Below are 53,611 nucleotides of genomic sequence, written 5' to 3' on the forward strand. Positions count from 1 at the left end.
TCGTGGTCCATTGGAACACGAGGAGGCGCCAGGTTAAACTGAAGGGACTGACCCCGGAGGAGTTCCGGAGACAGTCCCTTGCGGCGTAGTTCTTATTTAAGCCGTCCAAGTTTTGGGGTGCAGTTCAAGCGGAGGCCTTAGGCAAGGCTATGTCGAGCTGCAGGATTCGCGCTACTCGCAAAGCGAAAGGGCGGCCTCGTCGGCAACGACAACGCAGTTGGTGTGCAGCTGCAGGATCGAAGCCGGGCACTCGGGCGTAACCGGACCATAGCACATGTCATGCACGGCCTGAGCCTTGGCCTCGCCGTTGGCGACGACCAGGATCATGCGGGCATACATGATGGTCTGGGTACCCATGGTGTAGGCCTGACGGGGAACATCGTCGATGCTGTCGAACAGGCGGCTGTTGGCCTGAATGGTGCTCTCGGTGAGGTCGACGCAGTGCGTGCCCTTGGAGAAGTGGTCATCGGGCTCGTTGAAGCCAATGTGGCCGTTGTTGCCAATACCGAGCAGCTGGAGATCCGGGTAACCGGCCTCGGCGACAATCTTGTCGTACTCAGAGCAGGCAGCGGCGGCGTCGGGGTTGGAACCGTCGGGCACATGCGTGTTGTTAAGGTCGATGTTGATGTGATCGAAGAAGTTCTCACGCATGAAGTAGTGATAGCTCTGGGGATCGTCGTGCGAAAGGCCGCGATACTCGTCCAGGTTGTAGGTGCTGACCTCGGCAAAGTCGACGTCGCCCTTCTTGTACCAAGCAGCGAGCTGCTTGTAGGCACCGATCGGGGTGGAGCCGGTGGCAAGGCCCAGCACACAGTCGGGCTTGAGGATAACCTGGGCCGAGATGATATTAGCGGCCTTGCGGCTCATATCCTCGTAGTCTTTAGCTTTAATGATCTTCATTACGCGTCCTTTCTCGTACAAGAGAGGCAAGGCTCCCTTACAAGCACTTGCCCGCGGCCCGCGTCGGCCGCAACCAACGTGTGCGGCCACCAGGGCGAGGTCGCGTAATGTATGTGTCTCGTGTCTAGCCGCGTCGAGGCCCCTGCCCGTCCACGGTGACCCAAAGCCTTTTAGCTTCGGACAAATCCCATCTTGCCACGGAGGGCGTCCTCTTTCAAGGGCGCCCTCCGTAAACGTGTTTGAATTGTAGACTAATGGCCACGTGCACTTGCTAGCGCTCGCGAGCAACGATGAGCTGGTCCATCTCTTCGACATGCACGCCAACGGAGCCCTTGATACTCGAGAACTCAACGGAGTTGCACACCAAGATGGGAACCGTCACATCGTAGCCCTCGGCAGCAATTGCCTCGCGATCGAACTCAATGAGTACATCGCCCTTATGGACGATGTCACCCACTTGCGCATGTACGGTAAAGTGCTTACCCTCGAGCTGAACAGTGTCCAAACCAACGTGGATGAGCACGTCCAAGCCATCGACCGTGTTAAGCGCAACGGCATGTCCCGTGGGAAAAATAGCCTCGACCTTGGCATCAGCCGGCGCGATAACGCGCGTTCCGGTGGGCTGAATCGCCACGCCCTGGCCCAAAAGGCCGGTGGCAAACGTCTGATCGTTTACCTCGGAGAGCGGAATGACGTCACCCGAGATGGGAGCATCCAACGTAAGGACTCGACCACGCATACCAAAAGACCTTAGGACTTTAGTGAACATGCTCCCCCTCGGACATACCGAACAACCAAAACAACCTTAACAGTTTACCACTTGGCACCCGTTTTTGACCATTAGGGAAGTTCGCGCTTGACAACCTCGACGATGTCGTCGACAACGCGCTGGGTCAGCTCGTGCGTCTCGGCCTCGGCCATCACGCGGACCAGCGGCTCGGTACCGCTCGGGCGCACCAGAATGCGGCCGCGGCCGTCAAGCTCCTTCTCGGCAGCAGCGACGGCATCCCAGATGGGCTGGCAATCGTCCAAACCAGCCTTGTTGTCGGAATGCACGTTGACGAGTACCTGCGGGTACTTCTTCATGATGCCGGCAAGATCGGTGAGGGTACGACCGGTGCGCTTGAGCACGGCCAGAAGCTGCAGAGCCGTCACCAAGCCGTCGCCGGTGGTGTTGTGCTCCAGGAAAATGATGTGACCGGACTGCTCGCCGCCGATGACGGCACCGTCCTCGAGCATGCGCTCCAGAACGTAGCGGTCGCCCACGGCGGTCTGGACCATCTCGAAGCCCTGCTCCTTCATAGCGATAGAGAAGCCAAGGTTGCACATGACGGTCGAGACGATCTCGGAGTTGGCGAGCTTGCCGCGAGCGGCAAGGTCAGAACCGCAGATAGCCAGGATGTAGTCACCGTCGATCTCATTGCCCTCGCTGTCCACGAACAACACGCGGTCGGCGTCGCCGTCGTGGGCCAGACCGATGTCAGCATGGGTGCGCAGCACGAGCTCGCGCAGGGGCTCGAGGTGCGTAGAGCCGCACTCAACGTTAATGTCGGTACCGCAATAATCGGTGTTGATAGCGTGCACCGTGGCACCCAGGCGCTGCAGCGCGGCGGGCGTGGTCTGGCAGGAAGCACCGTGACCGCAGTCGACGGCAACGACCAGGCCGTCAAGCCTCAGGCCATCAAGCGTATCGATGGCGTGGTCGACGTATGCCTTGCGAGCGTCCTTCATCTTGATAATGTGGCCCACGCCGGCACCGGTCGGCAGCGTGTCGGCAGCCATAGCTTCCTCGGACATGACCCAGGCGCTGATCTCTTCCTCGACAGCATCAGGAAGCTTCATGCCTTTGCGGCTAAAGAACTTGATGCCGTTGAACTCCGGCGGATTGTGCGAAGCGGAGATGACAATGCCGCCATCGAGCTCGTTTTGAACAGTGAGCAGCGCCACGGCGGGCGTGGGGATAACGCCGCAGCAATGCGGGCGGCCGCCCTCGGCCATAATGCCGGCGGTCAGAGCGCTCTCGAGCATGGTGCCCGAAAGGCGCGTGTCGCGGCCGATGCAGATATCCGGACCAAGAAACTTGGTCGCCGCGCGGCCCAGGCGAAACGCGAGGTCGCACGAGAGGTCGGCATTGGCGACGCCACGGACGCCGTCGGTACCGAAGATGTTCTGGGGCATAGGATCGCTCCTTCCCTAGCAGGCGATATGCAACCGCCCGCCCTAGTCGAAAAAGAAAAGCGGGACCCGCCGAGGAATCGGCAGGCCCCGCTTGTACATTGTATCTCGAAAGGAGATAAAACCTTAGCGCTTGGAGAACTGGGGAGCGCGGCGGGCCTTCTTGAGGCCGTACTTCTTGCGCTCGACCACGCGAGCATCGCGCGTAAGGAAACCGGCCTTCTTGAGGTCAGCACGGTAGTCGCCAGCGTTCAGAAGAGCGCGAGCGATGCCCAGGCGCAGAGCGCCGGACTGACCGGAGATGCCGCCGCCATCGCACAGAGCGATAACGTCGAACTGACCGGCGGTGTCGGTCACCTTGAAGGGAGCAAGGGCGTTCTCAACGAGTTGATGACGGCCGAAATACTGCTCGGCGTCACGCTTGTTGATGGTCACCTTGCCGGTGCCGGGGACGAGACGGACGCGGGCGACGGCGTTCTTACGACGGCCGGTACCCTGGTAGACAACGGTGTTCTCAGCCATCTTTAAGCCTCCAGCTCAATCTTCGTGGGGTTCTGGGCAGCATGCGGATGCTCGGCACCAGCGTAGACCTTAAGCTTGGTCATCTGGGCACGGCCGAGGGTGGTCTTGGGCAGCATACCGCGAACGGCGCGCTCGATGACCTTCTCCGGGTGCTTCTCCATAGCCTGGCGGAAGCTCTCAGCCTTGAGGCCGCCGTTGTAGCCGCTGTGGCGATAATAGGTCTTCGTGTCGGCCTTGTTACCGGTAAGCTGGACCTTATCGGCGTTGATGACGACAACGAAGTCGCCGCAGTCGCTGTTGGGCGTGAACTGGGGCTTGTTCTTACCGCGCAGGATCATTGCGATCTGGGTGGCAAGACGGCCCAGGACAGCACCATCGGCGTCGACGAGAACCCAGTTGCGCTGGACCTCGCCCTGCTTGGCGTAGTGAGTCGATTTCGAAATCACTTAGACTCCTCCATGTACAGTACGTGTTGTTACAGAGATTCACGGGGCTCTGCAAGTAACCCGTCCATATTACCCCGCTCGCCGTACGAGTCAACAGGTATTTTGGCTCCGACCAGAGTATCTGCACATGTCATCCACGAGCCGTGATTTTTCCAGCTCTTTAGCTGTTGTCATTTTTTGAGGGTTCGCCGTCGCTAGCGTTCAACGAACTCTTGGATTTCCGCGAGCAGGCGCTTTGCCTCCTGGCGGCCCTGGATATACAGGTCCAAAAGCTTTGCCGAATCGTGCTCGACATGGCCGACCTCGACCGGCTTTTGCGGAGCAACGACCAGCGCACGGCCCTCGCGCTCATACTTCCACAGGTGCATGCGCTGCATGTTGTAGCGGTCGTGGCGCGTCTCGATAGCCTCGAGCAGATAGGGATAGTCGGCATAGCGGGCGCGCGCGGCAGGCATAAACTCGTAGGGCTTTTTCTCGTACGAGCGGTCCTGCGTGACAATGACAACCGCGCGATCGAAGCCCGCCTCCTCGAGCACATGCTCGATGGGAACCGAATCGGCTACGCCGCCGTCGACGTATTTGTGCCCGTCAATCTCGACCGGCGGCGTCACCAGCGGCAGCGACGTCGAGGCGCGAACAGCGTCGAGGTCAAGTACGGCGCTTTTGACCGGCAGGTACGTGGCGGTTCCAAAAAGCATGTCCGTCGCGACGGCGTACATCTCGATGGGGCTCGCGTCGAACGTCTCGTTGTCAAAGGGATCCAGGCGGTCCTGGACATCGTTGAAGATAAAGTCGTAACCCACAATGGAACCCGTGGACGCAAACGATGCAGCGCCCATGAAGCGGCTGTCGTTGCAGAAAGCCAGGTTGATGCGGTTGGCACGGCCGATCTGGTGCGACTTGTAGTTCACGCCGTTGAGGGCGCCGGCCGATACGCCATATACCGCCGGAATCTCGACGCCAGCCTCCATGAGAACGTCGAGCACGCCCGCAGTAAACTGCCCGCGGAAGCTGCCGCCCTCCAAAACGAGCGCGACCTTGCCAGCGTTCTTTGCCTTATCTTCTGCAGTCATGTTGACCTCCTGCGATTGCGTTTTGGCTTTCTTCTACCCAGTTTTGGGATGGCGAGCGCGCAGTTTTTGGAGTTGAGGAGGGCGGAGCGGTCGGCGGGAAAGCGTGTCCCGTTCTCAGAGCAAATTCCGGGTCGCATTTTCCGCTGAGCCCGCCATCAGGAAAATGAATCCCATTCCGAGCTTAGATTCCGGGACGCGCTTTCCGCTTGAGCTGCCATTGGGAAAGCATATCCCACTCTACGGCTCGATTCCGGGTCGCAGTTTCCGCTTGAGGCATCATCCGGAAACTACGTCCCAGTCTGAGCGCGGATTCCGGGACGCGCTTTCCGCCTGGGCTGCCATCGGGAAAGCGCATCCCACCCTGCGTTGCTGCGGCATTTTCTTTACGTCCGCGCCCTGCACAGAGTTCGATTCTCCGCGGTGCGGGAGGGGATCCGTTGATGCGGCGCATGGCCGGCTGAGATTCGATAAACATCGCATCCATATTGAGCTGATAGTTTGCGCGGAGAATCCGCGTGTTCGCTTCGCGAACCCGCACCGGCTTCGGCCGCCTGCCGGCGTCCTCGCCCGCTCGCTACAAACGCTTCGCGTTTGCTTAACGCTCGCGCCCTGCATAGAGTTCGATTCTCCGCGGTGCGGACTAGAAATAAAAAGGCAGGTAGAGACACTTCTCTACCTGCCTGTTACTTATGGTGGAGCTGGCGTTCATTCGGTCGAACACCTCGCCACCTGGACCTATAGCGCCAGGCAGCGACGGATTATCGCCCAAGCCGGCAGAATCGTCAAACGTGAACGCCACGCGCAGGCCGTCGTCATCGTCGGGGCCGCCCAGCACCACGCGCGCCACGAACGTGCGCAGAAGCTGCGCGTCGTCCACCTCGGCGGCGGCCATGCCCTCAAGCCAGAACAGCGCGCGGTCGTAGTCAAGGCGGGCGGCCTCAAGGGCCTCGGCCGTGCGCAGCTCGTCCTTGAGGAGCGCCTGCCGCTGCTTCAGCGCGCCTATGCGCTCCTTACCGCCCGGCGGCGCGATGCCCGACTCGATGGCCGCCCATATGTTGGAGAACGCCGTCTCGATCTTGGCCAGCTCGCCCTTTATGGTCTCGCTCAAGGGCTTCTCGTCGGCGCGCTCCTCCTCGGCGTCGGCCAGCATGCGAGCGATGCGCTCGCGGCTGTCGGCGCTGCCCAGGGCCTCGCGCACGGCGTCGGCCACGCGCTTCTCCACGACATCGCGACGCACGGTGCGCCCGCAGCTGCGGCAGCGGTAGTAGTGATAGGGCCTGCCCGACTTGCCCGTGCCGCTGGTGCCGGTCATCAGCCCGCCGTCGCGCCCGTCGTAGAGCTTGCCCGTGAGCGGGAAGTCCCACGCTTCGGTCTTGGCGCGGGGCCTGTGCGAGTCCTCAAGCATCCGTATCACCCTCTCCTCGTCATCCATGGGAACGATGGCGGGCATGCCGCCGGGCACGACCACGCCCGCGTAGCGGTACTCCCCGCCGTTCTCCCGCCGCATCAGTATGCGGCGCACCGTCTGGAAGCGCCACTTGCCGCCGCGCTTGGTGCGGTACGGCTCCCAGGCGCGCACCACGTCGGCCACCGACTTGCCCGACAAGACCATGCGCACGCCCAGGCGGATGGCGGCGGCCTCCTCCTCGTTGACCACGTAGCGCCCGTCCACTATGTCCCAGCCGTAGCGCACGCAGCCGTTGGCCATGCACCGCTCGGCGTTCTTCTGTATGCCGTCGCGTATGCGCTCGCCGTCGAGCGCGCTCTCGTACTCCGCCAGCACCTCCAGCATGCCCAGCTGCAGCACGCCCGCCGAGCCGTCCGAAATGTCCTCGCCCGCGTACAGTATCTCGACGCGGCAGCGGCGCAGCATGATGCGCGCCATGGCCATCTCGTCGCGGTTGCGCATGATTCGGGTAACTTTATATATGACCACGAAATCGAACAGCCCTCGCTTGGCGTCGGCCATCATGCGCTGGAACTCGGCGCGGTCGGTGTTGGTGCCCGTCTGCGCGAAGTCGCAGTACGTGGCCACCACGCGCAGGTCGTTCTCGGCGCAGTAGGCGCGGGACTTCTCCACCTGTATCTCTATGGACTCGCCGCGCTGGTTGTGGCTCGAGAAGCGGGCGTATATCGCCGCGCGCCCGCCCACGGCTACTCCATCTCGTCGGCGGCCTGGAACCACACCACCGTGCCGATCACTCGCACGGGTCCGTCGTCCATGCCGAAAATCATGTCCTCGTAGTCCTCGAAGCTATCCGCCGACAGCATCAGCTTGGTGCTGCCCTTGTACCAGCGGCGCATGACCGCGCGGTAGTCCTCGGTCTCCACCACGGCGATGGACCCGTTGGCGGGCTGGCGGTCGGGGTCGACCAGCACGTGGCTGCCCTCGGGTATGACGCGGTTCATGCAGTCGCCCTCGACCTCCAGGGCGAAAGCGCGCGGGTGGCCGGCGCACACGGAGGCGGGCACCTCCACGCGGTGCGCGACCTCCTCCTCGTCGGCGAGCGAGCCGGCGTGCACGCGCCCGAGCGTGAGCAGCGGCACGGTTGCGCTGCTGGCCACCACGGGCATGGCACCGGCGGGCATATAGGAGCTGCCCTTGGGCTTTTTGCTCACGGGGTCAATCTGATCCATTCCGCCGTCTTCTATAAGGTGTGACTTACTAATCTGATAGCAGGCCGCCATGCGCTCAATAGCTCCCATACGGGGTTCGGAGCGGCCATTTTCCCACTGCGAAACGGCGTTACCTGTCACACCTGCAATCTCACCCAGTTCATCCTGGGTAACGTCGAAAATCTGCCGTAACTTCTTTATGTTGTCGGATATCGGCATCTTAACTCCTTCCAGGACTTAAATTTATTTTCAATTTTACCAAAATTAATCTTGACCGTGTTCTGAAGATTAATTACAGTTATGGACAGAAAGGAGGGAGTATGAAGTCACTCAAGCAGGCGCGCATGAGCAAGGGCGTAACCAAGAAGGCAATGGCTGAACATCTGGGCATTTCAGGACCTACATACGATGTTTATGAAGACCACCCCGACCGTATGCGCATCGAGACGGCTAAAAAGGCCGCCGACTTCTTGGGCTACAAACCCGAAGAAATTTTTTTCGCTTCAAACTGTAATTAGATTTACCTATCAGAAAAGGAGACACACCATGACCACCAAGAGCCACCAGCCCGAGTTCGTCGCCGAGATCATCGGCAAAACGCTCGACCACCTCATCGACGACCGCAAGCGCGTGGCCGTCGACTTCGAGCTGGCCGAGAACGGCTGCATGGAGGAGACGCACGTCAGCCTCAAGCGCCGCATCGCGGCCATGTGGGGCTTCCAGACGAGCGGCATCGAGCTTCTGGAGGCGAGCACGACCTGGTTCGAGCTCGGCGGCATGCAGTTCAACGTCTACGGCTCCGTGCAGTTCAGCGTGAACGGCAAGGGCTGGAGCACCGACTTCAAGACCATCGCGCGCGACACCGCGTACGACGAGAAGGAGTAGGCCATGCTGAACGAGGTGACCGTACGGGGGGGTTCACCGCCCTCAACGTGAAGAGCGGCAAGTGCGTGCTGCAGTTTGAGCTGGACCCGAAGTTCCGCGACACCATCCCCAAGCTGGTGGAGTTCACGGGGCAGATGCTCAACATCCACGTGTACGACGACCAGGAGGTGATGTTCGTGGATAGGGACACCGGTGAGGTCGCCTACGAGGACGCCCCGCTGCTTCTGCCGGGCGTCGCGGGCGAATGACCCCGATACAGCGCGCCATGTGCGACGAGTGCGCCGCCATGATGCGCGAGTTCTACAAGGACCCAGAGAACGAGAGGAAGTTCCAGGAATGGAAAAGATCAAGGGAAAGAGGGTGCGCGTCGCAGCCGGCAAGCGAAAGACGCGCACCGCAACGGTTCGCTTCCGAACCGAGACCAGTGTAACACCCGAGCAGCGCCGCGAGAGGCTGCAGGCCGTTTTCGCCGCCCTGTTCGTATGCGCGTGCATCGCCGCCACATGGGCGCTGGAGGCAACAGTATGGCCGAGGTAGACGCCAAGGCCCAGGCCCTCGTGGCCAAGGCGTGCGGCTGGGTTGCCTCGAACCCCGATACATGGGCGAAGCTGCGCCGCATCTGCTACCGCCTGATGCTGGAGGGCCACGTCATCCAGCGCGACAACGTGTACACCCTGGCGTGCCAGAACGGCATGACCGTGAGCGAGGCCAGCGAGTTCAAGCGCGACCACAACCTGTGGAGCGTGCTGTCCCGCTACATGGTGCTGCAGCGCCCCTCCATGCTGGCCGCCGTGAGCTTCCGCCGCACGCCGGTGGACTCCGTGGACCTGGTGGGCACGTGGGAGGCCATCGTGGGCCCAGCCGTTTTCGCCGCCTCCACGCTAACCGAGGCGCAGGGCATCTACGACAGGGGCGCGCAATGAGGTGCACCGTCACGGTCGAGGGCCGAATGCCGAGCCTGAACGACTACATCAGCGCCGAGCGCGCCAACCGCTACAAGGCGGCGGCCATGAAGAAGCGCGAGACGGCGCGCGTGAGGGCGGCGGCCATGCAGCAGCGCGCGCCGCGCTTCGAGCGCCGGGTGACCGTGCGCACCACGTTCTACGAGCCCGACATGCGCCGCGACGCCGACAACGTGGGCTTCGCGCGCAAGTTCGTGCTCGACGGCCTGGTGGCGGCGGGCGTAATCAAGGACGACTCCCGCAAGTACGTGGAGCAGTGCCCCGACAGGGTGCTCACCGACAGGGCGCGCCCCCGCGTGGTCGTGGAGGTGAGCGACGAGTGACCCGCCGAGACAAGGGCAGGCCACACAGGGCGTGGCGCAAGGCCGACCTCGACCGCATAGCCGAGCTGGCGGGAAAGGTGCCCGCCCGCGAGATTCGCCGCGAGCTGCGGCTGTCCAAGAACCAGTTGGATAACGCGCGGCGCGTGATCAACGCCAGCGGCGGCCACGTGTCCCTGCGCTGCTACCGCCACCGCCTGGAGCTGTGCCCGTCGTGCGGGTGCCGCAGGGCGACCCTCGGCAAGGACGGCATCTGCGAACCGTGCAGACGCCAGCAGCAGCTTGAGGCCATAGAGGCCCGCATAGCCGAGCTGCTGCCGAGGCTGACCGCAGAGGAGCGCCGCACCTACGAGCGCACCGAGTGCGGCCGAGAGAGCCGCGCCGACCCCATGCCGCAGGCCCCGGACACCTCGGGCATGAGCCGCTACGCCGTCGACAAGGCAGCAGAGGCGCACGACGAGGCCATGGAGCGGTGGCTGTGCCGTTACCTGTACCGCAGGGTCAAGGCGGCGCAGAAGCGCAAGGAGCGCATAGAGAAAAAAGTTCCGAAATCCTGAAAAGTTTTTATCACTTTTAGTTTTCCCAGTTAGGAGACCCAAATGCTCACGGAAATCATCAGCAAGACCGTCGCGGACAAGACGGTGGACAGCATCCTGAAGCGCATCGAACGCGCCGTCCCCGTGCCCGAGCCGGGCGACGGCGGCTTCGACGCCGCCATGCGCCAGGCGTTCAACATGGGGGCCGCTTGCATGGCCGCGCAAATCAAGAACGGCCCCGTGCCCACCAAGCGCATCGCGCTCATGGGCGAGGTGGCCCGCGTGGCGTGCCGCGCCCGCCTGGTGGGCATGGAGTGCCGCGTGGTCGTAGACGAGGAGGCCCGCGCATGCAATCGCTAGAGGAGGTCGCGATCTGCGACGTGTACCCCTACGAGCGCGCCGACGGCGAGCCGATGAACCCGCGCGACTTCACCACCAGGGAGAGCGCCGAGCACATCGCGGGCCTGGCCGCGCAGTTCAAGGCCAACCGCCTCAACCCCGGCCAGCCCGTCATGAAGCCCATCCTGTACAAGGAGGGCGGCATCTACTGGATCATCGACGGCGAGTGCCGCGTGCGCGCCATGAGGGCCATCGGCACCGAGCGTTTCCTCGCCGAGGTCTACGACGACCTGGACGACGCCGAGCTGGCGCGCGTGGAGGCCGCCAAGGCCATGGTGGAGACCGACGCCAAGCTGGGGCTGACCGCCGAGGAGAAGTCGCGCGGCGTGCAGACCATGCTGGCGCTCGACATTCCCGACGAGGAGGTGGCCGTGGCCGCCCGCACCGACGCGGGCACCGTGGCCAAGGCGCGCCGCGCCGCCCGCAGGGTGCAGGACGCCGCCTACGACATGACGCTCGACCGCCTGGCGGCCATCGCCGAGTTCGAGGGCGACGACGAGGCCGTGGCCGAGCTGCGCGACTGCAAGCAGTCCGAATGGCAGCGCGTGTACGCGAGCCTGAAGGCCGAGGCCGAGCAGAGGCGCAACCGCGCCGAGGTGGTGGCGGTGCTTGCCGACGCGGGCGTCGAGTTCGTCGACGAATGCCCCGAGGGCTTCGCCGCATGCCGCACGTTTTCCGACTACCGCCCCGACCTGGCGGCGCTGGACGCCTACGTGGCCGACAACGCGGGCGCGGGGCTTCTGGCCGAGGAGACGTCGTTCGGCGTGACCCTGCTGGCGCCGGTGGCCGAGGGGGCCGACGAGGCCGCACAGGCCGCAGCCCAGCGCAAGGCCGACTTCCAGGCCGCCTACGAGGACGGCGCGAAGGCCCGCCGCGAGTGGCTTGCCGCCCACGCGGGCGACCTCAAGTCGATGCGCCGCACGGCTCTGGCGCTGACCGCGTTCGTCGTGGAGGCCGAGGCCGTGGAATCGTTCGAGGAGCTGCTGGGCCGACCCATCGACCGCACGCCCACCGAGCTGGCCGTGGCCATGGGCTGGCGGGCAGCGTGGAACATGAGCGGCTGGACGGCCTGGAGCCTCATGGAAGGCGGCAGCTCTGTGTACTTCAACCGAGCGACGGTCGAGAACGTGACCATCATCTACGAGGCCATGAAGGCCGACGGCTACGAGCCGAACGCGGCCGAGACGGAAACCTACGAGGCGTGCATGGCGCGCCTGGGAAGCGAGGAGTAAATGAGCGAAGCAGTTGAGGCCGAGATCATCGAGCCCGAGGAGGCTTCAGAGCTGACCGTGGCGTACTCCCCCGCCGTGATCGAGGCCAACTTCGACGCCCTGGAGGCGCACGTGCGCAGGCTGGTGGCCGACTACGAGGGCGCGACCTACGACATGGGCAAGGACGAGAACGTGAAGGCCGCCAAGCGCGACCGCGCCTACCTCAACGGCATCGCCAAGGAGATAGACGAGCGCCGCAAGGCCGTGAGCCGCGAGTACACGAAGCCCCTGGCCGCGTTCGAGGACAGGTGCAAGGCCGTGGCGGGCATCGCGAAGCAGGCAGCCGACGGCATCAAGGCGCAGCTGGACGAGGCCGAGGAGGAGCGCCAGCTGCGCGCGTATGCCAAGCTGCGGGAGCACTACGAGGAGTTCGCCGGGCTGCTGACCCCCGTCGTGCCCTATGAGCGTTTCCACGAGAAGCAGTGGACCAACAAGACCTTCGGCGAGGTGAAGGCATTCAAGGCCCTGGAGGCCAAGGTGGAGCGCCTGGCCCAGGACTGGGAAACCCTCAAGGCGCAGTTCCAGGGCGAGCCGTTCTACGACGAGGCCGAGCGCGAGCTGTTCGCCACCCTGGACCTGGGCGCGGCCATAACGGCGGCGCACAAGGCCGAGGAGGAGCGCCGGCGCATCGCCGAGCTGAAGGCGGCCATGGAGCCGGAACCCGTGGAAGAGCCCGAACCCGAACCCGAAGCGGTGCCCGAGCCCTCGGAATGCCAGCCCGCAGAGTTCCCGCAGCCGCTTGAGCAGATGCCCGAGCCGCAGCCCGCGCCCATGCCCGCCCCGGTGCCGCCAGCGCCGCCCGCACCGGCACCCGTGGCCATGGCGGGCGACCCGTGGACGGTCGTGGTGCCGTGCGCCACGCGCGAGCAGATGCAGGGCGTCGCGGCGGCCCTCAAGGCGCAGGGCGTCGTGGGCACCATCATGCACGGCACGGTGGGCCAGGTTTACGAGCGAATGAACGGAGGCTACTAGCATGACCCAGGAACAGCAGCCCATCGACCTCATGGCGGCCGTTGCCCGCGTGCAGCGCGCCGTGGTGGTGCCCAAGGCCAAGTACAACGCTTTCGGCAAGTTCAGCTACCGCAGCTACGAGGACATAGTGGCCGCGCTGAAGGAGCCGTGCGCCAAGGAGGGCCTGGCGATCTTCATGACCGACGAGCTGGTGCAGATAGGCGACCGCTACTACGTGAAGTCCACGGTGTGCGTGTTCCCCGCCGAGGGCGGCGAGGGCCTGCTGCAGGTGAGCGCCTACGCCCGCGAGGACGAGCACAAGAAGGGCTCGGACGACGCCCAGGTGACCGGCATGGCGTCGAGCTACGCCCGCAAGTACGCGCTGTGCGGCGCGTTCGCCATCGACGGGCAGAGCGATCCCGACGCCATGGAGGAGCGGCCCGCGCCCGAGGAGAAGCAGCCGCCCGCAGACGGCCCCTTCACGGCCCACTGCCGCAGCTGCGGGGCGCGCTACCAGTTCGCCAGCATGCCGCAGTACATGGAGTTCGTGGCCAACAGCCCGTGCTGCCCGCGCCCCGACTGGCAGGTGGAGTAGATGCAGGCGCTCACCGAGGAGCTGGACGAGCTGACCGACAGGCTGGAGGCCGAGCTGAAGACCTGCAAGGAGTCGGGCTGCCAGTACGCCGAGAACGAGGCCGAGTACCGCAAGGCCCTGCGCATCGCCATCCTGAACGAGCGCCAGAAGGGCACGCCAGTCACCATCATCGGCGACGTGTGCCGGGGCCAGGAGCAGATAGCGGAGGCCAAGCGCCGCCGCGACTGCTCCGAGGCCATCTACAAGGCCTCGCAGGAGGCCATCAACGTAATCAAGCTGCGTATCCGCATGGTAGACGCGCAGATCACCCGCATCTGGAACAGCGGGGGCGTAACCCAAGGAGGGTATCTATGAGCATCAACCGCGTATGCATATCCGGCAACCTGACCCGCGACCCCGTGCTGCGCTCCACGTCTGGCGGCATGTCCGTGCTGTCCATGGGCGTGGCCGTCAACGACCGCCGCAAGAACCAGCAGACCGGGCAGTGGGAGGACTACCCGAACTTCGTGGACTGCACGCTGTTCGGCACCCGCGGCGAGAAGCTGGCGCAGTACCTCGCCAAAGGCAGCAAGGTGGCCATCGAGGGCAAGCTGCGCTACCGCAGCTGGAACGACCGGCAGACCGGCCAGAAGCGCAGCGCGCTGGAGGTCGTGGTGGACGAGCTGGAGTTCATGAGCGGCCAGCAACAGCAGCAGGGCTACGCGCCGCAGCAGTACGCGCCCCAGGCGGCCCCGCAAGCGCCGCAGGCCCGCACGTACGGCCAGGGACGCCCCGCCCCGGCACCTGCGCCGCAGCAGCCCGCCTACGCGCCGCAGCCGGCCACTCAGCAGGCGTACGCGCCGCAGCAGCCCGCGCCGCAGCAGCAGGCCATGCCCGATCTGTACGACGAGGATATCCCGTTTTAGGGAAGGCGACGGCGACACTATGGGCATGGTTATACACGACGACTTCTGGGCGGCCGCGCAGGCCATGCCCGAGAAGCAGCGCGCGCCGTTCATCTACGCCATCGTCGAGTACCGGTTCACGGGCAAGGAGCCGCAGGGCAGCCCCGCGTGGCTGCCCACCTTCCTGGTGCTCAAGGGCAGGCTCGACATGGGCGACGAGAAGAGCGAGCGCGCAAGGAAGGCGGCCAACGCCCGCTGGGGCAACAGACCGGGGAAGGAAGACGCGGTGGACGATGCGGCGGCACGGGCGCAAGCCGATGCGCAAGCACATGCGGGAGCATATGCGGATACAGATGCAGTCGCACATGCGCAAGCAGATGCGGATGCACATGCAGGCGCATCGAGTTGCGGCAATGCAGAGGTTGAGGTTGAGGTTGAGTATATAGATAACCCCTTAATCCCCTTTGACGAAATCGTGCATGCGCTCAACGAGGCAGCCGGCACCCGCTACCGCTCAAGCAGCGCCAAGACCCGCAGGCTGATACACGCCCGCTGGGCCGAGGGCTACCGCCTCCCCGACTTCCTGGCCGTCATCGACACGATGGCGGCCGAATGGGCGGGCGACCCGAAGATGGCCAAGTACCTGCGGCCCTCCACGCTGTTCTCGCCGAAGTTCGAGGACTACGTGAACCGCGGCCCGAGGACCCGGAAGGAGGCCGACGGCTATGCCGAGTACGACTGAGTGCCCCCACTGCGGGGCGCAGCTGGAGGTCCGCTACGTGGTGCTGGCTGGCCGCCGCACCTTCTGCGGCTGGAAGCCGTGCGGCTGCCCGGGTGCCGTGGCGGAGCGCGACGAGCGTTCGCGCCTTGAGGCCAGGGCCAAGGCCGAGGAGGCCGCAGCCAAACGCCGCCGGGCCTACGAGCGGGCCGGAATCAAGCCCCGCTTCATGACAGCCGCCTCCCCCATGGCCGAGGGCATTGCCGCGAAGGTTGAGCAAGGGCGCGGGGCGTACATCTGCGGCCCCGTGGGAACCGGCAAGACCCACCTGGCGAGCGCCGTGGCGCGGCTCCTGGTGGACGGCGGCACCAGCGTGAGGGTGACCGATATGCTGGGCGTGCTGGCCGCCATCAAGGGCACCTACGGCGGCGACGGCACCGAGGACGGCGTGCTGTCCAGGCTCTCCCGCGTGGGGTGCCTGGTGCTGGACGACCTGGGCAAGGAGTCCCCCACCGACTGGACGCTGGGGCAGGTGTTCCGCGTCGTGAACGACAGGTACGAGAACATGAGGCCCGTGGTCGTGACCACGCAGTACGGCAAGAGCGACCTCATACGCCGCCTGGCCAAGAACGGCGACGAGGAGACGGCGGTGGCCATCGTGAGCCGCCTGTCGGAGATGTGCGACAAGTACGAGCTGCAAGGCAAGGACAGGAGGCTATCAAATGGCAAACGTTGACACGCTGCCCGAGATCCTGCGCCCCCTCATGGAGGGGCCGAGCATCGAGACGCCCAGGTGCGCCGTGTGCGGCGCGCCGTGGCCGCTCAACCGCCACCACATCGTGAGGCGCGGGGCGGGCAAGCTGTTCCGCGACGGGCGCGAGGTTCCCAAGCCCACGGTGATGCTGTGCGGCAGCGGCAACGGCGGCGGCTGCCACGGGCTGGCGCACGCCAACCGGCTGCACTTCCGCTGGGTCAGGGCCGAGCAGAGGTTCAACCGCCCCGCCCCGCCGGGCTCGGGGCACTGGGAGTACCTGCTGCTGCCGGAACCGACCAAGTACGCGGATGCCCTGGCCATGGACGGCTGGGGGCGGCTGCCGAGGGGCAGGCGGTGCATGTGAGCGGGTACGAGCCTTCAAGCGGGTGGAACCTCCCGCCCGGGTGCTTCGAGTCCGACCCCAGGGCACCGTGGAACCGGCCCGACCCGTGGGAGGGCCGCACGTGCCGGGAGTGCCGCTTCTGCGGCCGCGTGCAGGGCGCTGGCGGCGAGGCCGTGTGCGCCCGCGACGCCATGACGGGCGGCGGCCCCGACGTGGAGGCGGTAGACGAGACAAGCGAGGCATGCGAGTGCTTCGAGTTCGAATAGGAGACGAAACGATGAAGAAGATCTACGCGGTGGCCACGGAGAGCGACGTGGTGCTGGCGTTCGAGAGCAGATCGGACGCAGACGAGTACGCAGGCGAGCACGACGGCATGGCGGTGCTGCCGGTGCCGTGCGTGGGGGCCTACGAGTACCCCAGCGAGAAGCCGGCCACCGACTGGGACCGAATCGCCGACGCTCTGCCGAAGGGAGGCGAGCAGGCATGAGGCTGTACATGTGCGCATGCGAACGCTGCGGCAAGGAGGTGCCGGCGACCCTGGCGGGTTACGCCAAGATGGTGCTGAGGAACAGCGCGCGAATCGACGGCAAGGCAAGGGCCTTGTGCCCGGAGTGCGCCGAGAGCCTGCGGGCGTGGTTCCTCGCAGGCGCGGTGAAGCCGGAAGGAAGGGAGTAGCCATGGGAATCATCTGCGATACCTGCGGGCGCGATATCGACGCCCTGGGGCAGGACAACATGGGCGTGGACGCGCCGCTGTGCGAGGACTGCTGGAGCGGTCAGAAGAGCCTCGCGGTGCAGGACCGCCACCTGCAGAACCTCCACCGAGAGAACGAGCGCCTGCGAAGCGAGAACAAGGCGCTGGCCGACAACCTCGCCGAGGTTGGGCGCAAGCTCGCCAATGCCAGGCAGAGGCTGCGCAGCGACGGGCCGGCAGACTGCAAGAGGCTGCGCCGCGAGATCGAGACGGCCTACGAGGTGAGCCGCGAGCGCGCCCTGGCGCTCACGAAGCTGGACGAGTGCGAGCTGTGGCTGGGGCGCTGCGAGCCGAAGGAGACGGCGGCGCCGACGCTCAAGGGCGCGGCCCAGGAGGTCGCCATGCCGTGCCTGAAGGACGACGAGGCGCGCGGCTTCGCGATGCCCGATGTGAACGTGGAGGTGAAGGCCGAGGTAACGGCCGAGAAGCTGGCCAAGAGCCTGCGCGAGGCCATGAAGCCGGCCATGCGGATGGCGGTGGAGTAGCCATGGAGCAGCAGACCGAGAAGCCGAAGCGCCGACCCAGTATCGAGGTGCGCTGCCCGAAGTGCGGCATGCGCGAGATCTGGCACCACCTGCCCAAGGGCGGCGACCGCTGCCGCTGGTGCGGTCACCTGTTCGAGGACTTCACCTACCGCAAGGTCGGGCCGAGCGCGAAGGAGGGGGCGCGATGACGAACTGGGAGCACCTTTTCGGCACGCCCGAGCGGGCCATCCACACGGAGACGGAGTTCCACTCGTGGCCCTTCTTCATCGCCGTGTATGAGACGAGCCGCATGAGCAGCTGCACTACCAGCAAGCGGCTGCTGGCCAGCTTCTGCGAGGAGGCCGACTACCTGGAATGGCTCAAGGCCGAGTACGACGACGGCACCGTCGAGTGGGAGGAGCGATGAACCGCCCGGGATGCAACTGGGGGTGCCTGCTGTTCATAGCGGCGGCAATCGCCATAGACGCGGCGGCCATCTACGCCATAAGGGCGCTGGCGCTCGGGCTCATGGCCATGGCCGTGGCGGCGTGCGGATAGGGGCAACCGAATACGGAAACAGGCAGAGGGCCGTCCTTCGGGGCGGCCTTTTCCGTGCCCGGCGACACGCTTGCGACCATATGGGCCGAGAGATAGGAGACGCATGGCGAGAGGCGAGACATACGAGGAGTTCACGGCAAAGTTCGAGCCGAAGAGGACGACGGACGACTGCTACACCCCGCCCGAGGTGTACGACTGCGTGCTGCGGTGGGCGCACCGGGAGTACGGGTTCGACCTGGCGAAGGTGGCGCGCCCGTTCTATCCGGGCGGCGACTACGAGCGCGAGGAGTACCCGCAGGGCTGCACGGTGGTGGACAACCCGCCGTTCTCCATCCTGAGCAAGATCGTCAAGCACTACCAGGAGCGCGGCGTGGGCTTCTTCCTGTTCGCCCCCACCCTGACGTGCATGGGCATCCGCAACTGCTGCAAGGTCGTGACGGGCGTCGGCGTGACGTACGCCAACGGCGCGAGCGTCAACACGTCGTTCGTGACCAACCTCGACCCCGCCCAGGCTCGCAGCGCGCCCGACCTGCGCTCCGAGCTGGATGCCGCGATAGAGCGCCTGCGCCGCGAGAAGGCCAAGGCGCTGCCGAAGTACGAGTACCCGGACGAGGTGCTGACCGCGCCCATGCTGGCGCGCTACTCCAAGTACGGCATCGACTTCCGCGTGGGGCCGCAGGAGTGCAGCTTCACGAGGGCGCTCGACGCGCAGCGCGTGCAGAACAAGGCGATATACGGCAGCGGCTACCTCATATCAGAGCGTGCAGCCGCAGAGCGTTTCGCGCTTTCGCCGCGCGAGCGCGATGTGATCGCGTCGCTTGGCTAGCGCGAAACTAATCAGGAAGGAGGCCGCAGGTGCCCAAGAAGGACAAGCCGCTCACGGCGAAGCAGGAGGCGTTCGCCCGCGAGATGGCCAAGCCCCGCGCCAAGCAGCAGGACGCGTACCGCGCGGCCTACGACTGCAAGCGGATGAACTACAACTCGATAAGCTGCGCCGCGTCCAAGCTGATGCGCGACCCACGAATCGCGCACAGAATCCAGGAAATCCGCGACGCGGCCGCCAAGGACTGCCGCTGGGAGCTGCAGGACGCGGCCGCCCCGCTGTTCGAGGTGCTGGACGGCGCGCTGCCCATCTTCCGCCGCCAGGCGGCCGAGGGCAGCATCAACGGCGACGCGCGCCTGGCCATAACCGAGAGCGTGAAGCTGCTCAACGACATGTTCGGCGTGGACGGCGCGAAGGCCGCCATGGCGGAGGCGGGGGTGACCATCGTTGACGACCTCGGTTAGGCTCTCGGACGTCGTGGCCTCCGTGTTCGCCGGCGTGTGGCGCTCTATCAAGGCGCACGAGTTCACGCACTACTGGTTCAAGGGCGGGCGCAACTCCACCAAGTCGTCGTTCATATCCATCGCCATCGTGCTGCTGATCATGCTCAACCCGGAGGCCAACGCCGTCGTGCTGCGCAAGGTCGGCAACACGCTGCGCACGTCCGTGTACGAGCAGATAGGCTGGGCGTGCGACGTGCTGGGCGTGGCGCACCTGTTCGACTTCGGCCTGTCCCCCATGGAGGTGACGTACCGCCCCACCGGGCAGGTCATACGCTTTGTGGGATGCGACAAGCCGAAGAAGCTGAAGTCCGCGAAGTTCCGCACCGGCTACTGCGCCGTGGTGTGGTTCGAGGAGGTAGACGAGTTCGACGGCATGGACGAGGTGCGCAGCGTGCTGGCCACGTTCCTGCGCGGCGGCGACATGTTCTGGGTCTTCTACAGCTACAACCCTCCCCGCTCGGCTCGCAACTGGGTGAACAAGGAGGCGCGCGACCTGGAGGCCCACCCGGGCGAGGACGGGCGCTTCATATGCCACACCACGTACCTGGACGTCATAGACGAGCACCCCGAATGGATAAGCGCCACCGCGCTGGCGGAGGCGGAGCGCAGCCGCCGCAAGACCCCCGACTCCTACCGCTGGCAATGGCTCGGCGAGGTCATCGGCACAGGCTCCGAGGTGTTCCCCGACGAGCTGCTGGACATACGCCCCATCACCGCGGAGGAGCGCGCGTCCATCGCCCTGCGCTCGTTCGGCGTGGACGCGGGCAGCGTGCACCCCTGGGTGTTCATGGAGGCGGGCTACGACGAGAACGAGCGCGTGCTGTACCTGCTGGACGAGGAGAGCCGCCAGGGAACCGAGGCCATCGACGTCAAGACCGCCGAGCTGGTGGCGGCCAAGCTGCAGGCGGCCGAGGACCCCGCCGCCGACGTGTGGTGCGACAGCGCGGCGCGCGGCATGATCCTCTACTACCAGGAGCAGGGCATCGGCGCGCAGAAGTCGCTCAAGCAGGGCCTGAACGCGCCCAAGAGCCGCATCAGGTGGATGCAGAACCTTACGCGCATAGTCATCGACCCCGACCGCTGCCCGCTCGCCGCCAAGGAGTTCCCCGAGTTCGAGTACGTGTCGAACGGGCAGGGCGACATAACCGAGACACTGCCGAAGGTGAACGACGACGCGATAGACGCGGCGGGCTACGCCGCAGGACTGTGGATAAGGAGCAACCTCTGATGGAGAAGCGAGGCAACACGGGCTACGCCGAGGCGTGGCTGCGCCGCATGGGATACCAGCCGGACACCCGCATGCAGGGCATGGTGGGCGTCTGGTTCGGCTGGTTCGCGGCGAACAACGGCTGGTACCACTACAGCGAGCGGCGCGGCTTCCGCGTGTACAAGCGCGAGCGCGCCAGCCTGCATCCGGCGGCGCTCGTGGCCGACGAGTGGGCCAGTCTGCTCATGAACGAGAGCACGATCATCTCCAGCACGAGCGACGAGCGCCGCGCCTGGATGGCGCGCTACTTCGCCAACCCCAAGGCGACGGGCGGCGTCGGCGACGAGGGGCACGAGGACGGCCAGGCCGCGCCGCAGCCGACAGAGGACGGCGACGCGCCCACATCGTTCGCCATGGACAACGCCGACTTCATAGCCCGCGCGTTCGCCATGGGCACGGGCGCGTGGGTCATCGAGCCGCGAGGCGTGACCGACAGCGCCTACACGCCCGACGCCGAGCTGCGCATCGTGCGCTACGACGCCACGCAGATAGTCCCGCTCACGTGGAGCGCCGACGACTGCACGCAGTGCGCGTTCGTGGGCCGCGTGGAGGTCGCCGGGCGCGACTACGACCAGTGCCAGGCCCACGTGCTCAAGGGCGGCACCTACCACATCCTCACGCAGCTGTTCGACACCAAGACGCACAAGCAGGTGGCGGTCGAGGGCATCAGCGCCGACATGGACACGCGCTGCACCCGCCCGCTTTTCGCGCTGGTGCGCCCCGCCGTGTCGAACCGCTTCTACGACTACTGCGCGATGGGCGCGAGCGTGTACTGCAACGCCGTGGGGGCCATGAAGGTGGTCGACGAGGCCGCCACCTCCCTGCTCGACCACATTCGCGTGGGCCGCCCGCGCACGTTCGTGGACAAGACCCTCATAGAGTCCAAGACCGACAAGGGGCCGGACGGCAGCCTCACGAAGACCTACTACGCCTTCGGCGAGGCCGACGACACCATCTTCAGCATGAACCCCGGCGACGAGGGGTCGGCCAAGATCCAGACCGTTCAGAGCGACCTCAAGGCCGACGAGAACGCCAGCGCCATCAACACGGGCCTGCGCCTGCTGTCGGTGGCGTGCGGCTTCGGCAACGGCTACTTCTCCTGGGAGTCGCACACGGGCCTGAAGACCGCCAAGGAGGTGGCGGCCGACAACTCGCAGCTGATGCGATCCATCCACCGGCACGAGAACGCCCTGCGCAAGTCCATCGTGCGCCTCGTGAACGGCATGGCCGACGCGTGCCGCAGCATCAAGGGCGAGGCCGTGCCCTACGGCGACGTCACCGTGGACTTCGACGACTCCATCATCAGCGACACGCAGAGCGCGCGCGAGATGGCCATGAGCGAGGTCGGCGCGGGCATCATGGCCCCGTGGGAGTACCGCCGCCGCTTCTACGGCGAGACCAGCAACGAGGCCAAGGCCAACGTGCCCGAGCAGCAGGCCGGCGCGTTCGACATGCTGGGCGACGGGCTCGCCTGATGCTGGGGCCGGACTACATAGAGCACTTCACCGACGCAGCGCAGGGGGCCATGGACGAATACACCCTGCGCCTGGTGTGCATCTACGCCGCGCTCATAGGCTCCATCGACTTCGAGGGCGACAGCGCCTACTCGCAGGCCGCCCGCAAGGCGGCGCTTGCCGCCAAGGACGTGCAGAAGGCCATGAACGAGGAGGGCCGCAGAGCCGCGCGCGAGGCTGCCAAGGCTGCGGCCGAGGCCGTGGCCAAGAGCGCCGAGGCCGACCTGGCCACGCTGGGCACGGCCATGGGCGCGCTGTCCAAGACGATGCAGTGGAGACTGCACAACTCAGCGCGGGCCACGGCGGCGGGAGTGCAGGACGTCGTGAGCCGCGACAACCTGAAGATGCCCGCCAACGTGCAGCGCGCCTACCTCGAAGTCGTGGCGCAGGCCGTGGCTCGGGTGAACTCGGGCATGGCGGGCTACGAGCAGGCCACCCGCGAGGCCGTGCTGAAGCTGGCGCGGCGCGGCGTGTCCGTCGTGGACTACAAGAGCGGGGCGTGGGCGCAGGCGGACGTGGCCATGCGCCGCCACATTCGCACGCAGGCGGTGCAGGCCGGCAGCCGCAACACGCTGGAGCTGCTTGAAGAGACCGGGCACGACCTCGTGCAGACCTCCTCGCACGGCGGGGCGCGCGAGAGCCACGCCAAGTGGCAGGGCCGCGTGTTCAGTCTGTCGGGCAAGTCCAAGAAGTACCCGCCGTTCTACCGCGAGACGGGCTACGGCTCTGTCGATGGCCTGTGCGGCGCGAACTGCAAGCACGACTTCGGCATCTACGTGGAGGGCCAGCAGCTGCGGTACGAGCGCGATCCAGATGGCGGCGACGAGAAGCGCGAGGAGCGATACCAGGCAGAGCAGAAGCAGCGCGAGCTTGAGCGCGGCATACGCGCCGCCAAGCGCGAGGCAACGGCCCTGGAGGCCGCCGGGCTCGACAACACCAAGGAGCGCCTGCGCCTGGGCAAGCTGCAGAAGCGCCAGCGCGAGCACATAGCCGCCCATCCCTACCTGTCCCGCGAGCGCACGCGCGAGGCCGCCGTGGAATCGAAGGAGCGCATCTACCCGCTTGCCACGGACAAGACCTGGGTGCGCGAGAAGTTCATGCCGGGCAAGGGCGCGGGCACCGCCGCAGACGTGAGCCGCCGCGCCGTGAACGGCAGGGCCTACCACGACAAGGTGGCGTCCCTTCCCATCCCGAAGCGCGCAAGCGAGGCCGTGTACGCCGAGAGCCGCCGCATCCTGCGCGACCGCGACGGCACGGGCTACGAACGCATGTCCGTCGTGTCGTGGAAGAAGGGCGAGCGCGTCACCGACACCTTCGGGCACGGCCTGAAGAGCCAGGCGTGCGGCCTGACCGCCAAGCAGGTGGAGGCGTGCAGGCGCACCAAGGGCGGCGTGGTGCTGATCCACAACCACCCCATGAGCTCGCCGCCGTCGTGGACCGACATTCGAACGGTGGCGGAAAACGACTGGGTGCGCAGCTCAGTGGTGGCGTGCCACGATGGTACAATCTACGAAATCAAGGTGAACGACCGCAGCGTCGTGCAAGCGTACGAGGAGCTGCGAGAGCTGGCGAAAAGAGAGTGCCCGAACGTGGGCGGCGACGTTATCGACCAGCTTGCCACCGAAATGCTCTACGAGCGAAACGAGGAAGCGAAATGGTTCAGGCTGACAAAAAAGAAGTGACGCCAGAGGACTGGGTGCTCGTCATAGATGACAGCGCCTCCGAGTCGAAAGCCGCCGAAAAGCTGACCAAAGAAGAGCGCGAGGAGCTTTTTGCCAAGTCCCGCAAGGTTCTGCGCGACGCGGGGCTGATGAAGTAGACCAAGCGACAACCGAGTAGACGCACGGCATCAAGGCCGCCCATCACGGGCGGCCTTTTCTTTTGCCTGGCGACACCTCGGGGAAGATGCGGTCACGCGATGGGGCGGCGACAACGGCCCCGCACGCGACCGCGGCGACAACGGCGGGCCATCCAAGCGCGCAGGGAAGCGCGAAAACCAAACACGGAAGGAGCAAGCGATGGCGGACGACAACAAGCCCCAAGGCAACGAGGGCGGCGACAACGGCCAGCAGACCGAACCGGCGAAGGAGGTCGTGTCCTACGCGAAGTACAAGCGCGAGACCGACGAGTACCAGGAGCAGGTGAAGGCCCTCAAGGCCGAGCTGGAGCAGCGCGACAAGCAGATCGAGGAGTTCACCTCCAAGGCGGGCAACGCCGAGGAGCTGCAGGCCGCGCTCGACAAGGCCAAGGCCGACAACGAGGCGTACAAGGCCGACGCCGAGAAGCGCGAGGCCGACATGCGCCGCGACTTCGCCATCGACACCAAGCTGGCGCAGATGGGGGTGCGCAACGCCAAGGCGGCGCGCGCGATCATCCCGAACATCGCTGACGCGAAGCTGGACGAGCAGGGCAACCTCACGGGCATCGACTTCGAGGCCCTGAAGAAGGATAACGCCTACATGTTCACCGACCAGCCCCGCGAGAGCGCGGGCGGCGACCCCAAGGGCGGCGCAGGCTCCGACGGCCTGGCCGACTTCCGCGCAGCTTTCGGACTCACCGACGAATCTTCAAAGGAGTAAATCATGCCAAACAGCATCGAACTGCCCAAGGGCTACGAGAACGTGCTCATGGAGGCGTACCGCAAGGAATCCCTGACCGCAGTGCTTGATAGCGCCGCGCCGCAGGGCAACATCGCGCAGATGGAGCAGCTGGGCGAGTTCTACTATCCCGTCTACTCCATGGGTGGCCTGGGCGACGTGCAGGCCAACGGGCGACTGCCGCAGAACAGCGGCGCGTCCCTGACTTGGAAGCCCATCAGCGCCAACTACGACCGCGGCACCATCCTGGAAATCGACCAGAAAGTGGACGCCCAGTCCTTCAATCTGGCGTTCGGCAACGCCGCCGCGCACTTCAACCGCACCAAGGTGGTGCCCGAGGGAGACGCGTTCGTGTTCTCCACGCTGTGCGCAGGCACCGGCATCACCAAGGAGCAGAAGACCTACGCCGACGGCGCGGACATGCTCAAGGGCCTGAACGCCGCCATGTGCGACATGGACGAGAAGGAGGTGCCGGAAGAGGGCCGCGTGCTGTTCATCACCCCCACCCTGCTGGGTATGGTGAAGGACCTGGACACCACCAAGTCCCGAGAGGCGCTGGACGGCTTCTCCTCCATCGTGAAGGTGCCGCAGTCCCGCTTCTACAGCGCCATCGACCTTTTGGACGGCACCACCAAGGACGAGGAGATCGGCCACTACAAGAAGGGCACCGGCGCGGTGGACATGAACTTCCTCATCGTCCACAAGGACGCCGTGGTGCTGCGCTGGAACTTCGCGCACGGCAAGGTCATCGACGCCGAGGACAACCAGCAGGGCTTCGGCCACCTGTTCAAGTACCGCAAGTACGGCGTGTGCGGCGTCCGCGAGAACCTGGCGCACTACATCACCGCAAGCATGAAGGCCGCGTAGGAAGGAGGCGCGACATGCGCACCGTTGGACTGGCCTTCGAGAAGGAGGCCCCGAAGAAGGCCAAGCCCGCCAAGGGCAAGGCGGAAAAGCCCGAGGCGAAGGCCGCAGACGAGCAGCCCGCCAAGGGCAAGGCGGAAAAGCCCGAGGCGGCCGAGGACGATGGAAACTAGAGCCCCGACCCACGAGGACTACCTGGCAGCCGGGCGCGGGGAGCTGTCCGCCGAGGAGTTCAAGGCGGCGCTCCCCCACGCCACGGCGGCCGTGCGCGACCTGATCTTCCCCAACGAGCCGGACGGCTCCGAGGAGTGGGCGCGCGCGGTCATGGCGGCCTGCGAGGTCGACGCCGCATACGGATGCTCGGGCGGCATCATGGAGGGCGGCGGCTTTACCGTCGGCTCGTTCTCGTGGAACCCCGGTACCGAAGGGGCCAGCACCTACCGCAGCGACATGGAGGCCGCCGTCCGCCGCGAGCTGCTTGGAACGCCGCTGCTCTACGCGGGCATCGGGGGTACCAGATGATGCGGGTGCCGCGCTCAGCGCGGCCTTCCACCATGTTCGTCAAGGTGCCCAGGGAGGGCGGCTACGGCGGCGAGTTCGAGCAGCCCGTCGAGGTGCGCCGCGTGCGCTTCGAGCCCGTCTCGGCGTGGCTCGTGCGCGAGTACGCCCTGGGCGACGGCGCGCAGGGCCTCGTGATAGCAGACGGCGCGGACAGCCCCGGCATGTTCGACGTGCCCGTGGGCAGCCGCGTGAGCATCGACGGGGGCGAGTGGATGAACGTGGCGAGGTGCACGCCCCGCCGCGCGTTCGGCACCCGTCCCCACCACTGGGAACTGGAGGTGAGGTAGCCATGCCCGCAGCAGTTACGGTCGACCTGACCAAGCTCATGAAGCGTTTCAGCGCGAAGGAGCTGGAGGCCAAGCAGGTGAAGTTCGCCATGAGCGTGGCCGAGGACATGAACGCGTTCACGCCAGAGGACACCAAGCGCATGCACAACTCCATGCAGGCCGCCTCCGACTTCAGGCAGGGCCTCGTCATATGGGACGCCGACTACGCCGCCTACGTGCGCGACCTGCCCGACAGCTCCATCAAGCACGGCAAGAACCCGAGGGCCAAGGCCGACTGGCCGAAGGCCGCGAAGGAAGCGCACGGCGAGGACTGGGAGCGCCTGGCCGTCGACCTCCTGACCGAGGGGGCGTGACATGGCCCCGGACGTGATGGAGGCGGCGAAGGCCGCCATAGAGGCCCTGGGCTACGGCCCGGTGCTCCTCACCCGCCTGGCAGCATCGCGCGGCCACGACGACGCGGTGGTGCTGAGGCCCATGCCCACGGCCGACGCGGTGCGCCACATGGACGGCACCCGCCGTGTCGGATACGTGCTGCAGGTCATCGTGAAGGACACCTCCGAGGCCAAGGCCATGGGCGACGCCTACGACCTGGCCGACGCGTTGGACGGGGCCGACCTGCCCTCGCCCACCGGCTCCTACGGCTTCACCAGCGCGGCGCTGTACACAGAGCCGCAGGAGATAACGCCGCCGGAGGGCGGGCCGTACCTGTGGGAGTTCCGAATCAAAGCGACCATAACCATAGAGAAGGGATAACGATGGCAAAGAACCAAGACCTGGGCTTCGCGCCCAACTACATGAGCGCGCTGGAGATCGACACCACGCCAGACGCGGCCAGCCCCACGTGGGCCATCTTCTCGCGCGGCATCACCGAGGTGAAGCCGACCACCAACGAGACCACCGAGACCAAGGACTACTACGACGGCTACGGCACTCCCACCGACAAGGTGAAGAGCGTGCAGCCGCAGTACGAGGTCACAGGCGACCGCTGCTACGGCGACCCCGCGCAGGACTTCGTTGCCAGCCTGGCGCTTGAGACCGGCGAGGGCCGCACGGGCCACTTCCGCCACACCGACCCCAACGGCGACGTGGTGGAGGGCGACTGCACCTACCTGGGCCTGACCGTCGGCTCGCAGCAGGGCGCGGCGTCCGACCCCGGCGCGTTCTCCTGCACAATCTCGGGCGCTGGCGCCATGCGCTACATCCCCGCCAACAAGCTCAAGCAGCCCACGGGCGTCACCTGCACCGCGCCGACCGGCCCGGCCGTGGGCAAGTCCATGAAGCTCGCGCCGACCGTCACGCCCGCCGAGGCGAACGCCAAGTGCTTCTTCGCATCGGGCAACACCGACGTGGCCACCGTCGACAGCGACGGCAACGTGACGGGCGTGGCCGCAGGCGAGGCGGTCATCACCGTGCGCTGCGCGTCCAAGCCGAGCATCTGCACGCAGGTGAAGGTCACCGTGGCGGCGAAGTAGCCGCAGGCGACACCAGACATAACCTCCTGGACATGGGGGCGCGGGCTAGTGAGCGGCCCGCGCCCCTTTTCTATGCCCGACGCTCACCGCTCACGAAAGGGGCAACAAATGGAACTTCTGAAAAACATCCGCGCGTACGAGGACGTGTTCTTCGAGGACCCCGAGGAGAACCCCGACACGCCGCGCTTCCGCGTGTGGTTCGACGACAAGCACATCGAGGAGTACCTGGCCAAGGTCGGCAACGCCATCGACCGCGCGCAGGCCAACGAGCAGATGGCCCGCGAGGCCGACACCCCCGAGAAGGCGGCCGAGGCCAACGCCGCGCAGGCCCGCCTCATGAAGCGCACCATCTCGGCGTTCATCGGCACCGAGGGCTGGGAGCAGCTGCTCGCGTGGATGGGCGGCGACGAGGGCCCCATCGCGCCCGAGGAGAACATCCGCATCCTGGGCGAGGTCTTCGCCACGTTCCTCAACATGTTGGCGCGCCACGCGACCAGCGAGCAGCTGATGGCGTGCGGCCTTGCATACAGCGAGCGCGCCGATCAGGTCCAGGCGCTCAACCGCGCCCAGCGCCGCGCCAAGGCCAAGCGCAAGAAGAAGGGCGGCAAGTAATGCTGCCAGCCGCGCTCACGGCCGAGCGGGTGCGGCTGCCCGACGGCACGAGCGCCACGCGCTACCCGTGGAACGGCGAGGAGGTGCTGGTGCGCGACGACGCGCTCACGATCATCCGCGTCATCGAGGTGCTGACCGACGAGGGCAAGTCCGACGACCAGCGCCGGGACGAGTTCCTGGCGCTGTTCTTCGTGGACTGGGCGGACGCGTGGTGCGCATGCGACTACGACGCCGCCGAGTTCGTGCGGATGCGCGACGCGGCGGTATGGGACATGTGCGGGCTCGACCTGACCGGCGACCGCCCGCACGAGACCCCGCTGTGGGACTTGGAGGAGGACGCGGCGCGCATACGCACCAGCTTCCGCCAGGCCTACGGCATCGAGTGGGACGAGGTGCGCGGTCGCATCAGCTTTGCCGAGTTCGTGGCACTCGTGGGCGGCTGCCCGCAGGACACGCCGCTCGGCGCGGCCATCCACTACCGCAACCCGGCGACCAAGCCGAAGCCAACCAAATACAACAGGCAGGAGGTCGAGGCCTGGAACGCCGCCCACAAGGCGTTCGAACTCGGCAAAGGCCGCAGCTCACACGGCTCTGAGGAAGGAAGCGACGCGGCGATGCGCGATGTGTTCGCCGCGCTCAAGAGAGCGACGAGGTGAGCATGGACGGCAACGTCATCATCAAAGCGGTGCTCGACACCGTTGACGTATCCAAGAACATCAAGGCCCTGGAGCGCGACCTCCAGGGCATCTCCTGGAAGAACATAGCCGAGGGCGACGAGAAGGCCGCGAAGCTGTCGTCCTCGTTCAAGAAGGCCGGCACGGCCGCCACGGTGACGCTGACCGCGCCCGTGGTGGCCGCCGGCAAGGCCGTGTTCGGCGTGGCCAGCGACTACGAGCAGGCCAACGCCCGCATAGCCGCCGCGTTCGGCGTGTCCGGCGAGGAGGCCGAGCGTTTCAGCGGCATAGGCAAGCGCATATACGAGGGTGGCTGGGGCCAGTCCCTGGACGAGGTCAACGATGCGCTGATCCAGTGCAAGTCCACCCTTCGCGACGTGTCCGACGAGGACCTGCAGACCGTCACCACCAACGCACTCATGCTGTCGGACACCTTCGGCGCAGACGTGAACGAGTCCATACGCGGCACCAACGCCCTCATGGAGGGCTTCGGGCTGTCCGCCACCGAGGCCAGCGACCTGCTGACGGCGGGCATGCAGCGCGGCCTGAACTACACCGACGAGCTGGGCGACAACCTGAGCGAATACTCCGTGCGATGGGGCGAGGCGGGAATGAGCGCCAGCGAGTACTTCTCGCTGCTCGAAGCGGGCACGTCCAACGGCGCGTACAACCTGGACAAGGTGGGCGACTACCTCAACGAGTTCCTGACGGCGCTGTCCGACGGCCGCATGGAGGAATCCATCGGCTCGTTCAGCGAGGGCACGCAGGAGGTCTTCGAGAACTTCAAGAACGGCAGCGCCACCGCCGAGGACATGCTGCAGGCGGTGCTGGGCGACCTCACGCAGATGCCAAACGAGTACGACAAGGCCGCGCTGGCCTCCACCCTGTGGTCCTCGCTGGGCGAGGACAATGCCATGGGCATGATCGAGTCCCTGGCGGGCGTGCAGGACAGCTTCGGCGACGTGGCGGGCGCTGCGCAGCAGGCCCAGGAGGCCGCCTCCGACAGCTTCGCCGTGAAATCGCAGGAGGCCATGCGCGAGCTGCAGGGCTCCATCGAGCCGCTTGGCGAGCCGCTGCTCAACATCGCCACCAACGTGGCGGGTGTCGTCAAGTCGTTCTCCGAGTGGTTCGCCGGCATCGGCGAGGGCGGCCAGACCGCCGTGCTGGCGATCGCCACGATAGCGGCCGCCATAGGCCCCGTGCTGTCGACGGTCGGCACCGTCGTGGACACCGTGCCGAAAATCGGAGCGGCCTTCCAGGTGGTCGGCAAGCTGGGCACCGGCGCGCTGGGGCTCATAGCCGCGCACCCCGTGGTAGCGGCCATAGCGGCCATCATTGCCGCCGTGGTGCTGCTGTGGAACAACTGCGAGGAGTTCCGCGACGCGGTGACCGCCGTGTGGGATGCCGTGTGCGCCGCGTTCGAGGTGGCCACCCAGGTGGCGGGCGACGTGGCCCAAAGCGTCGGCGAGTTCTTCTCGCAGCTCGGCGAGACGCTGGGCGGCGTGTGGGACGGCATCTGCTCCACGGTGCAGGGGGCCATCGACGCCATAGCCGGGTTCTTCCAAGGCCTGGCCGGCACCGCCTCGTCCATCTGGGACGGCATCTGCAACGTGGTGCAGGTCGCCGTGATGCTGCTGGGCGAGATTCTGAACCTGGCCATCGAGACGCTGCTCATACCCTGGAACTTCATCTGGGAGAACTTCGGCGAGCAGCTGACGGCGGCATGGGACGCAATCTGCGGCGCGGTGGGAGGCTACATCGACGCGGTGAGCCAGGTCATCACCGACGTGGTGACGGCGCTCTCCGAATGGTGGGGCGCGACGTGGGAAGGCATCAGCGGCACCGCCAGCGCCATATGGGAGGCCATCTACGGCGCGGTGAGCGCGTACATCCAGTACGTTAGCGACGTGATAGGCGCGGCCCTTTTGGTCATCCAGGGCGTGTGGGACACGGTGTGGGGCGCGGTGAGCTCCACCGCCTCCAGCATATGGGATGCCATCAGCTCGGCGATAGGCGCGGCCATCAATGCCATCAGCTCCACCATATCGGCGGTGCTGTCGGCAATTCAGGCGGTGTGGGACTCCATATGGGGTGCCGTGAGCAGCACGGCGTCGAGCGTGTGGGGCGGCATCAGCTCCACCATATCCAGCATCGTGAACGGCATCCGCGACACGATCTCCAGCGTGTTCAACGCCGCCAAGGACACCGTGAGCAGCGTGTGGAACTCCATCAAGAGCGCCATCGAGACGCCGATACAGAACGCCCGCGACACCGTGCGCAACGTCATCGACTCCATCAAGGGGTTCTTCAACTTCTCGTGGTCGCTGCCCCACCTGAAGCTGCCGCACCTGTCCATCTCCGGCAGCTTCAGCATCGCCCCGCCGAGCGTGCCGCACTTCGGCATCGACTGGTACGCCAAGGGCGGCGTGTTCAACGGCCCCAGCGTCATCGGCGTCGGCGAGGCGGGCCCCGAGGGCGTGGTGCCGTTCAACGAGCGCGGCGCGCGCCCGCTGGCCGAGGGCATCGCCAAGCTGCTCGACGGCAAGGGCGGCGCGGCCCATGGCGACACGAACGTGACAATCAACCTGTACGCGACCGTGCGGGAGGAGGCCGACATCGAGAAAATCTCCCGCCAGATAGCCAAGGAAATCAAACGGCAGGAGTGCTTCGCATGATATACAACGGCTTCGACTTCGCGCCGTGGTTCGACACCCGGCTCGTGACCCGCTCGCTGCTGCCCGAGTACGAAATCGCCACGCGCGACGTGCCCGGGCAGCCCGGCTCGCGCTTCATGCGCGCAGAGCTGAAACCCCTGACGATAGACGTGGCGGCGGCCTGGAGGGCGCGCCCCGCCGACGACATGGCGGCCCTTCGCCGCCTCATGGCCTCGCGCCTGCTGTGCCTCAAGGAGGCCGAGCTGTGGCTGGACGACGAGAGGCACCTGGGCCTGCGCTACATGGCCGTGCTGACCTCGCCGGGCGCGCTCGACACGTTGTGGCACACCGGCGAGGCCACGCTGACGTTCACGGCATACGACCCCGTGGCCTACGGGGCCGAGGGGCGCGCAACCGTGTCGGGCACCTCGGGCGTGCAGGTGGGCGGGACGTTCCGCACCTACCCCACCGTGACCGTCAGGCCCGGCGGCAGCACGTCGGCGCTGCGGCTGACGAACATGGGCACGGGCGAATTCGTGCAGATCGACAAGGCGGTGACGGCATCGAGCGCGGTGGTCATCGACATGGCCGCCCCGCAGGCCACGGTGGACGGCAGCCCAGCGCCCGTGACCTTCGAGAGTGACTTCTTCCCGCTGGAGCCGGGGGCCAACAGCCTCAAGCTGTCCAGCGGCACCGCGACGGTACAGTGGACGGAAAGGTACGTGGGCTGATGATTCTGTGGGCATGCGACCGCTGGGAGGCGTACAAGGGACCCATCAAGACGCTGTTCGAGTGCGAGGACACGCGCGAGGTCAACGGCGAGAACGCCCTGAGCATCACAACGCTGGCGCGCCTCGACAAGGGCGACCGCCTGGTGTGGCGCGACCTCAAGGGCCGCTGGCACGAGAACATCGTGGACGGCGTGGAGGAGGAGCGCGCAAGCGCTGGCATCCTCTACACGTACTACTGCCCGACCTCGGCGCAAATCGAGCTCCTGGGCGACTACCTGGAGGACAAGCGCCCCTACGACGTGAGCGCCTACGCCGCGCTGGCCTCGGCGCTGTCCTCCTCGCGCTGGCAGGTCGGAACCGTGGCCGACCTCGGGCAGGCCGGCACGAACTTCTACCACACCAACGCATGGGCGGCCATCCACGACGTGGCAGACACTTGGGGCGGCGAGCTGTCGTTCGAAATCCAGGTGAGCGGCACCAAGGTGACCGCACGCCGCGTGTGCATGGCCAAGCAGGTCGGCGAGGACAACGGCAAGCGTTTCACCTACGCCAAGGACCTCGTGAGCGTCAAGCGCAGCGTGGACGAGGGCAACGTGTGTACCGCCCTGTACGGCTACGGCAAGTCCCTGCAGACCGCCGACGAGGACGGCAACCTGACGGGCGGCTACGATCGCAAGCTGACCTTCGGCGACGTGAACGGCGGGCAGAACTGGGTGGGGTCGGCCGACGCGCTGGCGCGCTGGGGACGGCCCGACGGCAAGGGCGGCAAGGCGCACGTGTTCGGCGACGTGGAGTTCTCCGATTGCGAGGACGCCGCCGAGCTGAAGAAGCTCACCGAGGCGCAGCTGGCGCAGTCGTGCGTGCCCACCGTGTCCTACACCGTGGACGCCACGGCGCTTGCGCGCGCCGGCGAGGGCTTCGAGGGCGCGGACGAGGGCGACCTGGTGACCGTGGTGGACAAGGTGTACGACCCGCCGCTGCGCGTGCGCACCCGCATCACCAAGGTGGTGGAGGATCAGCTGCGCCCCGGCGAGGTCACCTACACGTTCGGCAACTACCAGACCGTGGCCGAGCTGATGGCCGCCCAGAAGTCCAGCGCAAAGAGAACGGCTTCGAGCATCCGCGCCACCGTGGCCGACGCGGTAAACGCGTCCAACAAGGCATCGACCGGCAAATGGGGCGAGAGCCTGGCGGCCTCCGAGAAGCGCCAGGAGGCGTTCGCCAGGGAGCAGGGCGGCGCGGCCAAGGACTACACCGACGAGGTGAAGGACGCGCTTGACAAGGCCCTCAAGGAGTATGCCGACAAGGGCGACACCACGCTGGAAGAGGCGCTGAAGAAGTACTCCGACGACGGCAACCTGTCCCTTGAGGAAGTGCTCAAGCTCTACACCGACACCACGGTGGAGCAGAGCGAGAGCGTGCTCAAGCAGATAGACGAGGCCAACAAGGAGTACCTGGAAGGCGTCACCGGCTCGCTGGACGAGCGCCTGACGAGCGCCGAGAACGAGGTTGATGGGCTGCAGAACCAGCTCGATCAGCTGCCGACGGATATCCGCAAGAAGATCGTGGAAATGCTCAACAGCGAGATAAACACCACGGGCGGCTGGGTGTACGAGGAGCCCGGCCAAGGCATCCTTGTGTACGACAAAAAGCCCGAGAGCGCCACCAAGTGCGTCAAGATAGGCGGCGGAATCATCGGCGTGGCCAACTCCAAGTACTCCAGCGGCGCGTGGAAGTGGCGCACGGCCATAACCGGCGACGGCGTGACCGCCGACGAGCTGACCACGGGCCGCATCAAAGGCGGGAACTCGTACTGGGACCTCGACAGCGGGGCCTTCTACCTGCGCGACGGCTCCATCTTCATGACCGACAGCAACGGCAACAGGGTCTATATCAACGCCACCAACGGCTTCCAGATATACGACAAGAACGGCTCCATCATCGCGGGCACCGTGCTGGTGGGCAGCACCTCCATGTTCCGCTGCAACATGGTCGGCACGTCGTCAACCAACTACATCACCACCGGCACGACGACGAACGACCACCCGGGAGCGTCGTTCGTGAACGGCTCGACCGAGTACTGCACCATCGAGGCCATCCACGCGAAGGACAGCCCCACGGCGAGCTCGACCGACGGCGTGGGCATATCCGCCTGCGGCTACGGCTTCCTGGCAGCCAACCGCTACTACCGCCAGACGTGGCTGACGACCCCCTACTACGCGGGCTACATGAGCCATCCCGACGAGCAGCTGTACATGAGGAGCGGCAACAGCAACGCGGGCGGCTCGGCGTACGTGAAGCTGCAGGAGAACTCCAACAACTACGTGTACCTGGATAGCAGCCGCGCAGACATTGGGTCGTCGGGCACCGCCAGGATACTCGCCCCGAAGTTCGCCATAGGAACCAGTCCGAGCAGCGGCGGCACCTACGGGTACACGGGCTCCACGCAGTTCATCGGGTGCATCACCAACAACGGCAACAACTGGACGTGGGGCACCATCAACGTGGTGAACGGAATCATCACCGGCATGAGCAGCATCACGGGAAACTAGACCAAGCAAGAGAGGAAACGGAATGTTCTACCACCTTGTGCAGCAACCCGAAGCGCCGCAGGCGCTCGACGGCGCGCCGAAGCCGCCCGAGGCGCTTCCGGTGTTCGAGTGCATCAGCGACCCGGCCACGGCGCGGGCCATCGTGGAATCGGAAGACGTGTTCGAGTTCGACGGCAAGGGCGGCTTCACGCTCGTGTCCAGCCCCGTGGCCGTCATGGACGCGGAAGGCGGCGAGGCCAACGCCGTTGACTTCTCGGCGCTCACTGACGAGGAGATATGCGGGGTCCACAGAGCGCAACCCGGCGACATATCGCGGACACTTGCGGCCGAAGGAAAGGAGTGAGGCATGGCAACGCACGAGCTTACGCTCAACCTCAAGAAGACCAACATAGCGCCGCCCGTCATCACCGTGCACCAGGGCGACAGCGCCGAGGTCCTGAAGGCCGCCATCTACGACGGCGACAAGAAGGCGGCCCTGACGGGCTGCAAGGTGCACCTCATGGCTGCGAAGCCCGACCACACCTACGTGGAGCAGCAGTTCACTGGCATCAGCGACAACGTGTCCACCGTGACGGTCGACCCCGCCGTCTTCGGCGTGGCCGGGCTGCTCAAGGTGTGCTACGTGCGCGTGCGGAACGCGGCAGGGCTGGACGCCACCACCGAGAACGTCCTGGTGAACGTGCTGCCCTCGGCGAGCGCGTCGGGCGAGATATCCGGCCCGTACGTCGATGCGGTGGAGGCGATCATCGCGAACCTCGAAGGGCAGCTAGCCGACGTGAGCGCGCTGAACGCGCAGATGCAGAAGGCCGAGGCCTCCCGCGCGAGCGCGGAAAACCAGCGCGCCACGAACGAGAAGGCACGCCAGACCGCCGAAACCAAGCGCGCAGAGGCCGAGAAGAAGCGAGCCGCGGCGGAAAGCGACCGCGTGACCGAGGCGTCGCAGCTGAAGATGGCCTCGCAAGCCGCCACGGCTGCGGCAAACGGTGCGGCCTCGAACGCCGACGCGGCGGCAAACGTCGCCCTGCAGATAGCCAACAGCGTGGCGCAGGGCAGCGCGGGCAGCTCGGACATGGCCAAGCAGAAGCAGCAGATAGCCGACCTGTACGGCAAGCTGGCCGACGCCACTGACGCGTTCATCTACGACGACGGCACCGTGTACTGCCCCGACTCCAAGGCCAGTGCATCTGGCAGCACCATCACGTTCGGGAGCACCTGCACGGCGTCCGGCACAACCCTCAACCTCAAGTAGAAAGGCAACGAAATGGCACAAGCGAAAACCCTGTCGGTGGGCGGCACCGGCTACGAGGTCATCGACGATACCGCGCGCAGCAACGCGCAGACGGCGCTCAACAACGCCGAGTACAACCGCCAGGGCCAAATCGGCAAGTACGGCGGGCAGAACATCGCCACCATCCTGGCGGGAGAGATCGGCAGCGGCAGCGTGTACGACGCGCTGCACAAGCGAGCCGCCAACGGCAACTTCGCGGGCCTGCGCGTGGGAGACTACATCGACGTGCCGCTGGTAAGCGCGTCGGGCGTGGCGGCCCAGCAGTCCGTGCGCTTCCTCCTGGCGCACTTCGACCCGTACTACTGCTGCGGCGACAGCTCCAAAGGCCACCACATCGCCTTCGTGGCCTCCGCGCCCATCGCCGTGGCCAAGACCGTGACCGGCGTTGCCAACGACAGCTTCCTGATGTGGAACACGACCAACACGAACCAGGGCACCGCCGACCAGAAATGCCCCTACCCCAACAGCAACCTCAAGGCGTGGGAGACGGCCTTCGAGGCGTGCCTGCCCGAGAGCCTGACCAAGTACCTGCTGACCCAGCGCGTCCTGCTTGAGGAGCGTTACAGCGCCAGCGGCGCGCTCAACGACTCCAACTCGTGGAGCTGGCAGGATATCGGCAAGGTGTTCTCGCTGTCCGAGATGGAGGTGTACGGCTGCCCGGTGTGGGGCACCAAGGGCTACAGCGTCGGCTTCGACTGCCAGTGGGACCTGTTCAGGGACACCGCGCATCGCATCAATGGAAATCGGTGCTATTGGTGGCTGCGTTCCGTCATGGGTGGCTCCTCGTCCAACGTGTGCTACGTCACCAACCACGGCGACGCCAACTGCCGCGATGCCACGAACGGCTGGATTCGCCCCCGCCCCGGCTTCCTCGTCGGCTAACCAGCCGAGTGCTCTATACTCTGCTTTTAGGCGACCGCCTTGCGCGGTCGCCTCTCGCCCGCGAAGCGGGCCGTTTTTTTCGCCAGTTTCCACAGGAGGTGCACGTGAGCGGCGTCTACCAGCGCAACCGCGAGGTGTCCGAGTATAAGTTCTTCACGCAGGCCATCGCCATCCGCGTGGAGGTCAACAAGCTGATGGCGTCCTCCTCGGTAGTGCCCAAGGCCTACAGGCTGCTGAACGCGGTGCCCACGGTGGAGACGGCGCGCAGCATCGTGTACAACGTCAACCGCGCCGACTGCTTCTACCCCAACACCTCGTTCAACGCGCTGGAGAGGAAACGCTACCTTACGCTGGCCATAGCGGACTGCGAGCAGCTGATGCTCGACATGCAGTGCCTCATGGATATTGGCCTGCCCGTGAACGCCAACCGCTTCGATGAGCTGGCGGCCATGGTCGAGGAGGAGATCAAGCTGCTGAAGGGCGCGCGCAAGAACGTGCGCGTCACCGGCAAGAAGTCCACCGAGGAGCGCATAGCCGAGGCCGAGGCCGAGCTAGAGCGCCTGCGTTCGCTATAATGGGCGGCGGTCCCGTCTTGTATATCGGTACAATTGGTGGCTGCGTTCCGTCATGGGTAGCTCCTCGTCCAACGTGTGCTACGTCAACAACAACGGCAACGCCAACTACAACGATGCCACGAACGACTGGATTCGCCCCCGCCCCGGATTCCCTTATTGCCAGACCGAGTAGGCCCCAGGGCCGAAAGCAGAGCGCAGAGAGGAAGGAAGGCGCGACCGTCGGGCTCACGCCCGTAAATACGCACCCCGCGAGGGTGGCCGGACGCTGCTTGCATGGCGCGGCGCTCCGTGGCTTCGCCGCGTTTCATGGCCATACCTCAAGCGGCTGTCAGAGCCACATTGAAAGCCGTGCGGGGTGCCTTCTGTGAACTCCGAGCAAAGGCGGGCGGCGCGCCGGAAGCGCCGCGAGGAGAAGCGGGCCAAGGCCAAGGCCGAGCGCGTCAAGACGTGCACGCTTGAGACCGTGGCCGACCTCAACAGCCTGTGCAAGGCTTCCAAGCAGGCCGCGCGCGGCGTGATGTGGAAGGCGTCCACGCAGCGGTACATGAAGGACTACCTGCGCAACGCCGTCCTGTCCCGCCGCGACCTTTTGGAGGGCCGCGACATATGCCGGGGCTTCATCCGCTTCGACCTATGGGAGCGCGGCAAGCTGCGCCACATCAGCGCCGTGCACTTTCCCGAGCGCGTGGTGCAGAAGTCGCTGTCGCAGAACGCGCTCGTGCCCGCGATCGTGCCCACCCTCATAGCCGCGAACTCCGCGAACATAAAGGGGCGCGGCACCGACTACGCCCTGAAGCTGCTCAAGCGCCACCTGGCCGACAACTGGAGGAGGCACGGCGGCGATGGCTACATACTTCTCGGCGACTTTTCCGACTACTTCGCCCGCATAGCGCACGGCCCCGTCAAGGAGCAGGTGGCTGCCGCGCTGCTCGATCCGCGAGTAATCGACCTTGAGCACCGCCTGATAGACGCGCAGGGCGATGTGGGCCTGGGGCTGGGCAGCGAGCCGAACCAGATATGCGCCGTCGCGCACCCCAACCGCATTGACCACTACGTAATCGAGATGCTGCGCCCCGAGGCCTACGGTCGATATATGGACGACTTCTACCTGATACACGAGTCCAAGGACTACCTGCAGGTGTGCCTGCTGCTCATAGAGCGCAAATGCGCCGAGCTGGGCATCGAACTGAACCCGCGCAAGACCCGCGTGGTGAAGCTCACGCGCGGGTTCACGTGGCTGAAGAAGCGCATCTTCTACACGGACACGGGCCGCATAGTCGTGAAGCCGTGCCGAGACTCCATAACGCGGGAGCGCCGCAAGCTCAAGAAGATGGCCCGCATGGTCGCCGATGGCATCATGACCCCTGAGCAGGTGGAGCAGAGCTACCAGAGCTGGCGCGGAGGCATGAAGCGGCTGGACGCGCACCGCAGCGTGCGGGCCATGGACGCGCTGTACCGCAGCCTGTTCGGAAATCCCGCGGGGGGGGTTGCTCAATGCAATCCAAACCTGGAGGCGACACGGATGGGAACATGCCCCTACCCTAGCAACGGAAGGAGCGACCCATGACGGAACAGGAAATCGCCGGGGAGATCAACGGCTACAAACAGCAGCTTGAGCAGAGCGACTACAAGGTCATGAAGGCGGTGGAGCGCATCTTCTCCGCATCGTCCATCACCGACCTGCTCTCGGCCATCGCCGCAGCTGCCAAGGAGGTGGCCGAGATCATCTCGCAGCGCCAGACGTGGCGCGACCGCATCAACGAGCTGGAAGCCATGGAGCCCGACCAGCCGGAAGCGCCGCAGGAGTAGCGAGCGCCCCTTCGGGGGCGCTTTTCTTTTGCCCGGCGACACCTCGCGGACAATCGCGGCAGCGATTCGAGGAGGTGAGAAAACGAATGACCGACGTGCTGGAAATCTTCGCGCCGTACGGCCCCGGGTCGCTTTTCGGCGCGCTGCTCGTCCTAGTGGTCCTGTACTTCGGCAAGCAGTTCCTCGAAGAGTTCAAGGCCCAGAACGAGCGCAAGGCGAACATCGACCTCAAGCGCGAGGAGCGAAAGCAGGACGAGGTGAACGAGCGGGCGCAGCGCGACCGCGAGCGCAGCCAGATGGAGGGCCGCATCGCCGCGCAGATGGAGCGCAGCAACGCGCTGATGGAGGCTATGAAGGCGCTCATGGAGTCCGTCGTGACCTCCAACGAGGTGCTGCACGCCGACCTGGCAAACAGCCAGGCGCGCAGCCAGGGCATGGCGGCGAAGGTCGACCACATCGCCGACCGCGTTGACCTGCTCTACAAGGAATCGGCTCGATAAAAAGGAATCCGAAATGACAGAAATGCAAGCAATCGCAGCCATCGTGCTGTCTTTCGCCGTGCCGTTCGCGGTGCAGCTGATCAAGACCGAGGCCATGACCGGCAAGGCCGCGCGCATCCTGGCGCTGGGCTGCTCGCTCCTGGCGGGCGTCGTGACCGGCTTCGTGGGCGGCGTGCCCGCAGACCCGGGCGCATGGGTCACGTGCGCCTTCGCCGTGGTAGGCGGCGTGCAGGCGGCCTACACGCTGTTCAAGTCGGTAGGCATCACATCCAAGTGGCTCGACGCCCTGTTGGGCGTGACCGTAGGCGGGAAGGAGTAGGCAATGGCTAAACTGTTCATCATCTGCGGCCACGGCGCTGGCGACCCCGGCTGCTGCGCAGGCGGCTGCACCGAGGCCGAGCGCGTTCGCGCCCTGGGCCAGCGAATCAAGGAACTGGGCGGTTCCGAGGTCGAGCTGGGCGATACGTCCCGCAACTGGTACGCCGACGGCGGGCTTAACCGCCTGAGCACCGACGCGCCAGTGGTGGAGCTGCACATGGACGCCAGCGGCATCGCCACGGCCCACGGCGCGCACGTCATCATCAAGGAGGGCTTTGAGCCTGACGAGTACGACAATGCGCTGGCCGACAAGCTGGCGGCGTTCATGCCCGGGCGCTCCGAGAAGCTGGTGCGCCGTTCCGACCTCGCGAACCCGAACCGAGCCGCCGCGCGCGGCATCAACTACCGCCTGTGCGAGAACGGCTTCATCGACAACGACGGCGACCGCGAGAAGTTCAACGGCAACCTGGACGAGCTGGCGCGCATCTACCTGGAATGCTTCGGCATCACTGCTGGAAGCGCCCCCGCAGCCGTCCCGCAGCCGCAGCCTGCGCAGCAGGAAACGACCGAGAACTTCGGCGGCACCTACCGCTGCACTGTGGACTACCTGCGCGTGCGCGACGCCCCCGGCCTGGGCGGCACCGAGGTGGCGCACTATTCCAGCGGCGAGACCGTGACGCTGGATAACTGGTACAAGATCGCCGACGGCTACGTGTGGGGCCGATACACGGGCTACAGCGGCGCAACGCGCTACATCGCCGTGGGCAAGGCCACGGGCAAGCCAGAGGCCGACGACTATCTGGTGAAGGTGGGATAGGCCATGCCGTACCCGAGCCCCGCAGACGAGGAGCGCAACGGCGGGTGCGGCCCCATCCTCGCGGCGGTCGTCCTGCTGTTCATCGTCCTGGCCGCCGCCAGCTGCGCGTCGCAGGCCATGGGAGCGCAAGACGTGACCGTGAGGCAAGCCCGCACGGACGGCCCCATATACGACCTGCCCGAGGGCATCGGCCAGGAAATCGTGTGCGACGAGCACAACCGCGAGTACCTGCTGCTTACCACCGAGCAGGGCGGCGTGTTCCTCATGCCGTACATGGACGAGGACGGCGAGCAGGAGATCATGCCGCAGGCCTAGAACGCAAAGAAGCCGCCCCGTATGGAGCGGCTTCTTTCTATCTGACGAGCAATATGAACGCCCGCCTAACGACGAACACGCGTATGTGTTCGCCTACTGAACAGTTGGTGGAGGCGCGGAGAATCGAACTCCGGTCCACGAAAGCCCCCTGATTGGCATCTCCAAGCTCAGTCGCTGGTTTAGTCTCGGACGCCTTGCGCGCAGCGACACGCTCGCGGCGTCCTAACCGGTTCAGTCTTAGCCCGCGCCATACCGATTACGTGCGCAGGAGCATTCCCCTAACATGACGTCGCGCCGGTGTCGGGGAAATCACCGGGTTGACGCGCCGCTATAAACTAAGCAGCGAGAGCCATAGGCTCAAAAGAAGAGTTGTTGTCAATTCAATTTGACGGTACCCCTGTTTAACGAGGCGAGGAGACCTCGGCTTGCTTCCTCTCTCAGAGCTATCGTGTCGAAACCAGTCGCCCCCGAATGTCGGGAAAGTCTGGATGGTATCGGGCCTGCAAGCACCCGATAACCGTCGACTTTTCAAGGAACATGCGGGGCGAGCCCCGCTTGTGAAGTGTTATCTTACCACGTTCTGAAAGCGGACAGCTGTTCTATGCACGAGCTGTGAAGACCCCAATGTGTGCCACACTTCGCACTTTTGCTACCGAACACGTCACGTATATTTTCGCCAAGCAAAATTGACCCGTCGAAAGGACCGTTATGGATACCAAGCAGCAGCTCGTCAATGCCCTCGCAGGCCTGGGCTCAACCATTACCGAAGCTATGGATGTCATCGAAGGCTTTGTCCCCTGCGGACATCCCGCCCTCACGGTATCGAACGCACTCGTCGCGCTGGACGCTGACGATGATGCAGCTCTCGCCCAGCAGCTTGAGACCGTCAAGGGCTTTATCGACCACGTGAGTGAGAACCGCGGCGTGACCGCCTACCACGGCATCGAGGTCGAGCTCGCGGGTCCCAAAGCCGATCTGTTCGCAGCAATCCGCGAGGTAGGCGCCCTTATGCAAACCGCAGGCGTCAAGAACACCCAGGTCAACGAGTGGGTCTACCGCAGCCTGGCAGCGCTAAACGATTCCGACGAAAAGGCAGCCGAGCAGCTCGCAGAAAGTCCCACCATTAAGGCCGAGCTTTTGTAAATAGCAGACACGGGCCCCTTGGCGCATCGTCGTCCAAGAGGCCCGCAAACAGTTCGCGTCAACCGATGGCCGCGCCGCCGCGTTCGGCCAAGGCCAGAATCGGCATCATTTGACGAGGTGTCTTTGCTGCAAGATCGGCATGTTCGAGCAGCTTGCGATCGTTAGTTACCAAATAATCGACCTGTACGCGCTTGCATGCGGCGAGCACCAAGTTGTCCTCGTAATCGCGATGGAGCGTCAGATATTTGTCGGCTAGCCACAGATCGGATGCATCAGCGCCCACGGCCATAGCGTTTTCGGTCATATTCCGAACGAACGCCAGCGCCGCATCGCCAATCGCGCGGGCAGATGCCTCGTCGAGTGCTCCCCCGCTGGCAAGAACGCTTCGCTTCAGCTCGTGTTGGACAACGTACAGTACGTCCTTAGCGATATGCACCGGGAAGAACAGCAACGCCCCCGTCTCCGTCGTCTGCCCAATAAACGCACGCGCGGCAAGCGACTCGGCATGGTCGACGCAAAACGAATCAACCCATACGTTGGCGTCCACCATGATCTTGAGAGGCGCCCCACTCACTGGATCATCCCCTTTTGGCGATAGCGCTCGTCCATGGCTTCGGAATAGATTGTGTCCCAATCGCGATCGTCGGATACAGGCGACGCAGCGATGCCCATATCTGCATAAAGCCGGTCTGCCGCTGCCCACGACGCGGCGAACGGAGTATCGGGCGCGACGGCCTGCTGCCGGTCATCGACGGCCGCAAGCACTTCCTCGCACTGCCCGCCACCCTGCGCGACCTTGGCCACCACCTTTTTGATGAGCTCGGGCAGCGACCCGCCCGAAAGCCGCAGCGCCTCCTCGGCACGGTTCTTGACCTGGCGATCCACGCGAACGTTCACCTGCGCCATGCCGCTAACAGCACCCATCTCAACCTCACCTTCGACTTTTGCTATCTATGCTAGCACAACTATATATTTCTGCTAGCACATGGTCAAACGCAAAAGGCCTGCATTCTGGCGGCTGCAACACCGCCCAAATGCAGGCCAAAAACTTAAGTAAAAGCGCTAGCGCAGATATGCCTTTGCGTTGCTCAGGCTGTAGGCGATCGTTGAGCCGTTGTGCAGCAGTGACGACGTCTGTGGAGTGATCATGCCGGTAATACCCAATGCCAACAGCGCCGAGTTGGTGAGCATCACCTTGGAATACGAACTCGTTAGACGGTCGATAAGCCCCTGACTCATGCGGCGCAGGCGCACGATCGCGGCCAGATCCGTGTCGGTCAGGATGATATCGGCGACCTCCTTGGCGATGTCGCTTCCGCCACCCATTGCCAGCCCCACGTCGGCCAAACCGAGCGCCGGCGAATCGTTGACGCCGTCGCCCACCATGGCAACGTGGCGCCCCTCGCTCTTAATGCGCTCAACATACGCGTACTTGTCCTCGGGCAACAGCTCGGCCTTAAACTCGTCGACGCCTGCCTCGCGAGCAATGCGCTCGGCCGTGCGCTCCGAGTCGCCCGTGAGCATGACCACGTGCTTAACGCCCAACGCGTGCAAGTCGGCGATGGCCTCGCGGACCCCGGGCTTAAGCGGGTCCTCGATACCGAGCACGCCCACAACGGTGCCGTCGACCGCCAGATACAGCGGCGACAGACCCTGCATCTGGGACTCGATGCGCTCCTTGATGTCGGATTCGAGCTGTGCGCCCTCGTCCTCAAACACAAAATGTGCCGAACCGATGATGGCACGACGTCCTTCGATGGACGAAGCGATGCCATGCGCCACGATGTACTCGACCGCAGCGTGACGCTCGCGGTGCTCAAGTCCACGCTCGCGAGCAGCGTTGACGACGGCGCGCGCTACCGGGTGGGGGAAATGCTCCTCCAAGCAAGCGGAAAGGCGCAGGACCTCGTCCTCGCTCCAGCCATCGGTCGTCAGTACGCAAGCCAGGCGCGGCTGCGCCTCGGTCAGCGTGCCGGTCTTATCAAACACAATGGTATCGGCCTTGGCAAACGACTCAAAGTACTTCGCACCCTTGACCATGACGCCCATCTTGGCGGCATCGCTCATAGCGGTCATGACGGCAACGGAACCCGTGAGCTGGAGCGCGCACGAGTAGTCGACCATCAGTGCCGCTGAGGTCTTGATGAGGCTACGCGTGGTGAGAGCGACAAGGCCCGCGAGCAGGAAGTTCCACGGGACGATCTTGTTGGCAAGGTCCTCCATATGCGACTGGCCCTCGGACTTGAGCGAATCGGCCGTTTGTACGAGCGAGACGATCGAGCGGAGCTTGGTCTGAGCCGTGTTGGCGCGCACGCGCACCAAGATGCTGCCGTCTTCCACGACGGTACCGGCGAACACGTCGTCGCCTGCGCTGCGCTCAACGGCAAGCGGCTCGCCGGTCAGGGTCGCCTGGTTGACCATGGCGCTCCCCTGCTCGACCACGCCGTCAATGCAGATGGACATGCCGGTGCGCACGGCTACCAAGTCGCCGGGCTCAAGCTCGGTGGCGGCAACGCTCACCTCAGTGTCGCCGACCACCTTTTGTGCCTTGTCGGGCACGTCGAGCAGCGAGTTGATGAGCTCGTTTTCGCTCATGGCGCGGGTGTAGTCCTCGAGCAGCTCGCCCACGTTGAGCAGGAACATCGTCTGGCCCGCGGTGTCGACATCACGTTTGACGAACGAAATGCCGATGGCCGAAGCGTCAAGCACAGGAACGGTCAGACGCGGCTGCGCCAGCTCATGAAGGGCAGCGCGCAAAAATGCTATGTAACCGGCCACGACAAACACCGCACGCAGAGGCGTCGGCAAGAACCAACGACGTGCGTAATGGACACCGACGAGTGTCGCCAGGTCCATAACGAGTTTGTGCTTGCGCGGCTCGAGTTGCATCACGTAGCCCGACTTGGCATCGGCGATAGCTTGAGCATCGAGTGCGCCCAAGGCGTCGAGCACGCTCGCGCGGCGCGGCTCGTCGTACTCCAGCGCCATCTGGCCAATGCGGCCATACACGCGCACCTTGTGCACGCCATCGATGTCGCCGCCAAGCTTAAGAAGTGCATCGAGATCGCTCTCTGGCACAGGACCCGCCAATTGAAGACGGGTCCTGCCGGGGATCTCGCTAATAATCGAGAATCTCATAGTTTGTGCCTGGGAGCGTTACTCGGCTGCCTCGTCAGCAGCGGCCTCGCTCTGGGTGATGTAGGCCGCCTCGGCAACCATGTCGTCGACATTAGCCTTGGCCTGCTCGACCATGTCCTGGTAGCAGTTCTTGATGCGCATGCCACACGCGATGCCCTGCACGCAGGCATTCTTGACCGGAGCGCTGGTAAGCAGCTTGATGCCGGCCGTGCCAAGCAGAAAACCGCCACCGACAAGCAGGGTATTGAACGTCGACTTCTTCATGTTGCTTCTCCCTTTTGCCGCATTGGACGCGGCACGGTGCCTCAGCACCCGAGTAAATAAGTTTGCTCGAGCACACTTTTGGAAAACAGTTTAGTTTATCTAACTATTAAGGTCAACAAAGGTTAACTTTTTGGAAATCTTGGGGGGCGCGATGTGACCAAGGGACCGTTCCTGCGCCACATCCACAAAAAATGAGGGCGCCAATAGCGCCCTCATTCACCAAATTCAATCCAGCCCACCTGACCCGAACGGCCGAGTCGTCTGGCCGGGGAAGCCCCGCAGCTACGAGAGCGACGTTCTCAGCAACTCGTTGAAGAGCTTCGGGTTGCCCTTGCCGCGGCTCGCCTTCATGCACTGGCCCACCAAAAAGCCGATGACCTTCTGGTTGCCGTCGCGATACTGCTGCGCCTGATCGGCACAGTTTGCCAGTACCTCGTCCACAATCGGCTGCAGCGCGCTGGCATCGCTCACCTGACGCATGCCGCGCTCGTCGACGATCTTGTTGGGGTCGTCGCCGGTCTGGGCCATGGCCTCAAAGACCTCGTGCGCCTGGTTGGAGCTGATGGCATCGGTCGCCAGCAGCTTGGCAAGGGCTGCCACCTGAGCCGGCGCAATGCCAGACTCGGCCAGCGAGACGCCCGCGCCCTTAAGATAGGCGATCATCTCGTTCACCAGCAGGTTTGCAACCGTTTGGGCCTCCTTGCCAGCCATTCCGGCAGCGGCGGCCTCAAAGAACTCGGCAAACTCCGGGTCGCCGGCGATTTGCTCGGCATCGGCCGCCTTAATGCCAAAGTCGGCCTCAAAACGGGCGCACTTGGCATCGGGCAGCTCGGGAATCTCGCCACGGCAGCGGTCGATGAACTCGTCGTCCAGATCAAACGGCGCCAGGTCGGGATCGGGGAACAGACGATAGTCGTCAGCCGTCTCCTTCACACGCATGACCACGGTGCGCTTGCGGCTGGGCTCCCAGTGGCGGGTCTCCTGATAGATGATTCCGCCCTCCTCGAGTACCTCGGCCTGGCGGCAAATCTCGTAGGCAAGGCCGTCGTGCAGGCTCTTAAATGAGTTGAGGTTCTTGAGCTCGGTCTTGGTGCCCAGCTTGGTCTCGCCGCGGCGGCGCAGCGACACGTTGCCGTCGCAGCGCATGGAACCCTTCTCCATGGAGCAATCGGAAATGCCCAACGTCACAAAGATGCGACGGAGCTTCTCCATAAACAGGCGCGCCTCCTCGGGCGTGCGCAGATCGGGCTCAGTCACGAGCTCAATCAAAGGCGTTCCGCAGCGGTTGTAGTCGACGAGTGACTCGGCCGCGGCGGTAATGCGGCCCTCGGCACCGCCCACGTGCACCATCTTGGCAGCGTCCTCCTCCATGTGGATGCGCAGGATGCGAATGGGCACCGTGTAGGAACCGTCCTCGCGACGCTCGGGCATCTGCAGGCTGGACGCGTCATAGCTGGCCAGGTGGCCGGCGCGCTGGTTGCCCTCGCGCATGGTCGACGTCATGGACGTAGACAGACCCTCGGCATTGGCAGAGGCGCTCGCCAGGCTCTGGGCCTCGGCCTCGCCAAACGCGCAATCGGGGCGCTCGGCGGCACCGCGACCGGTCACGTCCAGATCCAGGTGACCGTACATGGCAAAGGCGACCGGACCCTGCGTGGTCTGGAAGTTCTTGGCCATGTCGGGATAGAAGTAGTGCTTGCGGTAGAACATCGAGTGGCGCTGGATCTCGCAGTTGGTGGCGAGACCGGCCTTGACGATGCTCTCGATGGCGCGCTTGTTGGGCACCGGCAGGGCGCCGGGCAGGCCCAGGCACACCGGGCACACGTTGGCGTTGGGCTCGTCATCGTGGCTGAGCTTGCAGTTGCAGAACATCTTAGTATCGAGTGCGGTGAGCTCGGTATGGATCTCCAGGCCGATCACGGCCTCCCAATCCTGCAGGACCTCGGAAAGCTCCTTCATTACAGCTCGCCTCCCTTCCCGGCAAAATCGGGCGCGACGGAAAGCGCGGGCGCACCCGTGGCGGCATCGGCAAAGCCGCGCTCCAGAGCGCGGGCAAACGTGAGCAGCTGACGGTCCTTAAAGGCCGGACCCACCAGCTGGGCAGAAACGGGCAGCTGAGTATCCTCGCCCAGGCCCAGCGGCACCGAGATACCACCGTTGCCGCAAATGTTGAGCGAAATGGTGTATAGGTCGGAAAGGTACATCTGCGTGGGGTCGCTGATCTCGCCAAACTTAAAGGCCGTGCGCGGCGAGGCAGGCATGAGGATGGTGTCCACCTTGGCATACGCGGCGTCGTAGTCCTGCGTGATGAGCGTGCGGGCCTTTTGCGCGGCGTAGTAGTACTTGTCGTACACGCCCGAGCTCAGCAGGTAGGCGCCGAGCATCTGACGGCGCTTGGCCTCGGCACCAAAGCCGTGGGCACGCGAAAGCGAGCTCTGGTCGGACAGGTTGGCGCAGCCCTCCTCCTGATAGCCGTAGCGAATGCCGTCGAAGCGGGCCAGGTTGGAGAACGCCTCCGCCGGACCGATGACGTAGTAGGCGGCGATGGCGGCGTCCAGGTGCGGCAGGTCGACCTCGACCAGCTCGGCACCCTGGTTCTGCAGCTCCTGGGCGGCGCGCTGGACAGCAGTCTTGACCTCGGGCGTCAGGCCCTCGGCCTCCATAAACGCGGGGATGATGCCCACGCGCTTGCCCTCGATGCTGTCGTTGAGATGCTCAGTAAAGTCGACGGCGCAATCCTGGCTGGTGCAGTCGTACGGATCGTGGCCCGCGCCGGTAAGCGCGTTCATGGCCAGCGCGACATCCTCGACCGTGCGGCCAAAGGGGCCCACCTGGTCGAGCGACGATCCAAAGGCAACCACGCCGTAACGGCTCACGGCGCCATACGTGGGCTTAAAGCCCACCACGCCGCACAGCGACGCCGGCTGGCGAATGGAGCCGCCGGTGTCCGAGCCCAGCGAGAGCGCGACCTCGCCCGCGGCGACGGCGGCAGCGGAGCCGCCCGAGGAGCCGCCGGGCACGCGCTCGGTATCCCAGGGGTTGTTGGTGCGGTGGAACGCCGAGCTCTCGGTGGAGCTACCAAAGGCAAACTCGTCCATGTTGGCCTTGCCCATGGGCAGGCAGCCGGCATCGAGCATGCGCTGGACGCAGGTGGCGGTGTAGACGCTCTGGTAGTCCCCGAGCATGCGGGAAGCGCAGGTGGTGCGCGTGCCCACGAGGTTCATGTTGTCCTTAATGGCCAGCGGCACGCCCGCGAGCGGGGGCAGCGGCTTTCCGGCGGCACGGTCGGCATCCACGCGTGCGGCGGCCTCGAGCGCGAGCTCGGGCGCCACCTGCAGGAATGCCTGGACCCCGCCCTCGCGCGCCTCGATGGCGGCAAGGGAGGCCTGGGCCACCTCGGTAGCGGTAAAGTCGCCGGCGGCAACGCCCGCGGCGATCTGGGCGGCGGTAAGGGAATCGAAGCTCTGCGCCATTACTCGCTCTCCCCCTCTCCCAAAATGGACGGCACGCGGAAGTAACGGTCGCGCGCGCTGCCGGCGTTTTCGAGCGCAACGTCGAGCGGCAGGTCGCGCTCGGGCTCGCGCAGGTCATCGCCCATCACGTTGGACAGGCTTCCGATGGGATGGAACGTGGGCTCCACGTCGGGCAAGTCATATTGCAAGACGGGCTCAAGCATCTGGACGGCGTCGTTCAGGTAGGACGTCATCTGGGTGAGCTCGTCATCGGTCAGTGCGATCTTTGCGTACTCGGCGATGCCGCGCACGTCTTTCTCGCTGAGTGCCATAGGCGCTCCCTTCCGCATAACAGATAAACCGCTCTAGTATACAAGGCAACGCCGCTTGGAGCAGGCGCTTTACCCAAATGCAGCGAAAACGTAACGGGGGCGGCGGTTGACAGGCGGCGGGCTGGCGGTTCTGCAGCGAAAACCGCGCCGTCCATAACGAAAACCGTCTCGCCCACAACGAAAAGCATCACAACATTCGACGTTTTTCGCCAAAATCGCGATTTTCATCGAATGTTGTGATGGTTTGGAAGTCCCGACCACCGCAAAGGTGCCTGTCCCCACCGTGGCGGTTCTGGAGAATGTCTTATGCCGAGGCTTTGGCCTTGCGGCGCTTGCGGACCGCGTGGATCACGATGTCCAGTAGCAACAGCACAATGGCCACGACCACGATGAGCACGGCAAACTCGCGCTTGCCCCAGTGGCGGCCGGCCAGCGACTTTTGCTTGTCGACGTCCTTCTTGTTGTACTTGGTGCGCACGCAATGCACCAGCAGGCGATGGTCGTTCACGCCGTAGGGCGTGCAGGTGACGAGCGTCACCTTGTCGGCGCCGGGCTCGATGGTCAGCGACTCCATCTCCTCGGGCAGCACCACCTCGGAGTCCACCATCTTATAGGCAAGCGTCTTATTCATGGTGTGCAGCAGCACCAGGTCGCCGGGCTCCAGCGAGTGGATGTCGTCGAACATGCTCAGGTTGCGCATGCCCGAGTGCGCGGTGAGCACGCAATGCGTCGAGGTGCCGCCCACCGGCAGGCTCGTGCCCTCCAGGTGGCCGACGCCCGCCATGAGGACCTCCTCGCTCGTGCCGTGGTAGATGGGCATGCTCACGTCGATGGAGGGGATTTCGACCCAGCTCATCATGGGGTCGCGGTCAAAGATGAGCTGCTGGGCGTAGGGCTCGATCTGGTCGGCGGGAAGCTCGGTGGCCTCGCCCGCCAGCTGCTCGTTAAAGGAGCGCGCCTGGAGCAGGATGCGCTCGCGCTCCTCGGCAGACAGCGCGTCCACGGTGCTGGACACCGTGCTGATCTGGTTGAACACGCCCGAGGCCTCGAGCCGGTCCAAGATCCACGGCCAGGTCATAAGGCCCACGCCAATAAGGATGATGACGATGGTGATGAGCCGGTCGGCCCAGCGCGGCAGCCGCTTGCGACGGCGCTTGGCCTTGGGCTTGGGCTGAGGTTTGGGCTGAGGGCTTGAGCCACCGTTTGTCGCGGCGTTATTGCTCTTCATATGTTTGGCGCCCTGCACCATCGCCGGTCACTCCTCTACAACTCAAGTTGTCTAAACAAATAATAGCCGATTAGCGAGCTTCCACGCCGGACAATGCAGCCTAGCAGCATTGCGCAGTGCGAGTATGGGCCCGCATTTGAGTTTTCAAAATGTCCCGAATCGGCTGAGCGATTCGGGATACAATGTCAATAGAAAACGACGCACCCCGCGTAAGTGTACGAGAGCGCGGGCGGCCTAGTTTTCAGCTTTTGTTAAATGCCCGGGATCCGACCCCCGGGCATTCTTATTTGCGCTTTCGACGCAAATGCCGTCCACCGTCCGCACCGCGCGTGCGCCTACGGACCTTAAACCGAACCTCATACGAGTCAAGAAACGCGATGACGAACGTGCCCACCGTCGCGAGGGCGGCGAGCGCGTTAAGGAATTTCAGCATTTGGGGACCTCCGATCGAGTCGTCGGCCGCCCGCGCACGGGATGCGTCGCAAGGATATTTTACTGCGAGCGTATGCACCCGCAGCTGGTAAACGCGATTTTGACAAACATTTGTTCGATAGCTATAAACACGATTCCTCATCCAGCGGAACCTGGTCGCATTGTCCGGGTTTGCCCGACGTGTTTGCGTTTTCAAAATGTCCCGAATCGGCGAAGCGATTCGGGATACAATAACTACAGGAAACGACGCACCCCGCGTAAGTGTTCGAAAGCGCGGGCGGCCTAGTTTTCTGGTTTTGTTAAATGCCCGGGCCTCTAACCCCGGGCATTCTTATTTGCGCTTGTTGCGGCGCAAATGCCTTCTACCGTCCGCACCGCGCATGCGCCTACGGACCTTAAACCGAACCTCATACGAGTCAAGAGACGCGATGACGAACGAGCCCACTGCCGCGAGGGCGGCGAGCGCGTTAAGGAATTTCAGCATTTGGGGACCTCCGATCGAGTCGTCGGCCGCCCGCGCACGGGATGCGTCGCAAGGATATTTTACTGCGAGCACCCGCACTTACAGCTGGTAAACGCAATAATTGCAAACATCTGTTCGATATTCATACGCTTGATCCATCGGGCAATGGAGTCTGGTTGCGTTATCCCAAAAGAACGGGGCAGACTCCAGTGCGGAGTCTGCCCCGAAAAGAGAATGGCAAAGCAAGAACGTCGATGGACGAGAAAAGTGTCCGCAAGTCTCATGGCCATCACATCCCACCTGCCAAAGGGATGGGTGAGTGAGCGTTACTCCTGCTCGGACTCCTCAGCCTGCTTACGGCTGCGGATGAGGTGCGCCACGCCGATGCACAGCACCGCGCCACCAGCGATCCAGGTGAAGGTCACGCCGTTGAGACCGGTCAGTGGGAGGCCAACCTGCTTGGTATCGCCAACGGTGATGTTGAAGATGCCGTCCGTCTTCTCCGAGCCAGGCTTCACCGTCAGGCTGTTATCTCCGGTGTCGCCATAGGTGAGGCCGGCGATAACCTTGTCGCCCTGGCCAGTCGTAAGTTCTCCAGTGAGCCCAGTAAGACCAGCATCCGGATCATCGTCCTTCATGCTCGGCTTGATCTCGAAGGTGAAGGGGTCGACCTTAGCGTAACCAGAGGGGGCAGAAACCTCCGTGACGGTATAGGTGCCGGCGTCGAGACCAGTAACCTCGATGATGCCCTCGCCATTGGTCACAAACTCTTTGGGCGTTTCACCAAGGGACCCATTATCCTGGACATACAAATTCGTGGATGCAACATCGTCTGCCGTGGTGGCCTGGATGGTGAACCTGGCGCCTTCGAGGGCCTTCTCGGTGCCCAAGTCGACCTTATTGATCTTGAGGCCGTAGGTGTAATCCTTGACCGTGTCAGGCTGGGTCTCGCCGCGCTCGCTGGTCATGGGGTTATTGGAGTAGTTGAGCGTCACGGTGTTCTCGTTACCCTCGGTGCCCGCGACGACCGCATCCTTGTTGATTTGCGCCTTATAGGAGACGACGATGTAGGAGTCCTTAGTGACGTCACTGACCTCCTTCAGGTTATCGCAGGTCCACGTCGTCGTCTTGCTGCCGTCTTCGGCAGCCTCGGCGGGCGTTTCCTTCTTGAAATACGCAGTGATATCCTCACCCTCCGTGCGGGCGAGATCGCCCTTCGCGTCAGTCCTGCTCTTATACAGGTAGACCTTAGCGCCCTTCTGCAGCGTCAGGCCCTTGGAAATCTTGTCGGAGAACTGATAGAAATACGTGTCGTACTTGTCGAAGTTCTCTGCGACGGTGCCGTAAAGGTTGTACGTCACGTCCTGGCCGATCTGGGAGTCAGCGGCGTCGTGCTCCTTGCTGTCGGCATCGCTCACG

Annotated in this window: 70 protein-coding genes, 1 other RNA gene and 1 pseudogene (1 of these 72 cut by a window edge); 54 read left to right on the plus strand and 18 right to left on the minus strand. The window is 64.8% G+C overall.

Going from position 1 to position 53,611, the window contains the following annotated elements:
* Positions 1–2: 2 nt before the first annotated feature.
* A complete protein-coding gene (locus tag GDJ93_RS00360; protein WP_226812388.1) occupies positions 3–89 on the plus strand; it encodes an IS3 family transposase in 87 nt (28 codons plus the stop codon).
* Positions 90–171: 82 nt separating this feature from the next.
* Here the strand turns inward: GDJ93_RS00360 and nagB are convergent, their stop codons facing one another.
* From nagB to GDJ93_RS00400, 8 genes are all read right to left on the minus strand, one after another.
* Positions 172–900, minus strand: a complete 729-nt coding sequence (gene nagB / locus GDJ93_RS00365) for a glucosamine-6-phosphate deaminase (RefSeq protein ID WP_152067340.1) — start codon at positions 898–900, stop codon at positions 172–174.
* 271 nt (positions 901–1,171) lie between these two features.
* Positions 1,172–1,639 (minus strand): PTS sugar transporter subunit IIA, encoded by a 468-nt coding sequence (locus GDJ93_RS00370; protein WP_306421699.1) that lies wholly within the window; start codon positions 1,637–1,639, stop codon positions 1,172–1,174.
* 101 nt (positions 1,640–1,740) lie between these two features.
* Positions 1,741–3,078 carry a phosphoglucosamine mutase gene (gene glmM / locus GDJ93_RS00375; RefSeq protein ID WP_152067341.1) on the minus strand — a complete coding sequence of 446 codons (1,338 nt, stop codon included), beginning with the start codon at positions 3,076–3,078 and terminating at the stop codon, positions 1,741–1,743.
* A 123-nt stretch (positions 3,079–3,201) separates the two neighbouring features.
* Complete coding sequence (gene rpsI, locus GDJ93_RS00380; RefSeq protein ID WP_022094634.1) at positions 3,202–3,597, minus strand: 30S ribosomal protein S9; 396 nt, start codon at positions 3,595–3,597, stop codon at positions 3,202–3,204.
* A gap of 2 nt (positions 3,598–3,599) precedes the next feature.
* Positions 3,600–4,043 carry a 50S ribosomal protein L13 gene (rplM, locus tag GDJ93_RS00385; protein ID WP_022094635.1) on the minus strand — a complete coding sequence of 148 codons (444 nt, stop codon included), beginning with the start codon at positions 4,041–4,043 and terminating at the stop codon, positions 3,600–3,602.
* A 194-nt stretch (positions 4,044–4,237) separates the two neighbouring features.
* Complete coding sequence (locus GDJ93_RS00390; protein WP_152067342.1) at positions 4,238–5,116, minus strand: patatin-like phospholipase family protein; 879 nt, start codon at positions 5,114–5,116, stop codon at positions 4,238–4,240.
* 640 nt (positions 5,117–5,756) lie between these two features.
* Positions 5,757–7,268, minus strand: coding sequence for a recombinase family protein (locus GDJ93_RS00395; protein ID WP_152067343.1), 1,512 nt, complete (start codon positions 7,266–7,268; stop codon positions 5,757–5,759).
* 2 nt (positions 7,269–7,270) lie between these two features.
* On the minus strand, positions 7,271–7,951 hold the full coding sequence (locus tag GDJ93_RS00400; protein ID WP_152067344.1) for a LexA family protein: 681 nt from the start codon (positions 7,949–7,951) through the stop codon (positions 7,271–7,273).
* A 101-nt stretch (positions 7,952–8,052) separates the two neighbouring features.
* Here GDJ93_RS00400 and GDJ93_RS00405 point away from each other — a divergent pair, with 101 nt between their 5' ends.
* The 52 genes and pseudogenes from GDJ93_RS00405 (at position 8,053) to GDJ93_RS00630 (ending at position 41,740) form a co-directional block, all read left to right on the plus strand.
* A complete protein-coding gene (locus GDJ93_RS00405) occupies positions 8,053–8,250 on the plus strand; it encodes a helix-turn-helix domain-containing protein (RefSeq protein ID WP_117637851.1) in 198 nt (65 codons plus the stop codon).
* 28 nt (positions 8,251–8,278) lie between these two features.
* Positions 8,279–8,617: a hypothetical protein gene (locus GDJ93_RS00410; RefSeq protein ID WP_152067345.1), complete on the plus strand. Its 339-nt coding sequence runs from the start codon at positions 8,279–8,281 to the stop codon at positions 8,615–8,617.
* A 65-nt stretch (positions 8,618–8,682) separates the two neighbouring features.
* Positions 8,683–8,865, plus strand: a complete 183-nt coding sequence (locus tag GDJ93_RS00415; protein WP_152067346.1) for a hypothetical protein — start codon at positions 8,683–8,685, stop codon at positions 8,863–8,865.
* 88 nt (positions 8,866–8,953) lie between these two features.
* On the plus strand, positions 8,954–9,154 hold the full coding sequence (locus GDJ93_RS00420; RefSeq protein WP_152067347.1) for a hypothetical protein: 201 nt from the start codon (positions 8,954–8,956) through the stop codon (positions 9,152–9,154).
* Positions 9,142–9,540: a hypothetical protein gene (locus GDJ93_RS09945; protein ID WP_158551308.1), complete on the plus strand. Its 399-nt coding sequence runs from the start codon at positions 9,142–9,144 to the stop codon at positions 9,538–9,540. Before GDJ93_RS00420 ends, GDJ93_RS09945 begins: the two co-directional genes overlap by 13 nt.
* Positions 9,537–9,902, plus strand: coding sequence for a RusA family crossover junction endodeoxyribonuclease (locus GDJ93_RS09950; protein WP_158551309.1), 366 nt, complete (start codon positions 9,537–9,539; stop codon positions 9,900–9,902). The genes GDJ93_RS09945 and GDJ93_RS09950 overlap by 4 nt, the downstream gene beginning before the upstream one ends.
* Positions 9,899–10,456 carry a hypothetical protein gene (locus GDJ93_RS00430; RefSeq protein WP_152067348.1) on the plus strand — a complete coding sequence of 186 codons (558 nt, stop codon included), beginning with the start codon at positions 9,899–9,901 and terminating at the stop codon, positions 10,454–10,456. The genes GDJ93_RS09950 and GDJ93_RS00430 overlap by 4 nt, the downstream gene beginning before the upstream one ends.
* A gap of 42 nt (positions 10,457–10,498) precedes the next feature.
* Entirely contained in the window at positions 10,499–10,795 is a 297-nt protein-coding gene (locus tag GDJ93_RS00435; RefSeq protein WP_117765307.1) for a hypothetical protein, read from the plus strand.
* Complete coding sequence (locus GDJ93_RS00440) at positions 10,783–12,066, plus strand: ParB/RepB/Spo0J family partition protein (protein WP_152067349.1); 1,284 nt, start codon at positions 10,783–10,785, stop codon at positions 12,064–12,066. The genes GDJ93_RS00435 and GDJ93_RS00440 overlap by 13 nt, the downstream gene beginning before the upstream one ends.
* Complete coding sequence (locus GDJ93_RS00445) at positions 12,067–13,077, plus strand: DUF1351 domain-containing protein (RefSeq protein ID WP_152067350.1); 1,011 nt, start codon at positions 12,067–12,069, stop codon at positions 13,075–13,077. It abuts the gene before it with no gap.
* Between the two features lies 1 nt (position 13,078).
* A complete protein-coding gene (locus tag GDJ93_RS00450; protein ID WP_226812389.1) occupies positions 13,079–13,651 on the plus strand; it encodes an ERF family protein in 573 nt (190 codons plus the stop codon).
* On the plus strand, positions 13,652–14,005 hold the full coding sequence (locus GDJ93_RS00455) for a hypothetical protein (RefSeq protein ID WP_152067351.1): 354 nt from the start codon (positions 13,652–13,654) through the stop codon (positions 14,003–14,005).
* Complete coding sequence (locus GDJ93_RS00460) at positions 14,002–14,556, plus strand: single-stranded DNA-binding protein (protein WP_152067352.1); 555 nt, start codon at positions 14,002–14,004, stop codon at positions 14,554–14,556. The genes GDJ93_RS00455 and GDJ93_RS00460 overlap by 4 nt, the downstream gene beginning before the upstream one ends.
* A 19-nt stretch (positions 14,557–14,575) precedes the next feature.
* Positions 14,576–15,277, plus strand: a complete 702-nt coding sequence (locus GDJ93_RS00465) for a conserved phage C-terminal domain-containing protein (RefSeq protein ID WP_117637862.1) — start codon at positions 14,576–14,578, stop codon at positions 15,275–15,277.
* On the plus strand, positions 15,261–15,989 hold the full coding sequence (locus GDJ93_RS00470; protein ID WP_152067353.1) for an ATP-binding protein: 729 nt from the start codon (positions 15,261–15,263) through the stop codon (positions 15,987–15,989). Before GDJ93_RS00465 ends, GDJ93_RS00470 begins: the two co-directional genes overlap by 17 nt.
* A complete protein-coding gene (locus GDJ93_RS00475; RefSeq protein WP_152067354.1) occupies positions 15,976–16,371 on the plus strand; it encodes a hypothetical protein in 396 nt (131 codons plus the stop codon). The genes GDJ93_RS00470 and GDJ93_RS00475 overlap by 14 nt, the downstream gene beginning before the upstream one ends.
* Before the next feature lie 256 nt (positions 16,372–16,627).
* On the plus strand, positions 16,628–16,837 hold the full coding sequence (locus tag GDJ93_RS00480; protein ID WP_152067355.1) for a DUF3110 domain-containing protein: 210 nt from the start codon (positions 16,628–16,630) through the stop codon (positions 16,835–16,837).
* Positions 16,834–17,025 carry a hypothetical protein gene (locus GDJ93_RS00485; protein WP_117637866.1) on the plus strand — a complete coding sequence of 64 codons (192 nt, stop codon included), beginning with the start codon at positions 16,834–16,836 and terminating at the stop codon, positions 17,023–17,025. The genes GDJ93_RS00480 and GDJ93_RS00485 overlap by 4 nt, the downstream gene beginning before the upstream one ends.
* Positions 17,026–17,027: 2 nt before the next feature.
* Positions 17,028–17,588 (plus strand): hypothetical protein, encoded by a 561-nt coding sequence (locus tag GDJ93_RS00490; RefSeq protein ID WP_152067356.1) that lies wholly within the window; start codon positions 17,028–17,030, stop codon positions 17,586–17,588.
* A 2-nt stretch (positions 17,589–17,590) separates the two neighbouring features.
* A complete protein-coding gene (locus GDJ93_RS00495; protein ID WP_117637868.1) occupies positions 17,591–17,776 on the plus strand; it encodes a hypothetical protein in 186 nt (61 codons plus the stop codon).
* Positions 17,773–17,994: a hypothetical protein gene (locus GDJ93_RS00500; RefSeq protein ID WP_118349161.1), complete on the plus strand. Its 222-nt coding sequence runs from the start codon at positions 17,773–17,775 to the stop codon at positions 17,992–17,994. Before GDJ93_RS00495 ends, GDJ93_RS00500 begins: the two co-directional genes overlap by 4 nt.
* Complete coding sequence (locus GDJ93_RS10180; protein ID WP_264297873.1) at positions 17,991–18,125, plus strand: hypothetical protein; 135 nt, start codon at positions 17,991–17,993, stop codon at positions 18,123–18,125. The genes GDJ93_RS00500 and GDJ93_RS10180 overlap by 4 nt, the downstream gene beginning before the upstream one ends.
* 103 nt (positions 18,126–18,228) lie before the next feature.
* On the plus strand, positions 18,229–18,951 hold the full coding sequence (locus tag GDJ93_RS00505; protein WP_152067357.1) for a hypothetical protein: 723 nt from the start codon (positions 18,229–18,231) through the stop codon (positions 18,949–18,951).
* A 29-nt stretch (positions 18,952–18,980) separates the two neighbouring features.
* A complete protein-coding gene (locus GDJ93_RS00510; protein WP_117765325.1) occupies positions 18,981–19,412 on the plus strand; it encodes a hypothetical protein in 432 nt (143 codons plus the stop codon).
* Positions 19,396–20,679: a PBSX family phage terminase large subunit gene (locus GDJ93_RS00515; protein ID WP_152067358.1), complete on the plus strand. Its 1,284-nt coding sequence runs from the start codon at positions 19,396–19,398 to the stop codon at positions 20,677–20,679. Before GDJ93_RS00510 ends, GDJ93_RS00515 begins: the two co-directional genes overlap by 17 nt.
* A gap of 224 nt (positions 20,680–20,903) precedes the next feature.
* Positions 20,904–22,193: a phage portal protein gene (locus GDJ93_RS00520; RefSeq protein WP_152067359.1), complete on the plus strand. Its 1,290-nt coding sequence runs from the start codon at positions 20,904–20,906 to the stop codon at positions 22,191–22,193.
* 50 nt (positions 22,194–22,243) lie between these two features.
* Positions 22,244–23,914: a phage minor capsid protein gene (locus tag GDJ93_RS00525; protein WP_193221394.1), complete on the plus strand. Its 1,671-nt coding sequence runs from the start codon at positions 22,244–22,246 to the stop codon at positions 23,912–23,914.
* A complete protein-coding gene (locus GDJ93_RS09955; protein ID WP_158573939.1) occupies positions 23,887–24,051 on the plus strand; it encodes a hypothetical protein in 165 nt (54 codons plus the stop codon). The genes GDJ93_RS00525 and GDJ93_RS09955 overlap by 28 nt, the downstream gene beginning before the upstream one ends.
* 199 nt (positions 24,052–24,250) lie before the next feature.
* Positions 24,251–24,811: a phage scaffolding protein gene (locus GDJ93_RS00530; RefSeq protein ID WP_152067361.1), complete on the plus strand. Its 561-nt coding sequence runs from the start codon at positions 24,251–24,253 to the stop codon at positions 24,809–24,811.
* Between the two features lie 3 nt (positions 24,812–24,814).
* Positions 24,815–25,696 carry a hypothetical protein gene (locus GDJ93_RS00535; protein ID WP_152067362.1) on the plus strand — a complete coding sequence of 294 codons (882 nt, stop codon included), beginning with the start codon at positions 24,815–24,817 and terminating at the stop codon, positions 25,694–25,696.
* A gap of 14 nt (positions 25,697–25,710) precedes the next feature.
* Complete coding sequence (locus GDJ93_RS09960; protein WP_158559642.1) at positions 25,711–25,866, plus strand: hypothetical protein; 156 nt, start codon at positions 25,711–25,713, stop codon at positions 25,864–25,866.
* A complete protein-coding gene (locus GDJ93_RS00540; protein WP_117637878.1) occupies positions 25,856–26,215 on the plus strand; it encodes a hypothetical protein in 360 nt (119 codons plus the stop codon). Before GDJ93_RS09960 ends, GDJ93_RS00540 begins: the two co-directional genes overlap by 11 nt.
* Positions 26,216–26,247: 32 nt before the next feature.
* Positions 26,248–26,541 carry a putative minor capsid protein gene (locus tag GDJ93_RS00545; protein ID WP_152067363.1) on the plus strand — a complete coding sequence of 98 codons (294 nt, stop codon included), beginning with the start codon at positions 26,248–26,250 and terminating at the stop codon, positions 26,539–26,541.
* A 2-nt stretch (positions 26,542–26,543) separates the two neighbouring features.
* A complete protein-coding gene (locus tag GDJ93_RS00550) occupies positions 26,544–26,894 on the plus strand; it encodes a minor capsid protein (protein WP_118349157.1) in 351 nt (116 codons plus the stop codon).
* A gap of 1 nt (position 26,895) precedes the next feature.
* Positions 26,896–27,294 (plus strand): phage tail terminator protein, encoded by a 399-nt coding sequence (locus GDJ93_RS00555; protein ID WP_152067364.1) that lies wholly within the window; start codon positions 26,896–26,898, stop codon positions 27,292–27,294.
* A gap of 2 nt (positions 27,295–27,296) precedes the next feature.
* Entirely contained in the window at positions 27,297–28,013 is a 717-nt protein-coding gene (locus GDJ93_RS00560) for a phage tail tube protein (protein WP_117637882.1), read from the plus strand.
* Positions 28,014–28,121: 108 nt separating this feature from the next.
* The gene (locus GDJ93_RS09965) at positions 28,122–28,625 is read left to right on the plus strand and encodes a hypothetical protein (protein ID WP_158573936.1); all 504 of its coding nucleotides are present in this window, start codon (positions 28,122–28,124) and stop codon (positions 28,623–28,625) included.
* Positions 28,625–29,281 carry a Gp15 family bacteriophage protein gene (locus GDJ93_RS09970; RefSeq protein ID WP_161160595.1) on the plus strand — a complete coding sequence of 219 codons (657 nt, stop codon included), beginning with the start codon at positions 28,625–28,627 and terminating at the stop codon, positions 29,279–29,281. Before GDJ93_RS09965 ends, GDJ93_RS09970 begins: the two co-directional genes overlap by 1 nt.
* Positions 29,282–29,283: 2 nt before the next feature.
* The gene (locus tag GDJ93_RS00570; protein ID WP_152067365.1) at positions 29,284–31,974 is read left to right on the plus strand and encodes a phage tail tape measure protein; all 2,691 of its coding nucleotides are present in this window, start codon (positions 29,284–29,286) and stop codon (positions 31,972–31,974) included.
* On the plus strand, positions 31,971–32,684 hold the full coding sequence (locus GDJ93_RS00575) for a distal tail protein Dit (protein WP_117637885.1): 714 nt from the start codon (positions 31,971–31,973) through the stop codon (positions 32,682–32,684). Before GDJ93_RS00570 ends, GDJ93_RS00575 begins: the two co-directional genes overlap by 4 nt.
* Entirely contained in the window at positions 32,684–35,236 is a 2,553-nt protein-coding gene (locus tag GDJ93_RS00580; protein ID WP_152067366.1) for a phage tail spike protein, read from the plus strand. Before GDJ93_RS00575 ends, GDJ93_RS00580 begins: the two co-directional genes overlap by 1 nt.
* 22 nt (positions 35,237–35,258) lie before the next feature.
* Positions 35,259–35,579 carry a hypothetical protein gene (locus GDJ93_RS00585; RefSeq protein ID WP_117637887.1) on the plus strand — a complete coding sequence of 107 codons (321 nt, stop codon included), beginning with the start codon at positions 35,259–35,261 and terminating at the stop codon, positions 35,577–35,579.
* A 3-nt stretch (positions 35,580–35,582) separates the two neighbouring features.
* Positions 35,583–36,485 (plus strand): BppU family phage baseplate upper protein, encoded by a 903-nt coding sequence (locus tag GDJ93_RS00590; protein ID WP_152067367.1) that lies wholly within the window; start codon positions 35,583–35,585, stop codon positions 36,483–36,485.
* A gap of 12 nt (positions 36,486–36,497) precedes the next feature.
* Positions 36,498–37,406 (plus strand): DUF6273 domain-containing protein, encoded by a 909-nt coding sequence (locus GDJ93_RS00595; RefSeq protein WP_152067368.1) that lies wholly within the window; start codon positions 36,498–36,500, stop codon positions 37,404–37,406.
* Between the two features lie 104 nt (positions 37,407–37,510).
* Entirely contained in the window at positions 37,511–37,981 is a 471-nt protein-coding gene (locus GDJ93_RS00600) for a hypothetical protein (RefSeq protein ID WP_226812390.1), read from the plus strand.
* 31 nt (positions 37,982–38,012) lie between these two features.
* Positions 38,013–38,153, plus strand: a pseudogene (locus tag GDJ93_RS10050) (DUF6273 domain-containing protein); the annotation flags it as partial.
* A gap of 192 nt (positions 38,154–38,345) precedes the next feature.
* On the plus strand, positions 38,346–39,548 hold the full coding sequence (locus GDJ93_RS00605; protein ID WP_226812391.1) for an RNA-directed DNA polymerase: 1,203 nt from the start codon (positions 38,346–38,348) through the stop codon (positions 39,546–39,548).
* Positions 39,545–39,790 carry a hypothetical protein gene (locus tag GDJ93_RS00610; protein WP_117637890.1) on the plus strand — a complete coding sequence of 82 codons (246 nt, stop codon included), beginning with the start codon at positions 39,545–39,547 and terminating at the stop codon, positions 39,788–39,790. Before GDJ93_RS00605 ends, GDJ93_RS00610 begins: the two co-directional genes overlap by 4 nt.
* Before the next feature lie 86 nt (positions 39,791–39,876).
* Positions 39,877–40,290 (plus strand): hypothetical protein, encoded by a 414-nt coding sequence (locus tag GDJ93_RS00615; RefSeq protein WP_117765361.1) that lies wholly within the window; start codon positions 39,877–39,879, stop codon positions 40,288–40,290.
* 13 nt (positions 40,291–40,303) lie between these two features.
* Positions 40,304–40,609 (plus strand): hypothetical protein, encoded by a 306-nt coding sequence (locus GDJ93_RS00620; protein ID WP_117637892.1) that lies wholly within the window; start codon positions 40,304–40,306, stop codon positions 40,607–40,609.
* A 3-nt stretch (positions 40,610–40,612) separates the two neighbouring features.
* Positions 40,613–41,425: an N-acetylmuramoyl-L-alanine amidase gene (locus tag GDJ93_RS00625; RefSeq protein WP_117765363.1), complete on the plus strand. Its 813-nt coding sequence runs from the start codon at positions 40,613–40,615 to the stop codon at positions 41,423–41,425.
* A gap of 3 nt (positions 41,426–41,428) precedes the next feature.
* Complete coding sequence (locus GDJ93_RS00630; protein ID WP_117637894.1) at positions 41,429–41,740, plus strand: hypothetical protein; 312 nt, start codon at positions 41,429–41,431, stop codon at positions 41,738–41,740.
* Positions 41,741–41,845: 105 nt separating this feature from the next.
* On the opposite strand, the gene ssrA is transcribed toward GDJ93_RS00630, so the two are convergent.
* Positions 41,846–42,209, minus strand: a transfer-messenger RNA (tmRNA) gene (gene ssrA / locus GDJ93_RS00635).
* A gap of 239 nt (positions 42,210–42,448) precedes the next feature.
* Between ssrA and GDJ93_RS00640 the strand changes: the two genes are divergently transcribed.
* Positions 42,449–42,883, plus strand: coding sequence for a hypothetical protein (locus GDJ93_RS00640; RefSeq protein WP_152067369.1), 435 nt, complete (start codon positions 42,449–42,451; stop codon positions 42,881–42,883).
* 58 nt (positions 42,884–42,941) lie between these two features.
* On the opposite strand, the gene GDJ93_RS00645 is transcribed toward GDJ93_RS00640, so the two are convergent.
* The 9 genes from GDJ93_RS00645 to GDJ93_RS00685 all read right to left on the minus strand — a co-directional run.
* Positions 42,942–43,457, minus strand: coding sequence for a type II toxin-antitoxin system VapC family toxin (locus tag GDJ93_RS00645; protein ID WP_152067370.1), 516 nt, complete (start codon positions 43,455–43,457; stop codon positions 42,942–42,944).
* A complete protein-coding gene (locus GDJ93_RS00650) occupies positions 43,454–43,807 on the minus strand; it encodes a hypothetical protein (RefSeq protein ID WP_152067371.1) in 354 nt (117 codons plus the stop codon). The genes GDJ93_RS00645 and GDJ93_RS00650 overlap by 4 nt, the downstream gene beginning before the upstream one ends.
* Before the next feature lie 138 nt (positions 43,808–43,945).
* The gene (locus GDJ93_RS00655; RefSeq protein WP_226812392.1) at positions 43,946–45,961 is read right to left on the minus strand and encodes a heavy metal translocating P-type ATPase; all 2,016 of its coding nucleotides are present in this window, start codon (positions 45,959–45,961) and stop codon (positions 43,946–43,948) included.
* A gap of 78 nt (positions 45,962–46,039) precedes the next feature.
* Positions 46,040–46,285 (minus strand): DUF6110 family protein, encoded by a 246-nt coding sequence (locus GDJ93_RS00660; protein ID WP_152067373.1) that lies wholly within the window; start codon positions 46,283–46,285, stop codon positions 46,040–46,042.
* 282 nt (positions 46,286–46,567) lie between these two features.
* Positions 46,568–48,244, minus strand: coding sequence for an Asp-tRNA(Asn)/Glu-tRNA(Gln) amidotransferase subunit GatB (gatB, locus tag GDJ93_RS00665; protein WP_152067374.1), 1,677 nt, complete (start codon positions 48,242–48,244; stop codon positions 46,568–46,570).
* A complete protein-coding gene (gene gatA / locus GDJ93_RS00670) occupies positions 48,244–49,758 on the minus strand; it encodes an Asp-tRNA(Asn)/Glu-tRNA(Gln) amidotransferase subunit GatA (protein ID WP_152067375.1) in 1,515 nt (504 codons plus the stop codon). Before gatA ends, gatB begins: the two co-directional genes overlap by 1 nt.
* Positions 49,758–50,069 (minus strand): Asp-tRNA(Asn)/Glu-tRNA(Gln) amidotransferase subunit GatC, encoded by a 312-nt coding sequence (gene gatC, locus GDJ93_RS00675; protein WP_055287082.1) that lies wholly within the window; start codon positions 50,067–50,069, stop codon positions 49,758–49,760. Before gatC ends, gatA begins: the two co-directional genes overlap by 1 nt.
* 304 nt (positions 50,070–50,373) lie before the next feature.
* The gene (locus GDJ93_RS00680; protein WP_193221395.1) at positions 50,374–51,297 is read right to left on the minus strand and encodes a class C sortase; all 924 of its coding nucleotides are present in this window, start codon (positions 51,295–51,297) and stop codon (positions 50,374–50,376) included.
* Between the two features lie 1,221 nt (positions 51,298–52,518).
* Positions 52,519–53,611, minus strand: partial view of an isopeptide-forming domain-containing fimbrial protein gene (locus GDJ93_RS00685; protein WP_193221396.1) — the 3' portion only. Its footprint extends 590 nt past the window's final position; 1,093 of the gene's 1,683 nt are visible here — the last part of the coding sequence; its start codon lies off the right edge, out of view — the gene reads right to left on this strand; it ends in the stop codon at positions 52,519–52,521.

Origin of the sequence: Collinsella aerofaciens (assembly GCF_902501475.1) — a bacterium.
Taxonomy (GTDB): domain Bacteria; phylum Actinomycetota; class Coriobacteriia; order Coriobacteriales; family Coriobacteriaceae; genus Collinsella; species Collinsella aerofaciens_AL.

Coding starts and splice junctions, on each gene's coding strand:
- GDJ93_RS09945 (WP_158551308.1), top strand. CDS start 9,142: ATGGCCGAGGTAGACGCCAAGGCCCAGGCCCTCGTGGCCAAGGCGTGC.
- GDJ93_RS00555 (WP_152067364.1), top strand. CDS start 26,896: ATGGCCCCGGACGTGATGGAGGCGGCGAAGGCCGCCATAGAGGCCCTG.
- GDJ93_RS00660 (WP_152067373.1), bottom strand. CDS start 46,285: ATGAAGAAGTCGACGTTCAATACCCTGCTTGTCGGTGGCGGTTTTCTG.
- GDJ93_RS00530 (WP_152067361.1), top strand. CDS start 24,251: ATGGCGGACGACAACAAGCCCCAAGGCAACGAGGGCGGCGACAACGGC.
- GDJ93_RS10180 (WP_264297873.1), top strand. CDS start 17,991: ATGAACCGCCCGGGATGCAACTGGGGGTGCCTGCTGTTCATAGCGGCG.
- GDJ93_RS00650 (WP_152067371.1), bottom strand. CDS start 43,807: ATGGGTGCTGTTAGCGGCATGGCGCAGGTGAACGTTCGCGTGGATCGC.
- gatC (WP_055287082.1), bottom strand. CDS start 50,069: ATGGCACTCAGCGAGAAAGACGTGCGCGGCATCGCCGAGTACGCAAAG.
- GDJ93_RS00580 (WP_152067366.1), top strand. CDS start 32,684: ATGATTCTGTGGGCATGCGACCGCTGGGAGGCGTACAAGGGACCCATC.
- rpsI (WP_022094634.1), bottom strand. CDS start 3,597: ATGGCTGAGAACACCGTTGTCTACCAGGGTACCGGCCGTCGTAAGAAC.
- GDJ93_RS00465 (WP_117637862.1), top strand. CDS start 14,576: ATGGGCATGGTTATACACGACGACTTCTGGGCGGCCGCGCAGGCCATG.
- GDJ93_RS00500 (WP_118349161.1), top strand. CDS start 17,773: ATGACGAACTGGGAGCACCTTTTCGGCACGCCCGAGCGGGCCATCCAC.
- GDJ93_RS00550 (WP_118349157.1), top strand. CDS start 26,544: ATGCCCGCAGCAGTTACGGTCGACCTGACCAAGCTCATGAAGCGTTTC.
- nagB (WP_152067340.1), bottom strand. CDS start 900: ATGAAGATCATTAAAGCTAAAGACTACGAGGATATGAGCCGCAAGGCC.
- GDJ93_RS00590 (WP_152067367.1), top strand. CDS start 35,583: ATGGCAACGCACGAGCTTACGCTCAACCTCAAGAAGACCAACATAGCG.
- GDJ93_RS00485 (WP_117637866.1), top strand. CDS start 16,834: ATGAGGCTGTACATGTGCGCATGCGAACGCTGCGGCAAGGAGGTGCCG.
- GDJ93_RS00525 (WP_193221394.1), top strand. CDS start 22,244: ATGGACGAATACACCCTGCGCCTGGTGTGCATCTACGCCGCGCTCATA.
- gatB (WP_152067374.1), bottom strand. CDS start 48,244: ATGAAGGAGCTTTCCGAGGTCCTGCAGGATTGGGAGGCCGTGATCGGC.
- GDJ93_RS00440 (WP_152067349.1), top strand. CDS start 10,783: ATGCAATCGCTAGAGGAGGTCGCGATCTGCGACGTGTACCCCTACGAG.
- GDJ93_RS00480 (WP_152067355.1), top strand. CDS start 16,628: ATGAAGAAGATCTACGCGGTGGCCACGGAGAGCGACGTGGTGCTGGCG.
- GDJ93_RS00615 (WP_117765361.1), top strand. CDS start 39,877: ATGACCGACGTGCTGGAAATCTTCGCGCCGTACGGCCCCGGGTCGCTT.
- GDJ93_RS00400 (WP_152067344.1), bottom strand. CDS start 7,951: ATGCCGATATCCGACAACATAAAGAAGTTACGGCAGATTTTCGACGTT.
- GDJ93_RS09950 (WP_158551309.1), top strand. CDS start 9,537: ATGAGGTGCACCGTCACGGTCGAGGGCCGAATGCCGAGCCTGAACGAC.
- GDJ93_RS00570 (WP_152067365.1), top strand. CDS start 29,284: ATGGACGGCAACGTCATCATCAAAGCGGTGCTCGACACCGTTGACGTA.
- GDJ93_RS00390 (WP_152067342.1), bottom strand. CDS start 5,116: ATGACTGCAGAAGATAAGGCAAAGAACGCTGGCAAGGTCGCGCTCGTT.
- GDJ93_RS00575 (WP_117637885.1), top strand. CDS start 31,971: ATGATATACAACGGCTTCGACTTCGCGCCGTGGTTCGACACCCGGCTC.
- GDJ93_RS00610 (WP_117637890.1), top strand. CDS start 39,545: ATGACGGAACAGGAAATCGCCGGGGAGATCAACGGCTACAAACAGCAG.
- GDJ93_RS00520 (WP_152067359.1), top strand. CDS start 20,904: ATGAACGAGAGCACGATCATCTCCAGCACGAGCGACGAGCGCCGCGCC.
- GDJ93_RS00405 (WP_117637851.1), top strand. CDS start 8,053: ATGAAGTCACTCAAGCAGGCGCGCATGAGCAAGGGCGTAACCAAGAAG.
- gatA (WP_152067375.1), bottom strand. CDS start 49,758: ATGGCGCAGAGCTTCGATTCCCTTACCGCCGCCCAGATCGCCGCGGGC.
- GDJ93_RS00545 (WP_152067363.1), top strand. CDS start 26,248: ATGTTCGTCAAGGTGCCCAGGGAGGGCGGCTACGGCGGCGAGTTCGAG.
- GDJ93_RS00475 (WP_152067354.1), top strand. CDS start 15,976: ATGGCAAACGTTGACACGCTGCCCGAGATCCTGCGCCCCCTCATGGAG.
- GDJ93_RS00540 (WP_117637878.1), top strand. CDS start 25,856: ATGGAAACTAGAGCCCCGACCCACGAGGACTACCTGGCAGCCGGGCGC.
- GDJ93_RS00455 (WP_152067351.1), top strand. CDS start 13,652: ATGCAGGCGCTCACCGAGGAGCTGGACGAGCTGACCGACAGGCTGGAG.
- GDJ93_RS00535 (WP_152067362.1), top strand. CDS start 24,815: ATGCCAAACAGCATCGAACTGCCCAAGGGCTACGAGAACGTGCTCATG.
- GDJ93_RS00620 (WP_117637892.1), top strand. CDS start 40,304: ATGACAGAAATGCAAGCAATCGCAGCCATCGTGCTGTCTTTCGCCGTG.
- GDJ93_RS00420 (WP_152067347.1), top strand. CDS start 8,954: ATGGAAAAGATCAAGGGAAAGAGGGTGCGCGTCGCAGCCGGCAAGCGA.
- GDJ93_RS00370 (WP_306421699.1), bottom strand. CDS start 1,639: ATGCGTGGTCGAGTCCTTACGTTGGATGCTCCCATCTCGGGTGACGTC.
- GDJ93_RS00445 (WP_152067350.1), top strand. CDS start 12,067: ATGAGCGAAGCAGTTGAGGCCGAGATCATCGAGCCCGAGGAGGCTTCA.
- GDJ93_RS00450 (WP_226812389.1), top strand. CDS start 13,079: ATGACCCAGGAACAGCAGCCCATCGACCTCATGGCGGCCGTTGCCCGC.
- GDJ93_RS00640 (WP_152067369.1), top strand. CDS start 42,449: ATGGATACCAAGCAGCAGCTCGTCAATGCCCTCGCAGGCCTGGGCTCA.
- GDJ93_RS09970 (WP_161160595.1), top strand. CDS start 28,625: ATGCTGCCAGCCGCGCTCACGGCCGAGCGGGTGCGGCTGCCCGACGGC.
- GDJ93_RS00435 (WP_117765307.1), top strand. CDS start 10,499: ATGCTCACGGAAATCATCAGCAAGACCGTCGCGGACAAGACGGTGGAC.
- GDJ93_RS00490 (WP_152067356.1), top strand. CDS start 17,028: ATGGGAATCATCTGCGATACCTGCGGGCGCGATATCGACGCCCTGGGG.
- GDJ93_RS00470 (WP_152067353.1), top strand. CDS start 15,261: ATGCCGAGTACGACTGAGTGCCCCCACTGCGGGGCGCAGCTGGAGGTC.
- GDJ93_RS09965 (WP_158573936.1), top strand. CDS start 28,122: ATGGAACTTCTGAAAAACATCCGCGCGTACGAGGACGTGTTCTTCGAG.
- glmM (WP_152067341.1), bottom strand. CDS start 3,078: ATGCCCCAGAACATCTTCGGTACCGACGGCGTCCGTGGCGTCGCCAAT.
- GDJ93_RS09955 (WP_158573939.1), top strand. CDS start 23,887: ATGGTTCAGGCTGACAAAAAAGAAGTGACGCCAGAGGACTGGGTGCTC.
- GDJ93_RS00495 (WP_117637868.1), top strand. CDS start 17,591: ATGGAGCAGCAGACCGAGAAGCCGAAGCGCCGACCCAGTATCGAGGTG.
- GDJ93_RS00585 (WP_117637887.1), top strand. CDS start 35,259: ATGTTCTACCACCTTGTGCAGCAACCCGAAGCGCCGCAGGCGCTCGAC.
- GDJ93_RS00630 (WP_117637894.1), top strand. CDS start 41,429: ATGCCGTACCCGAGCCCCGCAGACGAGGAGCGCAACGGCGGGTGCGGC.
- GDJ93_RS00505 (WP_152067357.1), top strand. CDS start 18,229: ATGGCGAGAGGCGAGACATACGAGGAGTTCACGGCAAAGTTCGAGCCG.
- GDJ93_RS00595 (WP_152067368.1), top strand. CDS start 36,498: ATGGCACAAGCGAAAACCCTGTCGGTGGGCGGCACCGGCTACGAGGTC.
- GDJ93_RS09960 (WP_158559642.1), top strand. CDS start 25,711: ATGCGCACCGTTGGACTGGCCTTCGAGAAGGAGGCCCCGAAGAAGGCC.
- GDJ93_RS00680 (WP_193221395.1), bottom strand. CDS start 51,297: ATGAAGAGCAATAACGCCGCGACAAACGGTGGCTCAAGCCCTCAGCCC.
- GDJ93_RS00460 (WP_152067352.1), top strand. CDS start 14,002: ATGAGCATCAACCGCGTATGCATATCCGGCAACCTGACCCGCGACCCC.
- GDJ93_RS00560 (WP_117637882.1), top strand. CDS start 27,297: ATGGCAAAGAACCAAGACCTGGGCTTCGCGCCCAACTACATGAGCGCG.
- GDJ93_RS00410 (WP_152067345.1), top strand. CDS start 8,279: ATGACCACCAAGAGCCACCAGCCCGAGTTCGTCGCCGAGATCATCGGC.
- GDJ93_RS00625 (WP_117765363.1), top strand. CDS start 40,613: ATGGCTAAACTGTTCATCATCTGCGGCCACGGCGCTGGCGACCCCGGC.